This is a genomic window from Prevotella sp. S7 MS 2, assembly GCF_000762865.1.
Classification (GTDB): Bacteria; Bacteroidota; Bacteroidia; order Bacteroidales; family Bacteroidaceae; genus Prevotella.
The window spans coordinates 1-53,953 of the sequence record NZ_JRPT01000036.1 but is presented as its reverse complement, the minus strand read 5'-3'; the positions used below and the strand labels follow the sequence as shown (position 1 = coordinate 53,953).

The following is a 53,953-nucleotide window of genomic DNA, read 5'->3' as shown; positions in this document are numbered from 1 at the left end:
ATGGGGAGGGTTGGGAGGGGCTTCCAATATACATTCCTTTTATGATAACATACAATACAGACGGCGTAAAGATGCCGAAAATCAAGAAGCGTGAGACCACAACTTGGATTAAAGCGGTGGCAGCAACATATGATAGGAAGATAGGAGAGATAGGATATATGTTTGTTGACGACGAGAAAATACTCGAAGTAAACAACGAATATCTAGGCCATGATTATTACACCGACATCATCACTTTTGATTATGATGAGGGCGATGTGCTCAATGGCGATCTTGTGATAAGCCTCGATACAGTGCGGAGTAATGCCGAAATGCTAGGAAAATCGTATGAAGAAGAACTTCATCGCGTCATTATTCACGGCATATTGCATCTCTGTGGCATCAACGATAAGGGGCCGGGAGAGCGAGAAATCATGGAAGCTGCGGAGAATGCGGCGCTGAAGTTGTTGGGAAAAAAGAGTAGGTAAACAGAGAATATAGCCATGGTAATCGGGAACTGTCAACTATTGGCCTGACTCCATAATTCCCCAACTCCTGATTACTTGCTCTTTTTAGAGTCGTGCGAGGAATCTGTTGATAGTGCCATTGTCAATAGTCCGAAGGACTACCCTTTTAATAGCCGTGGACCTTTAGGTCTATGGTATTGTGTGAAAGAAAATACCCAGTCTGATAAGACTGCCCATCCTATAATTATCAATGGGGAGTCTTGTCAGACTCGTTTGTTGTTTTGCTTTTTTATTGTCCGGAGGTTTACGCTTTGCTTCAACCACCGGCTATTGATAGGGCTGTCCTTCGGACAGTCATAGCTTCATCATACAATTTATCGAATGAATCTTTTTTTATCTTAATGGAGTAAATGATACACCCCTCCGGGGAGCATCTTAACCACTCCTTTCATTTCCATTGAAAAGAGGAGAGAGGTGATTTGCGCAATAGGGATATTGACTTGAACGGATAATATGTTGATTTGCAGGTCGTTGTGGTGCTGCAATACGTCGGCTATCTGTTGTTCTTCTGCCGACAACAGTGGGAAGAGCTGCCGTTCAATGCCTTGCTGTTGCGCCTTTTTTAGTTTAATATCTTCTTCCCATCCCATCGCTTTTACAAAGTCGAAAGCCGACATGATGAGCCCGGCCTCGTTGTCACGAATGAGCATATTGCATCCTTCGCTGTAGGGAGCACCCACAGAACCGGGGAAAGCAAAGACGTCGCGGTTGTAGCTGCGAGCTATTCCTGTGGTGATAAGTCCGCCTCCATGCGATGCACTCTCGACCAAAATACATGCATCACTCATCCCAGCCACGATGCGGTTACGCCTTACAAAGTTCACTTTGTCAGCATTCGTACCCGTGAAAAACTCTGTCAACAGGCCGCCATGTTCTATCATTTCGTTGGCTGTTTGTCGGTGGACTTGGGGGTAAAGGTAATCCTGTCCGTGTGCCAACACGCCCACGGTATCGTATCCATTGGCCAATGCTTGACGATGGGCGTGGATGTCTACGCCATAGGCCAAGCCACTTACGATGAGTACATCGGGGCATAACGTCTTCAAATCGGCCATAAATCGACGTATCAAGTCTTGTCCATAGGCGGTGCATCGACGTGTCCCGACCATGCAAACCACCTTCGAACAATTGAGCGAAGCATTGCCCCGATAGAATAAGACCAACGGTGCGTCGTCACATTCTCGCAGTCGTTGCGGGTAGCGAGCGTCGTTCATACAAAGCGGTTCCACTCCATGTTGCTCGTCCCAAAGCAATTCTGCCTCTGCACGAGCCATGGGTTCGCTGAGGTCGCTCAATGCTTCACGCAACTTAGGTGAGGCATCGGGCAGCACGTCTAAGATATCATGACGATGCTCAATGACCGCCGTGGCCGAGCCTAACCGCCGATACAACTCCAACAGACCACTGAGGCTGAAGTAGTTGATACGACTGAGTGCGAGCGTATAGAGTGTTTCTTGGGTCATAAGAATTTCTCGAAAGCTTGGCCATACTCTTCGCTATAGCCTAGCCTTCCGTTGATAAGTGTCACGAGATCGGCGTCGGCATGGAAGCAAAGTTTCTCATCGCTGGCGCGGAAAAGGTCGTGAGTGAAAACCCAGCGGAGTCCCTCTTTGCGCAATCCCATGCGCGAAATAAACTCGTCGTCGCATGTTAATGGCGTCTTATATTGCAGCGACATGCGAGCCACAACGGCATCTACACCTTTCTCATGCAGCTCTGCGAAGCTCAGTCCGGTCGCTTTGAGGAAGCGATGACGCGTGTGTTCGGTGTAATGTAGGTAGTTGGCGTTGTTTACAATGCCTTGTATGTCGCACTCGTAGTCGCGTACTTCCATTCTCGTTTCAAAGATATACTTCATCTGTTTTGTCTTTAATATGATATAATAGTGAATATTTAATGGTTGCCATACTTCAGATATTCATATCCGATACGGCAGCGTAAGCAGTCTTTATGGTCACAATATTCGTTCTTGAGTTGGATAAGTGCCTGCGTATCGCCGGCATTTTCCACCTTCATTCCGCATTCTTGCCACATACGGATGATATGGTTGTCTTCGGCTTTGAGTTGTTCTAAGAACTCGAAAGCGCGGTCGCAAAGCCCTTCGTTGCATATATGTCGACCGTAGGCGAAGAGCATTGGGATGACAGTGTTGAGTATCATGAGATTCAATGAAGCCGCTGACAGATGCTTCTCGTTGGGTGTATGCTCTGTCCCAAAGGCAAAGTGAGTCTGCCAGTAGGGTGTAGCTTGCGTCTTCAAATGTTCTCTTAACTCGCGCAGAGAGCCACATTCGATGATTTCGCTCAATCCTGCTGTGCGGTTATAGTAGAGTTGTGCCAATTGCGACAGGCGTATATGTGGGAAGTTTTGCGGCCGCAATCGCAGGAATTTCCATTGATGGAAATCCATCGCTTGCATGGAAAACTTATACGCCAGATAGCAATATTCGCTCGCCATACGTTGATAATACGTATCTCTCAAGGCCTTGTCGCGATATGTTTTAGGCAAGGCTTCCGGCTCCAAGAGGCCTGCCTGTCCCATAAAGATGGCTTCTATCTGGAACAAATCGTCTCTATGATGAGCTACACTGCCCAATGGTATGTTGCAAGCCCATTGCTCGAAGGCCTCTCCATTGATGCCAAAGCCGTAATTGCGAGCCATGGTGACGAAGTAAGCTGCCTGCCAATCGCCTCCACATCGGACAACTCGCTCGTTGATAGCCACTGTCTTTTGCTCTAAACGCTCGGTCTCCAAGCTGCTCATCCATGAATGAATCATGAGCGACGGCAGCTCCGGAATGATGCGATAGCAAGGCGGATAGTGGTCGGAATGAATCAGTTCGTCGTAATGTTCCGCTATATCGTCCGGCACATCCAGCTGCAATTGCCTGATAGGTCGGCCTTGGCTGTCTACGGCTTCGGTATCTATAGTCCCACATACATGCAAGATGACATTGTCATAGCGTACATCTTGTTCATGATGATGGACGAACCAGTCGCTTGCTCGGTCGTGTATCTCCACATTTCCTACCCATAGTGTCCCATCAATCTTCACTTTTGCATTGAAGAAATCAGGTCCCGCGTCGTGGTTATGCAGTCCCGTATCTATCACTTCTATACCGAGTCCATCGGCCGTAACAAGTGATTTCAGCGGAAATAGCTTGTGTTTCCATACGTAATGTAGGAGCTGTTCCATGATATAGATATTGTTCTTTCAATGGCAAAAATACAAAAAAAAATCTTAACTGAAAAGGTCTTGTAGTTCTAATTAATTCTATGTGTCTAATTAAATCTACCTAATAAAATAACAAGAGCGTGCATTGGCACGCTCTTGTTTGTGTATATGATGGATAGATATTATTTCCCTATATAACCATAGTATTCACTATCGGTAGCACAATCCCACCAAACCGGACACGACCAGATAGGATCTGTCAGGGCCAACTTGTTGGAAGCTTTCACCTGAGTGAGGTTATAATCTCTCTCAAGGCTGCTCTGTGTCCAGCGACGCAACCAATAAGTAGGGTCTGAAGGTGACTTTCCGATAATCTTACTGCTGGCAGTAAATTCTGATGGACGGGCGAAGTCGGGATATATATTACCAAAGTTCTCGATGTTACCGGCACTGTAATTGAAGCGACGCATGTCATTCCAAACCTCTAAATTCAATCCTCCCATAGCGATAATCTTTTGTCTCATGATGTCGGCCATGGTTAGTTGAGCAGCATTTTGAGCCACAGCGGCACTGCTCATATAAGCAGTTATATCGGCATCTTTCATAGGTAACATGTCCGGATTCTCCCCTATTTTCTTGTCACTTGTGGTTCCATCACTTTGCCATTGCTTCAATCCGGCTTGTAAACGGTCGAAGTTGGCCTGTATACCTTTTCTGTATGCGTCCAAAGCACCACCTTTATCGCCCTTGCGGAAGAGCACTTCGGCTTTGATAAAGCACATCTCCGAATAGGTCATAATGTCGAAATCGGAGTTCGGACGAGTGTAGAATGTTCCCGTACCTGCTACATAACTCTTACCGGCAATGGGATAATAATACATATCGGTAGCCGAACGACCGCTTGTAGACATACTGTTTGACCGCATGTTGACGTAGCAAGTATCACCCGCATGCAGGTAGTTGGTGGTGTTACAGTAGATTTGTCCCGGTGCATAAGTTACTACTACGTCGTTTCCATTTGTCTCTACGGCATGGCTGGTAGTCTTCATGTCGGCCACAAACTTGTTGCGTGCGGTGGCATCAGCGACGGTATAGGTCAGCTTTACGGCGTTAGAAGCGTAGGTGGCATTGATGATATTGCCGTTGAGACGTGGGTTGTTGGGAGTCAACATGTCAATACCTTTGTCGCGAGTCCATTGGAACGAGGCGAGATTACCGTCAGCATCGAGCTTTACATGGGTCATGGCTGCAGGCACCAGCTTTGTTAATCGTGGGTCGATAACGCCCGAACCGCCAGTGAAACTGTTGTTGAGCAGGCTGATATACCATTTGGTGAGTCGCTGAGAAGTACCGTAAGCGGCGCAGTTCCAAATAGGATTGGTCTGATAAGGGTCACCGATTGTCACGTTGGTTTGGTCGCCTTCCACATTATAACATTTCACACTTGTGTTGTCGGCATTCGACTGTGGACCGTTGGCAACGGCGGCCAAGATTTCATCAGGTTTGTATAAATCGCTCTTCTTAGACAGTTTTAGCAAGTAGCGAGCTTTCAAACCATAGGCCAACTTCAACCATTTATTGGCATCACCGTTATTCCATATATCGCCTTCAGAGAGCGCAATGTTCTCGTTTTTCATCTTGAGATAGGCGATACCTTTATCCAAATACTCCATACACTGGTTGAAAAGAGCCTTTCCATCATCATAGGCCGGGTTGTATTTACCGGTGAAGGCTTCGCTCATAGGGATTTCTCCATGGAGGTCGAGCAACGTCATAAAGCCCAGCGCGTAGCTGATACAGGCTGCACCGGCATAGTGATAAGCCTTTTGAGCCTCTGCCGCTGCAATCAAAGGAGCCACGTTGACGCCCGCTCCCAGGTAGAAATTCTGATATACGGTGGTCGCTGTTCCCTGCAGAGGATCCCACTTTGCCAACATACCATTGCTACTAGTGGTAGACGTTTGGGTGAAGGTTCCGGCGGCAGTACCCGCTCTCATGTAGGCCGTACCGAGTGCATAGTCTAGATAGTTTTGTATCCAAGGCAAGCGAAGTTGGGGAGATGCCGTCTCCGATGTAGGGCTATCGGGGTCTGTATTCACGTCCAAATAGTCGTTACATGACGACAGTCCGCATACCAGTGCACCGGTTAATATGATGGTTTGTAATTTTTTCATATTCTTACTTGTTTAGATTGGTTAGAATGTAAGGTTGATACCGAGCGATACACTTGTCGAAGATGGTACGCTACAGTAGTCGAGTCCCACTGAGCCTGAACCTCCCGTACCTGCTCCTGAGGCCACTTCCGGATCCATACCCTTGTAATTGGTGATGGTGAAGAGGTTGGTTCCGGTGAGATTAGCCACCAATCCTTTGATGACACGGTGGTTCTTGATGAGACTGGTGAAGTCGTAGCTGACAGACAGTGAGCGCAATTTCAGCCAATTCACCGACTGGATGAAGTTGTAAGAGTTGGCGCAATAACTACTCCAGTATTGCTGGATGAGATAGCGACCTGACCGCTCTTTGCCGTTAATTGTGTAGGTCTTGTCTGCTTCATAAGTGATGGTGTTGTTCTCTGGAGCTGTACCATCGCTGTAAACCACGTTAGTCAATGTCACAGATTGGCGATTCTCGGTCTGCTTGCTTAATCCCATAGAGGTGAGATAATAGTTTGTACCGTTATAAATATCGCCACCGAAGCGGAAATCGAGAAGGCATGCTACCGACAGATTCTTGTATGTAAAGGTGTTGTTGAAGCCTCCGATGAGTTTCGGTTCACGGTTTCCAATGATGTCGGTAGTCTTGTTTGCGTTCTTATAAACGCCTGTTGCCACGTCTACAACGTAGTGTCCGTTGTCGTCGGTCACCCAGTGATTACCTGTCAAACCGAGGAAATCGCCACCGTTAGGGATAGCTCCTGCCTTGACAGTACCTATCTGTGCGTCGGTGGGATAGAAGATACCTACACCGTCAATGAAGTTACCCAAAGTACCATTATTAAATGAGAAGTTAAGCATCGATTCCCATTTGAAGTCCTTGGTCTTGATGGGTGTGCCGGTGATAGCTATTTCCATACCGTCATTGATGACCGACCCACCGTTCAGCGTGAGGAAGATATAGCCGGTAGACTGGGCCAGACGGGGAGAACACAACTGGTTCTTGGTTTGTGTATGATAATAGGTATAGTCTATACCTAAGCGTCCGTCGAAGAAGCGAAGTTCCGCTCCCAGTTCATAAGAGGTCTGTATTTCCGGTTTCAAATCGGGCGCACCACCAGTCCAACTGTTACCCGAACCGAGCTTGCCATTATTCAAAGTGCCCACAGCCCATAGGTAATTGTTTGTCACATAGGGGTCAGCGTCTTTACCAACACGTGCCCATGAGGCTCTCACCTTACCGAAAGAGAGGATATTACTCTTCGGTAACAGTTCCGTAAATACAAAACTTCCGCTCACAGATGGATAGAAATAAGAACGGTTTTCTTTTGGAAGTGTAGACGACCAGTCGTTACGTCCGGTTACGGTAAGGTAGGCCATGCTCTTATAAGAGGCTCTGAACTCACCGTATACACCCACCATGCGCTTGCGAGTGGTACCATCTTTAAAGAACTGGTTGGCTGTTGCGATGTTATTAAAGCTGATGGTGCCGGGCATTACAAACTTATATCCCCAGTGAGATTGCGACCATCTCTTGGTAGCTTCGGTCGTTGTACCGAGCAAGAAGTTCAAGTCGAAGTCCTTTAATGTCTTATGCATGTTGCTCATCACGTTGGTTGTGATGTATTGGTAGTTCGAGTAGTTCTTCGACAAGAAGCCGTTTTGATACTTTTCTACCACAGCTCCGTTAGGCGCGGTGTAGGTATAAGAGTCTGTCTTATACATATCCAGACCGGCACGGGCGCTGATGTCCCACCAATCCGTGAGTTTAAAGCTGGCATTGATAGACCCTGTCAAGCGGTCGTTGTCGTCGGTCATCTTATTGCGATTGATTATCCAATATGGATTTTCCACGTCGTCTGCAATCTCTTGTAGGCCGTCGAACATGCGATACTTGGTACCGTCGTCGTTCAACCAGTGCGTAAGATTGTCGGTAAGCGGCCAACCATAGAGCGCTGTCATTGTACCGTTGCCGCCGTGTTCCCATAATCCGCCCGATGTAAGCGTCTTCTTGGTGTGTGCTTTGGTATAAGCCACGTTGGCTCCGACGGTCAGTCTGCCATACTTCTGTTCACCGTTGAGGCGGAAAGTTGTCTTGTTATAACCTGTTTGCGGTACTATACCCGATTGGTCGAAGTTTGATGCACTGAGGAAGAATGACCCGTTTTTTGAACCTCCCGATACGCTTACGCTGTTGTCGTAAACCACTCCGTTTTGGAAGAAGTTGCCTACATTGTCGTATATTTGGTTCAGAGTCTTGCTCTCTCCAATCTTTTCACCCCACGATTGGGTGGAGTAATCGCTGAAGATACCTTTCTCGTTGTAGTATCCGCGACCGTAAGTCTTCTGGTATTCAGGCGTCTTGGTAGCCCACGACGTGCTTACCTTACTGCTTACGTTCACCCGTACCGTGCCCTCGCTACCTTTCTTTGTGGTGATGATGACCACACCATCGGCAGCACGAGAACCGTACAAAGCAGCGGCCGCGGCACCTTTCAGCACCGAGAGCGACTCAATGTCTTCGGGGTTAATGTCCATGGCGCGGTTAGAGAAGCTGGTATTGTTCTTCGTCACACCGTCGGTAGCTGAGTTTCCACTGTTAGGTGTGGAGTTGTCGTAGATGATGCCGTCAACCACGAACAACGGTTGGTTGTCGCGCGATTCGCTCGCCGAGTTACCGCCACGGATAATGATGGTGGCCCCAGCTCCGGCTGCACCGCTCGATTGGGTGATGTTAACACCCGGCACTTTACCGGCCAATGAGTTAACGATGTTGGTCTGTTTGTTTTTCAAAATTTCATTAGAGTTGAGCTCAGACACCGAATATCCTAGTGCTTTGCGCTCTTTTCGGATGCCCATGGCTGTCACGACCACTTCGTTCAAGTTCTGACTATTCTCAGTCATTGAGATGGAATAAGCCTTTGCCGAAGTAACCTTTACCTCCTTGACGTCGTAACCTACGTAGGTGATTTGTAGGATACTGCCCACAGGAGCTTCGATACTGAAGTGACCTTCAATATCGGTAACGGTAGCCACACGAGTTCCCTTGAGTGTGATACTGGCGCCAATGATGGGCTCACCCTTTTCGTCGGCCACTGTACCGGTAACGATGTTCGACTTCTGACTGATTCGTAAGTCAGGTGAAGATTCCAAAGCTGAGGCTGAATAGGGGACTGCCATACTCAGCGCAAGCAGGAATGCTGGTAACAGATAATGTTTTTTTCTCATATGCATCGATATTAGATGGCGGTGAATTTAGTTGAAAATTTTGAAACAATCTTGAATTGATTATTAATTAATCTAAAAATAGCTCTAAAACATACAAACCTATATAAAAGCTGCATGAATATACTTTAAATCGCTATAGTCATGGTATTTAGTGACTTGACTACGTTTTTATTCACTCTTAACTCATCACTCTCAAATTTCTGCAAAGCCCTAGCAGTCTTGTTGTTCGGGCTCTGCAGCAATCCTGAAAAGGCTTGGCAGCAATGTTGCGGCGTCCTTGCAGTGAGTTAAGAGTGAGGAGTTAGGAGTGAGAAGTGGATGGTTTGAGGATGAAAGAGATACTGATTCAAATTACAAATGGAATGAGATGAGATGAAAAATGTGACAAAAGCGAGAAAATAGAAAGGATTCTTTTGCTTTTCATCTGATTTACAGTACCTTTGCAGATATACGAGTATGAACGAAAATGAGAATAAAATAAAGCATCAAAAATGAGAATAGCATTAATCGGTTATGGCAAGATGGGCAAGATGATAGAACAGATTGCCAAAGCTCGCGGCCATGAAATCGTGAGTATTATAGATATTGACAACATGCAGGACTTTGACAGTCCGGCTTTCGCTTCGGCTGATGTTGCTATCGAGTTTACCAATCCCACAGCGGCTTACGACAACTATCTGCGTGCGTTTAAGCATCATGTGAAGGTGGTTTCGGGCAGCACAGGATGGATGAGCGAACATAAGACCGATGTAGAACGGTTGTGTAATGACGAGGGACAGACTTTGTTTTGGGCTTCCAATTTCTCGGTTGGTGTGGCCATTTTCTCTGCCGTGAATCGCTATTTGGCCAAGATTATGAACGGCTTCCCACAGTATCAGGTAGAGATGGAGGAGACCCATCATATCCATAAACTTGATGCGCCGTCGGGAACAGCTATCACTTTGGCTGATGAAATCATCGACCGACTCGACAGGAAAGACACGTGGGTGAAGGGAGAACAGCATAATGCCGATGGCACTGTGACCGGAACGAACCATGTGGCAGCTAATGAGTTGGCTATAGCGAGCGTTCGTCGCGACGAAGTTCCGGGTATTCACACCATCACTTACGATAGTGAGGCCGACAAGATTGTGATTTCTCACGATGCACATAGCCGTAAAGGATTTGCGTTGGGGGCTGTACTGGCTGCCGAGTATACCAAAGACCATACGGGATTGCTTACTACCAGTGATTTGTTTAAAGAAGTATTGGGCTGAGAAAATATAAATCTGGCTTTCGCAAGTTGAAGGATATTGAGGAGATAACGAAAGGTAATGGGGGCTAAGGGAAGGTAACGGGAGGTAACAGGAGATAACGGACATTTGTCCGATAACTCCCTTTGAACTCCTTTCTAACTCCTTCTTAATTCCCAAAATTAGACCGATTAAAAGATTATGATAGACAAAGAAAAAGCTAAACTGAATATGAAAGTACAATGGACTAAGTTTGTCGTTGTACTGGTATTGTATCTTATATTCCTCTTTTGGTTAAAGAGTTGGTTGGGATTGATAGTTATTCCCTTTATATACGACGTGTATATATCAAAGAAGATACGCTGGCAATGGTGGAAAGATGCCGAAGGTCCGGTGCGATTTATCATGAGTTGGGTAGATGCTTTGGTGTTCGCGCTGGTGGCAGTGTACTTCATCAATCTCTTCTTCTTTCAGAATTTCGTTATTCCTTCTTCCTCTTTGGAGAAGTCGTTGCTTACGGGAGATTATCTGTTTGTGAGCAAAGTGAGCTACGGTCCGCGCATTCCGCAGACTCCACTCACTATGCCTTTGACGCAACACACGTTGCCCGGTATCAATGTGAAGAGCTATTTGGACTGGCCACATTGGGAATATCGTCGTGTGAAGGGTCTAGGTAATGTGAAGCTCAATGATATTGTAGTGTTCAATTATCCTGCCGGTGACACGCTTGTCAACGAAGAACAATGGCAGCAGAGCGACTTCTATCAGATGGCATATTCATTTGGTCAGCAGCTCGTGGAACAACAACAAGGTCTGTTACCCAACTTGGCTGAGCTTACTCGGGAGCAGCAATACGAATATTTTGGGCAGATATATGCCGTTGGTCGCAACTATATAGCGAATAATCCGAAAGACTATGGAGACATTATCACACGTCCCACAGACCGTCGTGAGAACTATGTGAAGCGTTGTGTGGGCTTACCCGGCCAAACGTTGCAGATTAAAAACCGCATCGTCTACCTTGATGGCAAGGCCAATAAGGAACCGGATAATGTGCAATATACTTACTATGTGAAGTTGAAGAAGCCCATGCCCGAAGAGGTGATGGCCGAATTGGGTATTTCAATGGAAGATATGATGAGCTTGAATCAGGCTGGTTTCTTGCCTCTGACCAAGAAGGCTTACGAGGCATTGAAGGCTCGTAAAGACCTCGTGGCAAGCATCCGACTGAATACTGATGCTACTACGGGCGACCTTTATCCGCTCAATGGCTATACGGGATGGACTCGTGACAACTACGGTCCCATCTGGATTCCGAAGAAAGGAGCTACTGTGAAGCTTACGATGGATAATATAGCAGTCTACGAACGTCCCATCCGTACCTACGAAGGTAACGACTTAAAGGTGACCAATGGGCAGATATACATCAACGGAAAACTTGCCAACAGCTATACATTCAAGATGGATTACTACTGGATGATGGGCGACAACCGTCACAACTCGGCCGACTCGCGCTATTGGGGATTCGTTCCCGAAGACCACATCGTGGGTAAACCTATCTTCATTTGGTGGTCGCACGACCCCGATCACAAGGGCTTTAGCGGTATCAGATGGAGCAGATTGTTCAGTTTGGTAGATAATATTAAGTAAGTGATAATGGGAAATTGAAAATGGATAATGATGATATGATGAGCAGCATTGTGATTCACTGAATATTAGTCCTGCTTTCCCTTATCCGCATTTCATAATTATCCATTCTCAATGATGAATTATTAATAAAGAAAAGTGCGCTTCCCTTTCAAGTTCATATTGGGGCTTGTGGCGGCTGTTTTGCTGATGTTGGCCGTCAGGGCATACGCTTTCACCGTTTATACAGTGACAGATTCGGCTCTCAGGCCGATGCTTAAGACAGGCGATAGGGTGATGGTGGATAGATTTATACACCGAAAATTGAAGCCGGGGGCGATGGTGGTGTTCCATCAACAAGGTACTATCATTGGTCGGGTAGAGGCTCTTCCCGGTGATACCATCACTCTACGAGGCACGCACTATCTTGTTCCGACGCGCTGTTGTCAGCGTTGTCAGAGCGCAGACTGTAAACTCTATTTGGTCAATACGGGCAAAGACCGACGGCTGGTGTACCAACACCAAATGGTTGGACAGGCTTTCCGATTATTCTATCTACCATGGTAAAGAACGCAATACTCACTTCCTCATACTTCGGACCGGTGCAGTGGTATCAGAAACTGAACCGTTATGGCGTGTGTTTCATCGAACAACACGACAATTTTGTGAAGCAAACGTACCGTAATCGGTGCACGATAGCGACGGCCAATGGCTTGCAATCGCTCACCGTACCGGTGGAACGAACCGATAATTTGAAGTGTCCGATGCGCGATGTACAGATAAGTGACCATGGCAACTGGCGTCATATCCACTGGAATGCATTATTGAGTGCTTATGGAGAAAGCCCTTTCTTCGAGTTCTATTCCGATGATTTGCGCCCTTTCTTTGAACGAAAATGGAAGTATCTCTTTGATTTCAACATGGAAATCATGGAGAAAATGTGCAGTTTATTAGACATAGAACCGACGGTAAAACTTACCTCTTCGTACATGGATGAGGTCGAAGGGTATGCCGATTTTCGTGAGGTGATTCGGCCGAAGCATCCCGGTGAGGATGCCGAATTTGTTGCTAAACCGTATTATCAAGTCTATTTGCAGCGACATGGATTCCAACCTAACCTTAGTATCTTAGACCTCTTGTTCAATGAAGGTAACGAGAGTGTACTCTACTTGTAATAACTAAACTAAATCAAATGAAAAGAATTATTGTATCAATGCTGGCGTTTTGCTTGGTAATAGGCGCAAGTGCGCAAGACCAACCACGCGTAAAAGTGGCACAAGGTGTGCTGCAAGGTACTGAAATTTCGGGTATTAAAGTTTTCAAGGGTGTACCTTACGCAGCACCACCTGTAGGTGATTTGCGTTGGAAAGCGCCACAACCGTTGGCTGCTTGGGACGGTGTGAGGATGGCAGATGACTTCGGTCCCGACCCCATGCAGGAACCGATATTTGGTGATATGAACTTCGGTGCGAAGACAAAAAGCGAAGATTGTCTTTATCTTAACGTCTGGACGCCCGCTAAAACCATGCAGGAGAAGTTGCCGGTGTTGGTATATTTCAATGGTGGCGGACTGATGGCAGGAAGCGGAAGTGAGCCTCGTTACGCCGGACTGAACATGGCTCGACGTGGTATAGTGGGCATCACGGTAAACTATCGCGAGGGTATTTTCGGTTTCTTCTCGCATCCCGAACTCTCTAAGGAGGCCTCGTATAAAGGGTCGGGTAACTACGGTTACATGGATCAGGCAGCTGCTTTACAATGGTTGCAACAGAATGTGGCAGCTTTTGGAGGCGATCCTAAACGCATTACTATCGTGGGCGAATCGGCTGGTTCGGTGTCGGTGAGCGCTTTGATGGCATCACCTATGGGCAAAGGAACATTCTCTCAAGTCATTGGTTCGAGTGGTGCTATTGTGGGATTGTTGCATAATGAGGTCGACAAGAAAGGTAATCTATACATCGCTTATGGTCAGTTACCATCGCTCAAAGAGGCTGAAAGCGAGGGTGTCAAGACTATGAAAAAGATTGGTTGTAAGAGTTTGAAGGAGCTAAGAGCCATGCCTGCCGAGGAATTGATGACCCAAGCAGGTGTCAGAAGCATGTCGCGCGGAACAGTAGACGGCCTTTTCTTCACCGAGCAACCGGAGGAAGTGTTCAAGAAAGGTGAGCAAGCCCAGGTGCCACTGCTTATCGGTGGTACCTCGAAAGAGGCTGCTGCGTGGTCTGTTTTGCTTGGCGGTGCTCCCACATTGGAGACGGTCAAGGCTCGTATCACGCCACTTTTCGGCGATGCAACCGACGAGATGTTGCAGTTATATGGCTTTCATAACGATGCCGACTTGTTCAAAGAGCCGGGCACACTGATTGGTTCCGATATGTTTATTGCTACCAGTACGTGGCGTTTGAGCGAACTTCACCGTACCACAAGTAATTGTCCGGTGTATCGTTATCAGTATTGTCATCCTCGTCCGGCGATGAAACAGAAAGGTTTAGTGGCCAAACTGGCCGGTGGAACATCCAAGGCTACCGATACCAAACCTACTGAACCGGTGGATGAATACATCGGAGCGAGCCACTCATCGGATATAGAATACGCCATGGGCAACCTCTCTACGAATGAAGTTTTCGACTGGAATGCCGATGATTATGCTGTTTCCGGCATCTTCATGAACTTCTATGTGAACTTCATTAAGACCGGAAATCCCAATGGACTGGGCCTCCCCGACTGGCCCGCCATCAACGGAAAGAATCCTGTTCCAGTGATGAAAATAGATGTAAATACGCGTGTTGAGACCAATCCTACGATGGATCGACGTTATCAACTATTCGATAAACTCGTGTTCCAAAAGTGATAATACGAGTAGAAACAATAAGGCCTGTGATACAATTGAGTGTCACAGGCCTTATTCATTGCTTTATTTTCGTTCCGCTATATCGCTCCACTTCGGAGTTATCGGGAGTTAAACGCCTTTTGGGCGTAGAAATTACGAATGAGAGTTAACGGACAAATGTCTATTGACTTTAAGGCTCTTGGAGGCTTTATCTCTCGTTTTCTCCCGATAACTTCTTATCTTTCTAAACTTGAACCGTTTATTTTTTACCGAACAACTCGTCGAGTATAGTGTAGAATACAGGGTCTTCACCCACGATGGTCTTTACGATTTTGCCGTCGGGACCTACGATAATTTTGGTTGGGAAGCCCTGAATGGCATAGTCGGATAGTACCTTACTGTTTTCCGGATTGTACACATGGAGCCATGGAAGGTCGTGTTTCTTCACGGCAGCACGCCACTTCTCATCGCTATCGCGACAGTCGATGCCAAGAATTTCAAATTGTCCTCTGTACTTGTTATAATACTCTTTCATTTTTGGAATGCCTCGGATGCACCATATACACCATGAACCCCAGAAATCGAGAACCACGTATTTGCCGCGCAGGCTGCTCAGGGCGAGTGGCTTTCCAGCCAAGTCATTAAGTGTAAAGTCGGGAGCTTGTACACCCGCAGCCTGTGTCTTGCTGGCTTTCTCTTCTGCTTCGGCACGCTGTTTAGCCCTGTCTATGAAGAATGAATAGTACGATTTCATGCGCCCGTTTTGCACTTCGGGGGTGAGAAGAGTGGCTGCTTGTTCCATCTTCTTTACGTCTTCGAGGAAGCTGATAACGACGGCACTGGCCTCATAGTCGGGATGTTGCTTGACGAAGTCGAGCATACGTTGCTGTGCCTTTTCCTCTATTTCAGCAGCTTTTTCGCGATATTCCTTCATCACCTGTTCACGATTCTCACCTGCATCCAGTCTCTTCTGAATGCCCATGCTGTATTCTTGCATCTCTTTAGATGAGTTCTCCAACATTAGGTTCACTTCATGGTACTGTTGATAGAATTTAGAGCCACCGGTATCATAGCGTGTTTTCATGTCACCGGTCAACTCCAACGTCTCGCCGGGAACACCCACTACGAGCACTCTAGTTCTGTCTTGGTCGCGCATGGTAGCCGGTGTGGCCATCTGAACGTAAGAGACTTCCTTCATCGGGAGCGTGAAATCGAAGGTTCCATCCTTCAATACGACATTGGTTTGTTTAGTTTCCCCGCCGAACGTTCCATAGGCAACGACGGCCGAATCGCCGAAGTTGGCCAGTTTACCTTTGACATGTAGCAAGTCGTCAGCGGCTTGTGCCGATACTGCACTGGCCATCATGAGGCTGGTCAGTAAGGTAGTATACAATTTTTTCTTCATTATTTCTCCTTTTATAATTGGTTATTTTGCAAATATATATCGTTCTCGCTAAATACCGAAAGCATTCAAAATCTTTTCAATGTATTTAACTAAAAGCAGTTGTTTGGGGAGGTCTCGCACATGAAAGGAGGCCGTGTGCAGTAGTGTTTTTTGCCCTCGTCGTAGCCAAAACAATTCACTTCCCACTCTTAATTCGCCTACTTGTTAACTTGTTTAGATGTCCATTAGTTTACTGCAAGGGCGAGGCAGCGATACTGCAAAGCCTATTCGGCGATGCTGCAGAGCCGAGACAGCAAGGTTGCGAAGCCTTTGCAGCGAGTTGAGATTGAGAAGTTAGGAGTGGGAAGTGATGGCTTTAATGAGGTAGGATTGGCTGATTGGCGGTTTATAAGGATAGATATGGTCATTGTATAGCGTGTTGATAGCATAACAAAAAGGAGGTAAGCTCGTGCCTACCTCCTTGATATTTCATGAGAGCCAAACGCTCCCTATTTTCTTATCTCAATACTTTGATTCCTTATTTTTCACTTTTTACTCTTTCTTCTTGCCCATCCCTCTTCGGTGAAATCGGGGATTTCGCCTTTCAAGGTCTTATTTCCGGCATTCATCAAAGAGCGCCAATCGGTTGCGTTGGTATCGTCATTACGACGACGGGGAGCACTCTTGCGAGGTGCATCGCTACGTCTTCCACGCGCCTCACTGCGTCCGCGACGCTCGCTATAGTCGCTTCTTTCGCGACGACCACCGCCACGTTGTGGCTCATCGGCATCGTTACAACGCACTTCTCTGCCCTTGTAACGCAAGCCACTGAGGGCACGCATCACCTTTTGGGCGTCGCTTTCGGGTACTTCAAAGTACGAGAACTTACTCAATAAGTCGATATGTCCCACCTCTTGACGGCCACGTACATTCTTGTTTAAGAACTGCATCATCTCGCCGGGATAGAATCCATCGTCTTTACCAAGGTTGATAAAGAGACGTTTATAACCGCCTTCGGCCTTGCGACGACCACCCTCTGAGCGGCGTCCACGGCTGTTGCCGGCTTCCGAACGCTCTTTTCTGCCACCGGTCACAGGTTTCTCTAACTGCGGTGCATTGCGGTAGTAGTCGAGGAAACGACCGAAAGTGATGGTCACCATCTTCTTGATGATGTCTTCTTTATCAATATATTCGAATCGTCGATTGATTTCTTCCATGTACTGAGCTATCTGCTCTTCGTCCACATCGGTCTTCATAATGTCGTCCATAACCTTGTAGAGTTGCTTCTTGCATATCTCTTCGGGCGAAGGCAGTGTGCCGTCTACAAACTCTTTGCTGATGATTTTCTCAATCTGACGAATCTTAAATTTCTCGCGTGAGTGGATGATACAAATACTTGTACCCTTCTTTCCGGCGCGACCGGTACGGCCACTTCGGTGAGTATAACTCTCTACATCGTCGGGTATTCCGTAGTTGATGACGTGCGTTAAGTCGTCGACATCGAGTCCACGTGCAGCCACATCGGTAGCAATAAGCAACTGTGTGAGGTGGTTACGGAACTTCTGCATGGTTAAATCGCGCTGTTGTTGGCTCAAGTCTCCATGCAATGCTTCAGCGTTATATCCGTCTTTGATGAGTTTGTCGGCAACCTCTTGAGTCTCCAATTTGGTACGACAGAAGACGATACCGAATATACGTGGGTAATAGTCTACGATGCGTTTGAGTGCCAAATACTTGTCTTTGGCATGCACCATATAATAGATATGGTTTACATTCTCGGCTCCTTCGTTGCGGCTGCCCACTACTATCTCCTTGTGATCGTGCAGATAATTCTTTGCAATACGCTCCACCTCACGGCTCATTGTAGCTGAGAAGAGCAATGTATTGCGGTCGCTTGGCACGCCTTCAAAGATTTCGTTGATGCTGTCGGAGAAGCCCATGTTGAGCATTTCGTCCGCTTCGTCGAGCACAACGTTGTTCACATGCTCCAGCTTAGCGACTCCCCGGTGCATCAAGTCAATCAATCTACCGGGTGTAGCCACAATGATTTGCACGCCATGACGGAGTGAACGAATCTGGGTTTCGATAGATGCTCCGCCGTAAACGGGTACTACATGTAAGCCCGGAATGTACTTACCAAAGTCGTTGAGGTCGTCGGAAATCTGCAAACAAAGCTCGCGTGTAGGACTCAAAATGAGTGCCTGAGTGACTTTCTGTGATGGATCTACCTTTTGTAACAATGGGATTCCATAGGCGGCAGTCTTACCTGTACCGGTCTGCGCGAGCGCTATGACATCATTTCCATTACCTAATAAATACGGGATTACCTCTTCTTGAACAGGCATCGGATGCTCAAACCCAATCTCCTGAATGGCTTTACGAATCTCTTCGTTAACGCCTAACTCTTCAAATGTCTTCAAAATAAAATGTATATAAATTCCTGTTCAAGCTCTTGGACCTCCCTACTTATCCTAATAAAAATGGTCTTCTCGGTTTGAACGGGTGCAAAGGTATGAAATAATAATGACATTACGAAATAAAAAGAGAGAAAAGACTGCTGCCTCTTCTCTCTTTTTATAATTTATAGGATAGCTTGAGTAGGTTTAGGAGTTTTCGGGAACTATCAAGAGTAAGTGTCTTTTTGAGACTTGTAGTTAGCAGACAAATGTCCATTAACTACCGATAACTCCAATGCCCGATGGGGGCATTTAACTCCTTCTTCCTCCTTATTTAACTAATTAGCTTGCAAGAATCTGTCGGCATCGATGGCTGCCATAGCACCTGAACCGGCTGCTACCACGCCCTGACGATAGTTGGGATCGGCTACGTCGCCGGCTGCAAAGACGCCTTCTACGTTTGTCTTTGATGTTCCGGGAACGGTCTTGATGAAGCCCTGAGCGTCTAAATCCAAATAGTCTTTGAATAGTTCGGTATTCGGTTTGTGGCCGATAGCCAAGAAGAAACCGTCGATAGCGATGTCGTATCTCTCTTCATCAGGTTCGCCTAAACGCTTCACCACGTGAGCGCCCTCGACACCATTCTCTCCGAAGAGTCCCACGGTGTTGTGCTCGAACAGTATCTCGATATTCTCTTTATCAATGACACGCTGCTTCATAATCTCCGTTGCACGCAAGAAAGGTTTACGAACAATGAGGTAAACCTTGGCTGCCAGAGACGACAGATACATCGCTTCTTCACAGGCGGTATCGCCACCTCCAACGACAGCAACGACCTTTTTACGATAGAAGAAACCATCGCAGGTGGCGCAGGCGCTCACTCCCTGACCGCGATATTTCTCTTCGTCGGGCAGTCCTAAGTACTTTGCTGTGGCACCGGTAGCAATGATGACCGAGCGAGCTTCAATCTCGTTGCCTCTGTCGTCGACGCAATGGAAGGGTCGGCTGCTCAAGTCGGCTTTTACAATCTCACCATCTCTAATCTCGGTACCGAATCTTCCGGCCTGTTCACGCAAGTCCATCATGAGCTGATTGCCGTCTACTCCCTGCGGATAACCGGGGAAATTCTCCACTTCGGAAGTTGTGGTGAGCTGTCCACCCGGCTGTAATCCTGAGTAGAGGATGGTCTTCAAGTTAGCGCGACCGGCATAGATGGCTGCCGTATATCCGGCAGGTCCGCTACCGATAATCAGTGTATCAATCTTTTCCATGTCTATTATCCTTTTGTTATAGTTGTTATATCAATATGTTATATTCTAACGCCCGCGACACAAAGGTAACTCTTTTGCTTGATATTATGGATTGAATGAAGATATATTTAACCTTTTTTGGAGAAACTGCAGAGGCATTGCAGTTTTTCTGCTGTACCTTTGCAAAATAGCTGAAAAGGCCTTTCAGCATTGCTGCCGATGCTTTGCAGCAATCTCATAACAATCTGGAATGATGAAAAGAACGATATTATTGGCAGGATTATTGGTCTCTGCTACACTGGCAAATGCCGGTAACCACACGTTGAAATGGGCCAAAGCCATCAACGAGGTGTTTGGCGACGGACTAAAATTGACGGCAGTTGCGCTGGAATATGATGCCCCGATAGACTCTACAAGTTTAACGTTGAAAACATATACTGTGCGTGGGGGCGAGGTGGCAAGGGTCTATACCAACGACCGAGCAGAGAAGTCGGCAGTCTCGAAGCGTGGCCGGTATGTGCTTATCGCGCTGAAGTCGCCTATAGCTTTGCCCTCTAAACGTGCCTCGGCAGCTAAATTGATCGGTGCGGCCGCAGTCGTACAGAAGACAAAAATCAAGGTTCTTGGAGGCGGAAAGGTGAAGGCATTGAGAGATACCATCTACACCTTGTCGACACAAAACATTGCGGTAGACGACTTCAAGCAGCAGACTTATAAAGACCGGTCGACCGGTTTAGGATTGCGTTACAATATCTTTATACCCCGAAAGTTTGAACCCGGCGTGAAATATCCATTGGTGCTGTTCCTGCACGATGCCTCCGGGGTGGGCAAGGAACTGAAGAATCCACTCGTACAAGGCAATGGCGCCACGGTGTGGGCGTCGCCCGAATGGCAGGAAAAACATCCTTGTGTAGTGGTGGCACCGCAGTTCGACCGCCTGACGGCAGACGATACGTATCATTATGGCGACGAAATACGCGCTTGTCAGTCGCTGGTCGATTTCCTTAAAAAGCAGTATCCGCTCGATGTCGACCGCTTGTATGTCACAGGACAAGGCATGGGAGCCATGTCGGCTTATGTGATGTTGCTACGCCGCCCCGACCTTTTTGCCTCGGCATTGCTGGTTTCCGGGCATTGGGATGCAAGAAAATTGGGACCTTTGGCCAAGAAAAATCTGTGGCTGGTATCGGGTAAAAAGGATACGAAAACGATAGCCGGTGTTGATAAGATGCTCGATGAATGGGACGAACACGACGCCATGGTGAGCGAGAAAGACTGGCCTTTGGAGGCTACAGCTGCCGAACGAGCTGCCGAAGTACACGAGCTGATGCTCACAGGAAGTAATATCAAACACACACGATTGGTGGGTGGAGACGGTAAGGATGCTTGGCGTGTGGCCTATAGCATACCGGGTATGGGTGAATGGTTGTTCGATCAACGACTTTCTAAGAATATAGACGAATTGCGTGCCCACCTACTTAACGTCACAGGAAAAGAAGTGTTGCTCGATGCGCATCGTGGTGATTGGCACGGAACATCGGAAAATTCGCTGAATGCTGTGTTTAAATCGGTGGAGCGAGGACGCCAAATGGTGTCGGTAGATGTGCGTAAGACCAAGGACGGACAGCTCGTTTGCTTCTCTGATAGGACTTTAGAACGACTGACCAATGGTAAGGGACTTGTTGGCAACAAGACTCTGGCGGAATTAAAAGCACTGAAGATGAAAGACGACCGTGGGCAGGTGACTAAATGGGTAATGCCTATGTTGAAAGAGGTCTTGAACTATGCCAAGGGGCGTATCTTGGTAGATATTGATGCTCCCGATGCCCTCTTGTCGGATATTCGCGATGTGGTAGCAGAAGCAGGAGCGCAAAGTGTGGCCATACTACCGGGTGCGGTGAAAGACGAAGGCAACTGGATGCATAAGGCAGTGGTAGACCTTGACGCTCCACGTGCAATCCTTCGTGTACGCAAGGCGTTGAAGTCGTGGCCGGTGATGGTGGAATTACGATTTTCCAAAAATAATAATTCGCTGCTCAAACATGCCATCTCGCTGGTGCGCGGACATGCTCGTGTATGCTTCAATACAACCGAGAAAGGACTTGCCGGTAACCATGTAGATGTGGAAAAGGATGGAGATGCCGAGCTCGTGTGGGGCGACTTGATACGACAAGGAGGTACAATCATCAAGACCAATCGACCTGAACGATTGGTGGAATATCTGAGTAAATAAGGAGTTTGCAACCGAGTTGCATGTTTTTATTTTTACTTTTGTCGATGAATCAAAATTTATAAAGATGGAAGAGGAAGAAATAATGCAACCTTGGAAACTAGTAGTCTCGGCAGTGATGCTTGTTGTCGGGATGGTGATGACATGGCTTGATGTGGCTTGGTTCGGGCATTGGTGGGTGCTTTTGGCATGGTATATCATTGCATTCCTGCCTGTAGGATGGGGAGTGATGCAAGAGGCTTGGGAGCATATCAGCGAGAAGCACGATGTGTTTACGGAGTTTACACTGATGTCGTTGGCCTCTATTGGTGCGTTTTTCATAGGCGAATATCCGGAAGCTGTGGCTGTGATGCTTCTCTATTGTATTGGCGAACTGCTGCAAGATAAAGCGGTAGACTGTGCCAAAGACCATATCAAAGACTTGGTGGCCTATCGTCCTGACCGTGCAATGGTGATTGTTAACGGTGGGGTTGAGGCTCGCGAAGCGGCAGAAGTAGGTGTGGGCAGTGTGATAGAAGTGAAACCCGGCGAACGCGTTCCGTTGGACGGTGTGCTGCAAGATGGCGCTGCTACTTTCAACACAGCGGCTCTGACGGGTGAGAGTCTGCCTAGGCTGATAGATGGCGGAAGTGAGGTGCTGGCCGGAATGATAGTCGTGGACAGCCCAGTTAGGATTCGTACGACGCGTAAGGTTGGCGATTCTGCTATCTCGCGTATTTTAGAGATGGTCGAGAAAGCAGGTGAACGCAAGGCTCCGACCGAACTCTTTATTCGTAGATTTGCACGTGTTTATACGCCCATTGTTGTGCTATTGGCCGTGCTGACGGTGATTTTGCCGTGGCTATATAGTTTGATTACGGCCGATTTTTCCTTTGTTTTTAGTACTTGGTTGCACCGTGCTTTGGTGTTCTTGGTTATTTCTTGTCCTTGTGCATTGGTCATTAGCGTGCCTTTAACCTATTTTGGGGGTATCGGAGCGGCATCGCGTCGCGGTATCCTCTTTAAGGGTGGAAATTTTTTAGATGCCATTCGTGAGGTAGATACCGTTGTGTTTGACAAGACCGGAACACTGACTACGGGGCAGTTTACCGTTACTTCGGTGGAAGGCCTGACGCCTGAAATGCAGGATGTAGTGTCGGCAATGGAAAGTAGTAACAATCATCCGTTGGCGCAGGCCATAGCAGAATATCATCCCACGGATAAGCGATTGGATGCCAAAGATATTCCCGGTTATGGGTTGGAAGCACACAATGGTAAGGACAGATGGCTCGTGGGAACACTCAGATTACTGGATCAAGAAAGGGTGGTCTATCCGGTTGAGCTGCAAGAAGTGAGCGAGACATTGGTGGCTTGTGCTTGTAATGGGCGATATGTGGGTTGCTTGAAATTGGCAGATACGCCGAAAGAGGATGCTCGGCATGTTGTGGAAAGCTTGGCTTCTCAAGGTGTCAATCATGTAGAAATATTATCGGGCGACAAGCAGGAACTCGTACACAGGGTGGCCAATGAACTGCATATACAGCATGGATATGGTGACTTGTTGCCTCTAGATAAGGTGGCACATATCCAAGAGTTGCAGCGACAAGGTCGGAAGGTGGCTTTCGTGGGCGACGGTATCAACGATGCGCCGGTATTGGCCATGAGTGATGTGAGCATAGCGATGGGAGCCATGGGCTCGGATTTGGCTGTTGAGACGGCTGATATTATCTTGCAGACCGACCAACCGACGAAAGTTGCCGAGGCTGTGGAGATGGGGCGACGTACGTATGTGATTGCTCGGCAGAATATATTCTTGGCTCTTAGCGTAAAAGCACTGGTGATGTTGCTAGGCGTGCTAGGCTTGACCAATCTGTGGGGAGCTGTGTTTGCCGATAGCGGCGTGGCGTTGTTGGCCGTGATGAATGCCACAAGGATATTGTTGGAAAGGAAGAGATAGAAAGGGTAGGATGGGGCTGTATGCCCCTACTTACTCTAACTTGCCGACTATAGATGGGTTGTTCTTTGGACACGGGGGCTTTCAGTTGGATTTACACCATATTATATATAAAGCTTCTTTGTTCCCTGAAGAAGGGTAAGAAAAGGAGAATAAACTAGAAAATTAGAACCATCTAGCTTTCATTTCTTTCTTTTTAAAGCTAAGTTTTCTTTCTGTTTGCTATTTTAAGTATTAAATAATATGCTTTTATGATTTAAAAAATGTGGAATGGTTTTAGTTTTGTAACTTCTGTATAGTTCTAAAAATATTTTAATAGCAAAACTGTTTCAAATGAGTATATAGGAATGCCATGACGGTCTATAAACGCTTAAAAACGGTGTAATATATTCGTATTGAGCGGTTTATATGAATTTTTAAAGTTGTAATTTTGTTTGATTTATTTGAAATAAAGTATTAAAAAATTTGCATTTATCAAATCATTTGCTAATTTTGCCTTGTGTAAAACCAGATATATAACTTTAACAATCCCTGTTTAGGGTAACTGTAACTAAACTTAATTCAAAATGTGTAAAGGAATGAAGTTCTTTTGGATCTCAATGAGAACCAAACTAACTGTTCTGATGTTATGCTTCGCTTTTGGAGCATTCGCACAGAACTCAACAGTCAAAGGTAATGTCCTTGATGAGACCGGTCAGCCGGTTATTGGTGCAACTGTCAAGGTACAGGGTACTAACATCAATGCAATTACCGACATCGATGGTAATTATTCGATTAACTGTCCGGCTAACGGAACACTCGAATTGTCTTATGTAGGCTACAAGACAGCTTATGTAAAAGTAGGTAACCGCTCTAAGGTAGACGTGAAAATGACTCCTGAAGCTACCGCTATCGATGAAGTTGTGGTAACAGCCTTGGGTATCAAGCGCCAGTCTCGTTCGTTGGGATATTCTACAACGAAGGTAGGTGGTGAGGATTTCCAGCTGGCACGTGATCCCAATATTGGTAATGCTCTCTCTGGTAAGATTGCCGGTGTGAACGTAGCGGGTAATGGTACAGGTTCTACAGGTACTTCTCGTGTAGTCATTCGTGGTAATGCTTCACTTACAGGTAACAACATGCCTCTCTATGTAGTGGACGGTGTGCCATTTGATAATACCAACCAAGGCTCTGCAGGTATGTGGGGTGGCTCGGATATGGGTGACGGTTTGAGCAACATCAACGCTGATGATATCGAAAGTATTCAGGTGTTGAAGGGGGCTGCCGCTTCTGCCCTTTACGGTTATCGTGGTGGTAACGGTGCTATCTTGATTACTACTAAGAGTGGTAAGAAGAATCAGCCGGTATCTATTGAAGTAAATGAGAACTTGACTTTCAACTCTATTTATGACTATCGCGATTGGCAAAAGACTTTCGGTTTGGGTAAATATGGTGTGAAGCCTACTAACGTAAAGGCTGCTCAAGAAGGCGAAAGCAATAGCTGGGGTGCCGCTTTAGATGGCTCTGAAGCTACCAACTTCCTTGGTAATACTTATGCTTATAAGGATGTAGACAACTGGTCTAAATTCTATCGTACCGGTATTACAACTAATACTTCGGCTTCAGTTTCTGGTTCTGCACAAAATATTACTTATCGTTTCGGTGCTTCTTATAATAAGGAGAAGAGTATTCTGCCTAACGCAGGTAATCGCCAGGTAGGTTTGAATATGAATACTACCTATGACATCTTTAAGAATCTGCACTTGACAGTGACCGCTAACTATACTACGGATAAGTCGAATGGTCGTGCAAACCTTTCCGATGGTAACGGTAATACCAATGCTTCTCTGCTTTATCGTGGTAACTCTTTCGACATAGAGTGGATGAAGGGAACCGAAAAAGGTTGGGGTACTAACCTTGACGGAAGCGAAATGATTGGTGGTACCAATGTTTATTTCAACAACCCTTATTGGTTGCAATATCGTAAGACCAACGATATGAACCGCACACGTTTGGTTGGTGCTGTCAATTTACGTTGGGATATTACAGACTGGTTGTATATCCAAGGTGCCGTTCAACACGATGGTTATAACTTCGAATACAAGCAGGTACAGCCTGTTGGTGCAGCTGCTGACCCTGCAGGTTGGATGACTCAGTACTCTAAGAACTTCCATGAGAACAACTACAACTTCCTTTTGGGCTTCAATAAAACATTCGGTGATTGGACTGTTGGTGCTACCTTCGGTGGTAACAAGCAGTTTGATATCAGCAAGATATTCTTGGTTTCAGATGGTGGTCGCCCATTCGTAGTAGACGGTTTGTGGTCTGTGAACAACTTGAGTGACAAGCGTCCGGCTATAAAGACAGAGCGTTATCAGGTTAATTCTCTCTATGGTACAGCTGATTTAGGATGGAAGAACCAAGTGTTCTTGAACCTTACAGCTCGTAACGACTGGTTCTCTACATTGGCAGACAATAGCAATAGCTATTTCTACCCATCTGCAACACTTTCTTGGGTGTTCACCGATACATTCCGTAACCAGCTTCCTGCTTGGTTCGACTTCGGTAAGTTGCGTGCCGGTTTGGCTTCTGCATCTAACGGAACTTCTCCTTATCAGAACCTCCTTCTTTACCAATTGCGTAACTATAAGGTTAATGGACAGATTGCAGCAACACAGAACAATGGTGACAAGTATCCTAGCAATACATTGAAGCCGGTTCATATTTCTGAGTTTGAAGTAGGTTTGAACTTGTCATTCTTCGAGAGTCGTTTGAACTTTGATATGGCTTACTATGTAAAGAAGACCACCGATGACATCGCTGTAGTATCTACATCTTCTGCATCAGGTTATGGTTCTAAGGTTGCCAATGTTGGTAAATTGAAGAACAACGGTTTTGAGTTTATGGTTGATGCATATCCTATCAGAAACAAAAATTTCCAGTGGAATACTACTTTGAACTTTGCTTATAACAACTCAAATGTAGAGTTTTTGGGTGATGGTGTAGACCGTTTGTCTATCGATGGAGCTCAGAGCCGTAACGGTAATGTTTATATCTACAATGTTGTAGGACAGCCTTATGGTCAGATTATCGGTAACAAGTATAAGAGAGATGCTAATGGTAATCTTCTGTTGAGTAAGGGGCTTCCACAAGCAGGTGAGCAGACTATACTCGGTAATGGGGTTTATAAGTGGACCGGTGGTTTCCGTAACTCTTTCAGCTATAAGAACTTTACATTGGCATTCTTGATTGATGCAAAGTTCGGTGCTAAGATTTTCTCTGGTACAAACTACCAGCTTTACTCCTATGGTATGCACAAGAACACATTGAACGGTCGTACAGCCGACAATGCAAAGGGTGCTATCGTGGCATCGGGTATTGATGAAGCTACCGGCAAGGCCAACACTGTTTCTGTATCAGCTCAAGACTATTATCAGGCAATTTGCAAGGCAAACATTGGCGAAGAGTTCGTTTACAGTGCTGACTTCATCAAGTTGCGTGAGTTGTCGTTAGGCTATACATTCCCGAAATCAATGTTTACTCACATGAACTTTGTTAAGGGATTGAGCCTATCTCTTGTTGCTCGTAACCTATGGACAATCATGAAGCATACTCCGAACATTGATCCTGAGTCTGCAGTCAATGCTGGTAACGGTCAAGGACTTGAGTTGAACGGTTATCCTACAACTAGAAACATTGGTTTCAATGTGAATATTAAGTTCTAATTATCATTAATGAGAAAATAAAATGAAAAAGTTTAAATATATAGCATTAGCTTCGGTAGTTGCACTCGGAGTCTCTAGTTGTGGAGATTTTGGTGACCTCAATATTGATCCGGAGCACTTGAATGAGGCCAATGTGCCTACGGCTATGCTGTTCACAAATGCGGAACATCAGGCATTGGGCTCCGACTGGGATATGTGGCGTACCGGATGTATCTACTCAGCTCAGTTTACTCAGCAACTTACATCTATCGACTGGTGGGATAGTTATGGCCGCTATAACTACAGCGATGGTTACTCTGCTTCGTTCTGGGATACTTTCAATGGTGACCGTGGAGCTTTGCGTGACGTCACTACCTGCGTTGATAAGTGGAAAGGAAACGACAAATTGAAGATAGATTGGAACATCGCTCGTGTGATGCGTGTTTATGCTTTCGGCAAGATGACAGACCTTTACGGAGATATTCCTTACTCTCAAGCTGGTCGTCCTGATCAATTCTCTTATCCGGTTTACGATAGCCAGAAGGATATTTACACTGATATGCTGAAGGAATTGGATGAAGCTCAGGCTAATTTGGCATCTGGAACTGCTGACATGGGAGCCCATGATGTCTATTTTGCAGGTAATGCCGCTAAGTGGAAGAAGTTTGCTAACTCTCTCATGCTTCGTTTGGCTATGCGCCTAGTAAAGGTAGATGAGGCTACAGCAAAGAAGTATGCTGCTAAGGCTTTTGCCAATGGTGTTATCACAGATTACGCAGATAATGTGAAATTGGACCATCCCGGAGCATCTCCTTCGGATGATTCTGCTGAGCCATTTGCTAAAATCAATGCCAAAGAAGACCGTGAGTTCTTCCTCAGCAAGACTTTCGTTGATATGTTGAAGGATTCTCAAGACCCACGTATCTCTTTGATTGCGACTGTTGCAGCAACCAATGGTATCAAGTCGGTTGAGAAAGATTTGTCTGCCGAAGACTATGGTGATATGACTCCAGAGAAGCAAGAAGGTCTTCTTTCTGGTGGTTATAGCTTGAACCCTACCAGTCCTTACGCTATGGCTAAAGTTGATCCTCGATTCAAAAAAGACGATGCTCACATCATTGACCATGTCGTAAAAGACGGTAAGAGTACACCTGTTTACTGGTATGATCGTTACACCAACTACTTCTCAATCCCTAACCGTTACACTTATAATGACCCCACAGCTCCTACATTTGTTGTAACAGCTGCGCAGACAAACTTCTTGTTGGCAGAAGCTGTAGTTCGTGGATACATCAGCGGTGACGCTAAGAAGTTCTATGAAGACGGTGTAAAGGCTGCATTCTTGCAGTTCAAGCAATTCCCCAATGCCGGTAAGATTTATCAGCAGTACTTAGATGGTAAGGTAGATGCTTATCTCGCTGCTAATCCTTACAACGCAGCTAAGGCTTTGGAACAGATTAATACACAGTATTACATCACTACTTTCGGTGATCCTCATGAGGTGTTTACAAACTGGCGTCGCTCTGGTTTCCCTGTATTGACACCTAATGCAATGGCTAAGGAAGATGGTCAGTGTGCTACAAAGGATGGTTCTATCCCACGTCGCTTCATCTATCCTAGCAAGGAATCACAGGTAAATAAGGCCAACTACGACGCAGCTATTGCTCGTCAAGGTAAGGATAGATTTGATACACGAGTATGGTGGGATAAATAATACGATTTAATTCCCTATTCAAAAATAGCGAGTGCATTCTCAAGAGTGCACTCGTTTTTTGTTGTATAGGGCTGAGACGTTTTTCTTTCTTATGTGGTTGGTTATTTGGAAATTTCTTTGTAAGTTTGCAGCATATAGTATAAAAGATTAAAAAAGCAATACTCCATGAGACAATTTCTATTGACCGTAGCCCTTTCGGCCGTAGCTCTCTGCTCGCAGGCAGGGCATTTCCATCAGATTCTTTTCCGTACATTGCCCGACAGTGTGCCTTATCGCATCCCGGCCATTGCCCAAGCTCAGAATGGGAATATCATTGCTGTGGCCGACTATCGTTATTGTGGTAGCGACATAGGTTATGGTGCTATCGACCTCCACTTCCGCGAAAGCAGCGATCAAGGCAAGACTTGGAGCGCCGAACGTAAGTTGGCCGACGGTACAGGCGACGAATCTTCTGCTGGTTGGAATTACGCTTTTGGCGACTGTGCACTTGTGGCCGACCGCACCAGCCCACGTGTTTTAGCTATCGGTGTGTGTGGAAAGACCCCTTATACCAAGGCTCGTCGCAACAATCCTAATCGTGTAGCTCGCTTCTATAGCGATGATAATGGCCACACATGGAATCAAGGTGAGGAGATTACTGAGAAAATATACCGCCTCTTCGATAAGCATAAGGACGGCCCAGTACAAAGCCTTTTCTTCGGTTCGGGTAAGATACACCAGAGCCGTTATGTTAAGGTGGGGCGCTACTATCGTCTCTATGCAGCCCTTTGTACGCTACAAGGCAACTTCGTTGTTTACAGCGATGATTTCGGAAAGTCGTGGAAAGCTTTAGGCAACACCACTCAATCGCCTTGTCCAAAAGGCGATGAGCCTAAGTGTGATGAACTCCCCGATGGCAGTGTTATCCTTAGTTCTCGTGCCAACGGCCGCTTGTTCAACGTCTATACCTTCACTAATGTCAAGAAAGGTCGCGGCTCTTGGGATGTACCTATGAAGAGTCAGTCTTTCGATGGCATTCAGAATGCTTGCAACGGAGAAATTTTAGTGGTTAAGGCACGTCGTGCTTCCGACGAAACCGATGTGTGGTTGGCTTTGCAGAGTGTACCTTTCGGCCCGCAACGTCGCCACGTAGGCTTCTTCTATCGCGAACTTCCCACTACTCATATTGGCACAGCCGGTCTTGTCACAGGATGGACACGTGGCTTACAAGTAAGCCAACAGTTGTCTGCTTATTCCACGATGACCCAGCTTATCGGTGGTAATATCGGCTTTTTATGGGAAGAAGGACCTACCACTTATAATATAGCTTATGAGGTGTTGTCTATCAGCGAGATTACCAATGGGCGCTACTTTACGCCCACTTTAACGCGTAACACCTACTAGAATCGCCATCCTGTACCCAACATCAAATGGTTTGGGTACTTGAAATCACGCAGACTATAGCCGATATGTAGGAATAGATGGTGCGTACAATGCACTTTCAGGGCGAGTATCTGATACCACTCATTCAGGTCGCCCTGTGCTCCTAGCAGGTAATGGCCTACTCCTACGTTGATAGAAAAGTATGGCATGATAAACTCGGCACGTGCCGATAAGCCGATAGCCATTTGTTCCAAGGTCTTAGGTTTATTCGATACAAGCGTCACAACCGATTTGTCTTTTTTGTCGAGAGGTTTGTAGATGTTGGCTCCTCTGTCATAGACACCATCGACTGAGAGCCCGGTACTGAACCAATGGTTGATGCCATACATCGGATTAAAGTTGAATCCGAAGACACCATATTTACCCGGTATAATCACCGGACCGTCGTCTGTGTTATATCCCAATTGGTACCATGCTCCATAAGCCACTAAGTCATAGTATAGATGACGGTGAAAATGGGGGATGGTATCTTGTTTTTGAGTCCTTTGTCTGGGCCGGTTTAGATAGTACGCCAAGCTCATCCGTCCGCCCAATACGTTCAATCCGGCATTCGGTACTGTGGTATTTCCGTTGGAGAAATGAATGGCCGAAATACCGGCATTCAGGTCGAAATGGCGTGAGAGGCGGAAGTTTAAGTATAAATCGGCATCTATATAAGCCGTCACGCGCGAACCGATGACCTTGTTATCCGGATTCTTTTCTATGTCGTAAGGGTGCCATCCTGCGGTCAATCCCAGATTCCATTCGTAGTTCAGGTTGATATATGGCGAGATGGTCTTGATACGTGCGCCTTGGAAAATGAATGCCGACCAAGGATGACCTAGTTGCCAATTGAAATCGTGTATGGCCATACCGATACCTTGATATGCACCTCTGTAGATGCGTTCTTGCATGCTTCCTTCGGGCGAAGCGAACGCACACTTCAGTCGAGCGGTGAAAGCGTAGTTCATCGTACGCCTTTCTGCGTTGCCTCCTTGGAGGTAACGGTTGGTATGAAGGATGGTCGATGGAATTACATCTGCTTCAATATGGTGTATGGTTGTTGTGGTATCAGGCTCTTGTGCGTGTATCTCTGTAGGATATATACAACATAGTGAGAGCCAAAGCGCCGTCACTCTTTTCATGGTTATCATTTTCCCAACAAATTTAGGATTTATTCTATAAACTTGCAAATATATACCTTTTATTTTTGCCGACCCAAGGTATTTGTCGTAACTTTGTGCAAGTTTTTTTTCAATGGTTAGAAAATAACACATTTTTATGGAATGGCTTGAGGGCTTATTCAGTATGCATTCGGCGATACAGGCTATCGTCGTATTGTCGCTTATCTGCTCGCTCGGATTAGCATTAGGCAAACTTCATTACAAGGGAATTTCTCTTGGAATCGCTTTTGTCTTCTTTGTTGGTATTGTGGTAGGCAATTGTGGCCTAACGGTAGATTCGCAAATGATTTCTTATGCCGAAAGTTTCGGACTCACATTGTTTGTTTATACCCTTGGACTCTACGTGGGACCAAACTTCTTCGGAGCCTTGCGCCACGAGGGAGTGGCTTTTAATCTATGGGGATTGGCGCTGGCATTGGTTGCCACGGTTATGACTATTTTATTGTCAATCTTCACGCCCGTGTCGCTTCCCGATATGGTTGGAATCCTTTGTGGAGCCACCACGAATACGCCTGCGTTGGGTGCTGCTCAGCAAACGCTGGCTCAAATGGGCTTGCCTAGTCAAGGGGCAGCCTTGGCATGTGCCGTCACTTACCCTTTGGGTGTGGTAGGTGTTATCCTCGGCATGATTGTGTTGCGCAAGTTGTTTGTCAAGCCCGACGACCTCAAAGCACGTATTAAAGACGATGCCGACCACACTTCTGTGGGACAATTTGTTGTCGTCAATCCGGCATTGAAGGGCAAAACCATCGTCGAGATTTCCAATATGACTCATCGTAAGTTCATCATTTCGCGTATTTGGCGTAATAGTCAGGTCATCGTTCCGCTTGCGACTACGCGCTTGGAACTTAAAGATAGCCTGCTTGTGGTGTCGAATAAGGAGGAGGTTGAGGCCATGACGTTGCTCTTCGGACAGAAGGTTGAGACCGATTGGAATCGAGATCAGATAGATTGGAATGCGCTCGATACCAAGGTAGAAAGCCGCGTTATCGTGGTCACACGCACTACGCTCAATGGTAAACTACTTGGCAATTTGCAGCTACGCAATACGTATGGCGTGAATGTCAGTCGTGTTATTCGTGGCGATATTAAACTTTTGGCCACCGACGACCTACGCCTTCAGTATGGCGACCGTGTTACAGTGGTGGGTGCTCCCGAAGATGTAGACCATGTGGAGAGCTTTATGGGGAATGCCGTGAAGACGCTTAGCGAACCTAATTTGGGTGCCATCTTCCTCGGAATGATTCTTGGATTGGCCGTTGGTACGATTCCTCTCGTCATTCCCGGCATGAGTGTTCCTATCCAGCTAGGTATTGCCGGTGGTCCCATCATAGTGGGAATCCTCATTGGTTCACTCGGTCCACGCGTTCATTTTATTTCTTATATGACGCGTAGTGCAGGTCTGATGCTTCGCCAACTCGGTTTGGCAATCTTCTTAGCCGGACTTGGGCTTGAAGCCGGTAAGCATTTTATGGATACCGTGTTGCGCCCAGAAGGTGCGTTATGGGTAGGATTAGGCTTCCTTGTCACGGTGCTACCTGTCATTATTGTCGGTTTCATCGCGCTGAAGACGAAGAAATTTGATTTCGGAACCATCTGTGGAATACTTTGTGGAAGCATGGCCAATCCGATGGCATTGACCTATGCTAATGACACACTTGAGGGCGAGACGGCCAATGTAAGTTATGCTACGGTTTATCCGTTGAGCATGTTTGTGCGAGTGATTATCGCCCAAGTCATCGTTATGTTCTTTGTTTGAACAAGGCCGAACGTTAGAAATCGGCTTTACATATCCATTTCATTGCGCCCCACGGACTGACTTCGTCGGGCGCAATTTCTATTTCTTCGGCATGCAGATACATCCTGTCGGCCTTCTTACCGTATAGTTCGTCTCCCAAGATAGGGCAATTGAGTCCTTCGGGATGGGCACAGTGTACGCGCAATTGGTGGGTACGCCCTGTCTCAGGAAAGAGTGCTATGCGTGTTTTTCCGTTCTTTCTTTCTATGATGTGGTATCGCGTTATGGCTCGCTTACCGTGTTCGTGGTCTGCCTTTTGGCGTGGACGATCCATGATGTCGGGAGCCAATGGTAGGGCAATGGTACCCTCTGTAGGAACTTCTATTTCGCCGTTAAGGATGGCTACGTAGCGTTTTCGTATGCGGTGGGTAGCGAAAAGACGTTGCAAATAGATATAGGTGGGCATGTCAAGGGTGGCGATGAGCAATCCCGATGTAGCCATGTCGAGCCGGTGAACCATCATCGGACCGTCGGCCTTTGGGTATCGTTCGCGCAAGATAGAGGCTACCGACTCGCGTTTACTCTTTCCCGGAACGCTCAACATGCCGGCCGGTTTATTCACTACTACATAGTGTTCGCCGACGTCTATCGTGCGCAATTCGTTATGATTGTCGGCATCTAGTGGGTTAGGTTCTACGTCCAGTCCTTGCAACATCCAATTTAAAATGGGTTTGCATTTCCCGTTACAGGCTGGATAGAATTGTCCGTGGCGCCGCAATTCTTGCTTGGGCGATGCGCCCCACCAAAACATGGCCATCTGTAGTGGGTGCATGTGGTGTTCGTAGGCATATTGTAACAGCCGAGGCTCACAGCATTCCCCACTGCCCGATGGGGGAATCTTGCTTATTGTTGGAGCGAAGATATCAAGCAGATTACGCGTCTCTCCACGCGCGTTAAGCAAGGAGAAATGCTCGAATAACCATCTCTGTAGCGCGTCCGAACGTTGATGTCGCTTAGTCTTTAACTTTTGTATATTTGATTCAAAACGACCGATTCCATCGATAATGTGCTGCTCTTTGTCAGCATATTGTAGTTTGATACGTCGCAATTCGGCTTTTTGGAACTGGCTCTCTCTGATAAGTGCGGTTTCATCGAAGCCTTTGCCCGATTGTCGGAGTTGGTCGCGCTGCTTCTTGCTCTGTTCCATCAAGCTGCGTTGAGCCGATATCCTGTCTTGTGCCTCTGCTTGTGTGGTTGCCAAGTCTTGCTGTAGTTGGCGATATTCTTGGCTACTCTCTATGCGTTTGATTTCGTCGTTGATGGCGCTGATTTGTTGCTCGTGGGTCTTAAAATAGCCATTGGGTTGCAGGTAGTCGAATATGGCCGGCACATAATCTGGCCAATCGCTGCGCCCACATATTTGTCCGCTGTAGGCCTGTAAATACCCCATTTCACCGTTGTCTCGTTCTACGATGAGCACACCGAACATCTTTCCGGCAGCGATTTCACGACCGAAAGGTGTGGAAGTTGCTGCTGATAACTCTGCCTTTAGCTGTTCGACGGCTGTCAAACAGAGTGAATGAGGCTCATAATAGAAGGGATTGTTGAAGCGTGGTGGGCACTCGTTATTGCCTGTAAGCGGATGAAAAACCATGCTGTTACAGTTTGCTGCGGTCTAGAATGGTGATGGTTTTGCCGTTGATGCTGATGGTTCTATTGGCCGACATCTCCGACAATACGCGTAAGAGCGAATATTTCTGAATGCCGAAAGAGTCGGCTATCTCTTGTCGTGATTGGTCTATCTTGATGGTGAGTGAACCTTGTTTGCCAGCAGCCTCGCGTAAAAAGTAGGCCACTTTCTCACGCACGGTGAGCAACGACAACACTTTCATCTTATTGGTGAGGAATACGTCGATGTTTGAAAGCACGCGTATGAAATTCAGATTCAGCTTCGGGTCGTTGTTCATCAGTTCCATGAGCATCTCCGGTTTCATGCGAAGAACGCTCACTTTGGTATCGGTCTCTACGCTTACCGGCATCTTGTTGTTCTTGGCGAAGATGAAAGCGGGTGCCACGATGTCGCCTTCGGTGAGCCGACTCACCTCTACCTGCTTGCCACTGAGACCCACCATGCGGCATATCAGTACACCGCTGATGACGATATCAGCGTACTGACAAGGCATTCCCGTGAGCGAAAATACGTCCTTTTTATCGTATTCTACGATGCGGTAGTGCGCTGCCGAGAGTGTCATCTCTATCTCTATGTCGCTCATTCCGGCGAATAGCGGGCATAGCTTGAGTGCTTTCAATATCTTATTGTCCATGTTGGCAAATATACTAAAAATCGGTTGAGCAGCCAAATCTCCTCCATTTGTTAACTCATTCTTGTCCCTTTTGCTAACCCATCTTGTTTACTTGTCAACTCGTTTATTCGTCTATTGTCATCCTGCAAGGCCGTGGCAGCAATGCTGCGTGCCCTCTTCAGCATTCCTGCCTCGCCTTTGCAGTGATGTTGCAAGGGCTTTGCAGCAGAGTGTATGTGATTTTTTCGTATATTTGTATCGACCATTCGAGTAATCGATTAGTCGAATAATCGGTCAAGAATAAAATTCTATTAGCTTATGTCTATTACCATTAAATCTATCAAAGGTTATTATTTTTTGGATGTATGGATTATGGCCAACATCGTACAACAAGCCACATTGGCTTTCTGTAAAGGGTATTTGAATCAGCATAACGACCCGTGTGGACGTTTATACGACCAAATGACGATGGCTGCCCGGTCGGTTACGGCCAATATAGCAGAGGGATGTTCTAGGCATCAGACATCACGTGAAACAGAAATGAAGCTCAATGATGTAGCTCGCGCCAGCCTTTCAGAATTGCTTGGCGACTTTTTTAGTTTGTCGTTGCAGATAGGATGTGAGCCATGGTCGAAGCAATCAGCAAATTATCAAAAGTTTAATGCCATCCAATTATCTCGTCCTCAATACAGCGATGATATAGAACATGATGCTTGGGTACATATCCAAAACGAGCGTAAGAAGTTTGCACTGTGGACAGAATGTGCTGATTTGTCAACTCGACTCAATGCAATGATGCTGTTGATAAATCGTAATATCTCTATGTTGCAAAAGATGATAAGCAGTCAGTTAGACCGCTTTAAACAAGAAGGTGGATTTACTGAGAATCTCACCCGAGAACGAGTGAGTACACAGAGGGAACAAGCTGTGGCACAAGGTTTACCATCTTGCCCTGTATGTGGCAAACCAATGATACGGCGTACAGCTAAGCGAGGAACGAATGCAGGACGAGATTTTTGGAGTTGTAGCGATTATCCGAATTGTCAGGGAACACGGAATATATAACCGTCTCCACCCCCTTCTCCCTCAATAATTCTTTAAAAATCCGGTTGGCATTGTCACGATATATGAATATTTAGATTATCTTTGCATACTGAAGAAAAGCCGTGGCTGTATTCCGGAATCTTGGAATGCAGATAGGGGCATATCATTATTAATATATCTATGCGCAAGGTAATAGGAATCGGGGAAACAGTACTCGATATTATATTTAAGAACGGACAACCCATTTCGGCGGTTCCCGGTGGCTCTTCGTTTAATGCCACGATCTCGTTGGGACGCTCCGGTGTGAATACCACTTTTATAGGAGAGGCTGGAAACGACCGGATAGGGGAGTATGTGGTAAGTTTTCTGCGCGACAACGGTGTGAATGCCGATAGTGTGAATGTATTTGCTGAGAGTAAGTCACCCATCTCTTTGGCCTTCTTGGACGAGAAAAATAATGCCGATTATATCTTCTATAAAGATCATCCGCATGATCAATTAGACTTCATCTATCCCGATGTACAGCGCGATGACATCGTGCTTTTCGGCTCATTCTTTGCAGTGAATCCGGTGATTCGACCACAGGTGGCGGCGTTCTTGGAGTATGCACATAGTCGCGGAGCAATTCTTTACTACGATGTGAATTATCGTTCGTCGCACCGTCATGAGATTATGAAGATAACGCCGAACCTCATTGAAAATTTGGAATATGCCGACATTGTGCGTGGGAGCATTGAGGATTTTGAGATACTCTATCGCTTGAAAGAGGCCGAAAGAGTATATAATGCGGAAATTTCTTTCTACTGTAAGAAGTTCATTTGCACTTGCGGAGATGCTCCTACCGAACTGAGAGCGGAGAATAAGCTGGCTAAACAGTATCCTGTAATGGATACAGAGGTGGTGAGTACCATCGGAGCCGGTGACAATTTCAATGCCGGATTCATCTATGGATTGCTGAAAGGTGGGGTGACTCGCGACGATATTGACCGTGGATTGAGCGAAGAACAATGGGATAAAGCCATTGAATATGGACAGATGTTCTCTGCCGAGAGTTGCAAAGATATATTTAACTACGTATCGACGGAGTTCGGAAATAAAATGAAATCTTTAAACGTTTAGACGAAATCATGATAGAATTAAAAAACAAAATCTACTATGTAGGTGTCAACGACCGTAATAAGAGTCTGTTTGAAGGGCTGTGGCCTCTACCTTCGGGAGTAACATACAACTCCTATCTGATTGATGATGACAAGGTCTGTTTGATAGATTCAGTAGAAGTAGATTTCTTTTCACAGTTTATAGAAAGTCTCCATGAGGTGTTGGGTGACCGTAAAATAGACTATTTGGTGGTAAATCATATGGAGCCGGATCATAGCGGTTCCATCAAATTGTTGCGTAAATATTATCCTGAAATTCAGGTGATTGGTAACAAGAAATCGTTTGATTTGCTGAGCGGTTTCTATGGTATGGATGACAATCATTTGGAAGTGAAGCATGGTGATACGCTCGATTTGGGACACCATACATTGAAGTTCTTCATGACACCGATGGTACATTGGCCTGAAACCATGATGACTCTCGATGTTGAAGACCACGTGCTCTTCTCCGGCGATGCTTTTGGTTGTTTCGGAGCATTGAATGGTGGACTGCTTGATAGCGATATTAATACCGACTGGGCGTGGCTGGAAATGACCCGCTATTACAGCAATATCGTGGGCAAATATGGTACACCTGTACAGAATGCATTGAAGAAATTGGCTGCAGAACAGATTGATTATATATGCCCGACACACGGACCTGTATGGCATGAACAAGCCAATCAGGTGGTCTCTATGTATGATCGTATGTCGAAATATGAAACAGAGCCGGGTTTGGTAATATGCTATGGTACGATGTATGGCAACACGGAACGTATGGCAGAAACCATTGCTCGTGCTGCTTCGCAGGCTGGTGTGAAGAATATTATGGTGTATAATGTGTCGAAGACTCACCACTCTTATATTCTACGTGACATCTTCCGCTATCGCGGTTTGATAGTTGGTGCACCGACTTATAACAATGGTCTCTATCATGAGATGGACGTATTGTTGCAAGAGATTGCCAATCGCGACATCAAGAATCATTATATCGGTTGGTTCGGAAGTTATGGATGGGCTAGCAAGGCCGTTCAAAAGATAGGCGAATGGAACGAGCAACACATCCATTTTGACGTAGTGGGTGAGCCGGTAGAGATGAAACAAGCACTCACGGAAGAAACCAAAGAGAAGTGTAGGGCACTTGGTCAGGCAATGGCCGAGAAACTGAGAGGATAAAATCTATAAACACGAAAGTGCTGGCAGAGACTCCATGCGATGATATGGAATGTCTGTCAGCACTTCTTGTATTCGATAATTGGGGAATAGGAAGATTACTCTTCGGATAGAATGGCTTTTAATTCCTCCAACGAATTCACCGGTGTAATCAGGCGATGATAGTCACCACGGATGAATCCTCGGTGTTGCATATCATTTAAGAGTTCGATGGTTTTGTCCCAAAAGCCTTTCATATTGTAGAGTATCACGCGTTTGTCGTGATAACCTATAGACTTGGAGGCAGCCATAGAGAAGATCTCGTCGAGTGTACCCACGCCTCCCGGCAAGGCAATGGCGATGTCGGTATGTAGCAGCATAAGCTGTTTGCGGTCGTTTAGATTGTCGCATGGAATTTCCACATCGTTGTATTTGGAGGTGTGTCCGTGCTCTTCTACCTTCGTCGGTACGACTCCAATGGTCTGCCCACCGTGCTCATGAACGGCCTTGGCAATACATTCCATCAGCCCTTGGTCGGTTCCCCCATATACCAAAGTATGCCCATTTGCAGCCATCCATGCCCCTAGTTCCTCCGTTGCTTTGAAGAAATCTGGGTCGATATTGTTGTTTGCTGAACAAAATACTGTAATCCTCATATTATTAATCTTTTGAAACGAATTCTGCAAATATAATAATTTCGTGGGAAATAACCAATGACAATTCGTGTCAATAACTTCTTGCCTTGTTTATGTTCTAGATTATGATGCCCCTCACGAACCTCTATTTGTTCTTTTAAAAGAAAATATTTGGTTGTTTCCAAGAAACACTGTATCTTTGCATCCGCAAACTTATTCCGCAGTAGAATAAGCCGGACTTGTAGCTCAGTTGGTTAGAGCAACAGACTCATAATCTGGAGGTCCCTGGTTCAAGCCCAGGCTGGTCCACAAAGAAAATCAAGGAGTTACAGCAATGTAACTCCTTTTTTGGTGCCCATGGGTGACCTTTTGGAAAAAAACTTTTCACTTGTAACAATTCTCGATTTCATAAAATTACATGGAACTACAAAATCTTAATACGATGAATTCTTTCCAGTAAGCAAGCCAAACTATACGAAGAAAACATATACAAAGAATATCTTTTTGAAAAATGCGCCCGATGTATTTCATATTTTTTATAAATTTGCGAGGAACTTTCGTTTAATATATGTCCGAGATTATAGATATACACGAAAATAAATTACTGCAAGATGAACCGGGACTGCTTGAAGTACTCCTCATCGACCATACCACCCGAAAGAATATTTTTTGGGCAACGGACTGCTATGCCGACTACGGCCAAGGCTATGAATGGCATGACAGCATAACCGTGGAGGCCATAACGGGAAAGCATGGCCATGTCATCATGCCACGTGCCCTAAAGAGCCGCGACGAACAGCTGCGCCGCTCACGCCAAATGGCAGAGGTGTTTACACCGGCGTGGGTGGTGAGAAAGATGACCGATGTAATGGACAAGGAATGGACAGCCTTTTATGAGGAAAAGAAGAAAGATGCATGGCAGGGATATGTGCTTGCCACCGTATTGGAGATAACCTGTGGAGAAGCTCCGTTCCTCTCATCTCGTTATGATACTGTCTCGGGCGAACCTATCCCTATGGCAGAACGGTTTGGCGCGCTGGACAGGAAGCTGCGCAAGGTGAACGACAACTGCCCAGACGGCGAGTGGACGCATTGGGCTCTTTTTGCGCTGGGTAGCGTGTATGGCTATGAGTGGCAGGGCGACAACCTGCTGCTGGCGCGCGAAGCCTTGCTTACCACTTTCAATGAGTATCACGAGCAGCGATTTGGCACAAGGGCGGATAGCTCAACGCTGCTCAAGGCGGCAGAGATAGTGTCGTGGAATGTTTGGCAAATGGATGGGCTGAAAGCTGTTATCCCCTGTTCATGCCATGACGACCGCCATACAGAGAGCAACCTCTTCGGAGAGCAGACCACAACCGTAACCCCCTGTCTTGGTTGCGACAAGAACGACATTTTACTTCATAATGGTTTGCGTTGCCTGCTGCGACGCTGGCTGCCATCCAACTGCGATATGCCCGACCACTTCGACTGCCTTTACCTTGACTTTATTGCCAAAAACTATAAAACTCATCATAAAACAAAATGGCCTATGAAATTCGATTTCGTTATTGGGAATCCACCGTATCAAGAAGAAAAAGAAGATAATGGACGGCAACCACCAATCTATGACAAGTTTATGGATGGCACTTATCAAGTCTCTGATAAAGTACTACTCATTTCGCCTGCGCGTTTCCTTTTCAATGCAGGACAAACACCGAAAGAATGGAATAAGAAGATGCTTAGCGACCCTCATCTAAAAGTATCGATGTATGAGCAGAATAGCAGCAAAGTGTTTCCGAATACAGACATAAAAGGCGGTGTTGCAGTTACCTATCGAAACCAGAAAGAGAATTGTGGCGCCATAGGTGTATTTACACCGATACCTGAGCTTAATAGCATCTTTCACAAAGTAAAAGAGAAGTTAGATAAGTCTTTATCTGAAATCATTTACGCACCTACCAAATTTGACTTAGACCATCTTTACGAAAGGTATCCGGAATTTAAACCTTTAATCAAGGCAGGTGGAAAGGATAAATTACTTCGCACAAACATCTTTGAAAAATTATCTGTTTTCCACGAGAACAAGAAAAATGAGGATGATATTGCCATTCTCGGTCTAATTGGAGGTAAAAGGAACTGGAGGTACATAGATAAATACTTCATAGATGACAGCAATGGGCAGATAAATACGTGGAAAGTATTTGTACCAGAGTCAAATGGCTCTGGAGCATTGGGCGAAGTATTATCTACGCCGTTAATCGGCAAGCCGTTAATCGGTTGCACACAAACTTTTCTTGGAATTGGCGCATTTAAAAAAGAAGCCGAAGCCAGAGCTGTATATAAGTATGTTACAAGCAAGTTTGCTCGTACAATGCTCGGAGTATTAAAAGTAACACAGCATAATCCTATATCAACTTGGAAGTACGTCCCTCTGCAAGATTTCACCTCTTCTTCCGACATAGATTGGTCAAAGAGTGTTCACGAGATAGACCTTCAGCTTTACAAGAAATATGGGCTGAACGAGGAGGAACGCAACTTTATAGAAACTCACGTAAAGGAGATGGACTGATGAAAACACCGAATATACAAACCACTCGCGTGGCTCTGCCACAGATTTATGCCTACACCACGCCAGAAATAGCTCGCCATAATGGCTGGGTAAAAATAGGCTATACGGAACTAAAAGATGTGGAAGTCCGTATTAAGCAGCAATGCCACACGGCGAATATTGCTTGGGTATTAGAATGGTATGGCAATGCGGTGTATGAAGGCTCTAACCAGAGTTTTCTGGACAAGGCCTTCCATTCCTATCTGAACAAGCTGGGATATGAACAGGAGCCCAAGACGGAATGGTTCAAGATAGGCACTGATGAGTCGCGCAATCACTTTTATGACTTCCGCGCCAACCATGGCGTGGTAAAAGGCAAGGCTACTCAGCGGTATCAGTTACGAGACGACAGTCAAGGGGAAGCGGTGCGTAAGACGGTGGACAGCTTTACCAACCGCCCTAAGACCGAATACCTTTGGAATGCTAAGCCTCGGTTTGGTAAGACACTGGCAGTCTATGATCTGTGCCTGCGCATGGAGTTTAAGAATGTGCTTGTTGTTACTAACCGTCCTGCCATTGCCGATTCGTGGTATTCTGACTACTTGAAGTTCGTGGGGCACGAACGCTATCTTTTCGTCAGCCGTGTGTCTGCCCTCCTTGAACGTAAGGATGCACCTTGTCTCACGCGCCAGCAATATTTGGAATATATCAAGCAGCCAGACAGGGTGAGGAACTGTATAGAGTTCGTAAGTCTGCAAGACCTGAAAGGCTCTATCTATTTCGGTGGAAACCACGATAAGCTGGGAGAAGTAGCCCAACTCAACTGGGACTTGCTGGTCATCGATGAAGCCCATGAAGGGGTAGATACCTATAAAACAGATGTTGCTTTCGACCAAATCAGGCGCAAGCATACCCTTCACCTCAGCGGTACACCATTCAAGGCATTGGCCAACGAGAAGTTTCCACAGGATGCCATTTTCAACTGGACATACGCTGACGAGTGCAAGGCAAAGGCATCTTGGGACGAAAGCTGGGGCACCAACCCCTATGCTGAGATGCCGCAGCTCAATATGTACACCTATCGCATGAGCGATATTGTGACGGAAAAGGTACGTGAGGGTGTGGAAATAGACGGAGACACCGAGGCATACGCTTTTGACCTGAACGAGTTTTTCAGAGTTGAACGTGGGCGCTTTGTTCACGAAGAAGCAGTAGACAAGTGGATTGACGCATTGAGCCGTCAACAGCGTTATCCTTTCTCCACACCAGAATTGCGACAAGAACTGCGCCATACTTTCTGGTTGCTCAACCGAGTGGACTCTGCTAAGAAGTTAGCGGAGAAACTGAGAGACACCCAGCGTCACCCGGAATTTGCCGATATCGAGATTGTCGTCGCAGCTGGAGACGGAAAGACCGACAACGACGAAGTGATAGAGGACGAGAATTCGCTCAACCGTGTGCGCAAAGCCATCGCTGAGCATCCACAGGGAACTATTACCCTTTCGGTGGGGCAGCTCACAACGGGCGTAACCATCCCTGAATGGACAGCGGTATTGATATTGAGCAATATGAAAAGTCCTGCGCAATACATGCAGGCTGCTTTCCGGGCGCAGACTCCTTATTTGTATGTAGATGCCAATGGGGTGTATCATCGTAAAGAGAACGCTTATGTCTTCGATTTCGACCCGGCAAGAACCCTGACCAATTATGAGGAAATGGCGAATGGACTTTCAGCAGATACGGCTTCGGGAGGTGGCGACAGCGACACTCGCAAGCAACATATACGGGAGCTTCTTAATTTCTTTCCTGTTATTGGCGAAGACGAAGACGGCGAAATGATACCGCTCGATGCCGAACAAGTGATGCTTATTCCGAGGAAGATACGCTCCAAGGAAGTGGTACGTAGTGGTTTTATGAGCAATTTCCTCTTTGCCAATATCTCCAGCATTTACAATTGTTCTTCGGGCATCATCAACATCATCAATCAATTCACCCCCGTAAAGACACCTAAGAATAGCGAGGTAGATGCCAACGAGGTGGAGGAGCTCTCGCACGATATGGACGAGGAGGGCAATGTGCAACCCAATCCTGCAAAAGTTGCGGCAGTGAAAGAGAATCTGTTTGGTGATAAAATCTATGAAGAGTCTAAAGAGGATCTGGATGGCTTCATAGCAGAGAGCATACAAAAATACAGTCAGGTCAAAGAGCGCTTAGGCAAGAGTGTCGAGGAACAAATGATCGACAACGTGAGCAGTCACCTTACATCCGTTTTGCTCTCTGCTGCCGATAAGGGAGCGGAAGAAGCACAGGAGGACAAACTGACGAAACGCAATCAAGGTATGGCATCTGTCCGCATCAAGAAAGCTGTCAATGAGCAAATTGGCACCCATTGCCATCAGGCATCCATCGACAAGAAAAAGATAGATCGCCAGTGTGAATTGGATTGCCAAGGCAAGACGACCCAACAACAAAAAGACATCAAAAATAAGGCAGAGGCTGATAAAAAAGCCATTGATGATAATTTGGCCAAGACCATCCAAGACAAGGCGAAAAACTTGTTGGATAAAGGTTCTGAAATTATTGCCGACACTTATGAACAACAGCGTATTGACAAAAAGAAAGGTAATACGGACGAGCTGATTCGCGATCATCTGCGCGGCTTCTCACGCACCATTCCCTCGTTCCTGATGGGCTATGGCAACGAGGAAACGACCTTGCAGAACTTCGACAGCCATGTGCCCGACGAGGTGTTCATGGAAGTGACCAGTATCACCAAGGAGCAGTTCCATTTGTTGCGTGATGGTGGAGACTATACCAACGAAGAGACAGGCAAAACAGAACACAGTCCAGGCCATTTCTTCGACGAGGTGGTGTTCAATGATTCTGTGCGTGAGTTCATGACATTGCGTAAGCGGATGGCCAACTATTTTGACCCGGAGGTAGAGGAAGACATCTTCAATTACATTCCCCCGCAGAAAACCAATCAGATATTTACGCCAAAATGGGTGGTGAAACAAATGGTGGATCTGCTGGAACAGGAAAATCCAGGGTGCTTTGACGATCCCAGCAAGACTTTTGCCGACCTCTATATGAAGTCGGGACAGTACATCACGGAGATAGTGAAACGTCTTTATAATAGCGAAGGACTACGCAAAGCCTTTCCTGATTCAGAGACACGTCTGCGCCATATCTTCAACCATCAGGTGTATGGGCTGGCACCCACGGAGTGTATCTATCGTATTGCCCTGCGCTACATCCTCGGCTTTGACGATACCATCCACATTGCCGCAGAGGAACATCATCTGCGTATGGCGGATTCCTTGCCTGCCGCGAAAAACGGAACAATGGAGGAGTTCTTGGATAACATCTTTAAGGGCTGAAACATAGAAAGGCAGAAATTCTTTATGATAAGCTATAAAATGTTAGAGCGTAAATAGAAAAGTGATGGGACTATCTTAAGAAAAAGGTCATCCCGGAAGATGACCTTAAACAGGGATTCCAATGATTGATAAAATTGTCCCGAACCGTACCCGGTTCTTCCGTTTCCATTTGTCGCAGTACTTCTGCTATCGGTACACTCTTAACTTATAGCTTGGAGTTTGCGTTTTTCAACCTCCACATTGGCATGTATAACTTACTGCCCCTTACAGCAGTGCAAATATAACAATTAATGATGATAATAAAGAGGAAAAGTCAAGAAAATTAGATTTGTCAAGTAAGAACCTTAATTGGTTCCCATCTTCAATATTCAATGACAAGAATATCGTCCGTTTAGACTTGTCTAATAATAATATTCAAGACATACCAGCATATATTGGAATGTTGAAGAAGTTAAGGTATCTGAATCTTGAGAATAATAATATACAGGAGTTGCATAGTGGTGTTACGAAACTACAGTCAATAAAGACTATTAATTTGAAAGGTAATCCAATAAAGCGACTTCCTGACTTCATAAAAAAATTACATGCAAACATTCTGACAGATGATAACAACAGTCTATCAAGTATAGACGCTGAAAATGAAAAACTTCTAAAAGAGATCCAGGAAGAAATTCATGACATAAACAGCCATAAAACAACATTTGAGCCAATAAAGGTTGTCCCAAGTCTTAATGATTTAACATTTATAAGGAGCAAAGATCGCAAAGCTAAGGAACTTAAATCATGTACCTTGTTTATTGATATCAGAGATTCCGTAAAAAAGAATCATAAACTTTGCACTCAAGCCTTAGCAAATATTTATTCTTCTTTTATTTATGGCGTATTAAAGTGTGCTATGAGTTGTTATGGGCATGTAAGAAATATCATTGGAGATAGAGTTATGATTGTTTTTGATGAGGAAGACTGCTGTAATCATGCTCTGAACTGTGCTAATTTAATAATGAATTACATGCTATCATTATGGCTCTTTAGTTAGTTGGCATTTGTGGCCAGATTGTTATTTCAGAGTCCTAGCTGCATTCAGCACAGCAAGCACCGTTACACCAACATCAGCGAATACTGCCATCCACATGGTAGCCACTCCGAAGAAAGCGAGGATGAGCACTGCTATTTTGATACCAACGGCAAACCAAGTGTTCTCCCTTGCGATGCGCAGTGTGCGTCGAGCCTGACGGATAGCTACGGCTATCTTCGACGGCTTGTCGTCCATCAACACCACGTCGGCTGCTTCCGTTAGCACGTCGTAGCCCGCAACCAAGTAAGGCACAAGATAGACAAGCAATAGTTGCCATATCAGCAGGTTCATTGTCCGTTCTACCAATACCGATCCTACTAAGAGTACACTAGCAGAGATTATCCTTATAAGTTTTTTCTATTTTCCTTTTCCATAATTTCACAACTTTTACTTTTTTACAAAGATAGGATATATCTTTGCAACTCAGTTGCAAAGATTCCCTACATCTGATTTAAAAGATAATTTGCGCAGTCGCACCAATGTTCTTCCCATCGTATAAAGGAGCTACGAATACACCTTTGCGATTGCGTTTCTCTGTAAAAAACTTAGGATAGAGCCAATACGACAGTTTTACACTGAAGATACCGATGCCTGCCCCTGTTATCACATCAGTGAGCCAATGCCGATTGTTGTAAATGCGCAGAAAGCCTGTACCTGTAGCCATTGTATAACCTGCAATCCAAATCCATGGCGATGTGTCCTTATATTCCTGATAGAGCATCTCCGCTCCCATGAAGGCCATGGCCGTATGGCCTGAGGGGAATGAGTTTCGGGCAGAACCGTCGGGACGCATCTTCTTGATGCCATACTTCATGGAATTGACCAGAATGCCCATTGTGAGTGCAGACATACCACCCAAGACTGCTTGTTGCCCCAAGGTGTGTGTGCTCTTAAAGCCAAGGGCATTTAATCCATACACGGAGGCCATGGGCACATATTGGCTCACATCGTCATAAATGGTCCCGATGCGTGAATTCTTCAGAATCTCATTTCGCAAATCTGAATCCTGAGTCTGCAACCAGTGGTTATGAAGCCCCACGATTCCTGTTCCTATCAATATCGTTGGAGCTATGAGCGACGTCAGCTTGGGGGTATGATTCTGCTTGACTTCTGACAAAGAATCTATGCTTATGGTCTGCGCCTCTACTGACAAGAGAGCACTGACCATGAGAAGAAACATCATAATAACCTGTTTCATTCTATCACACCATTGATAAACATATCGGGCAACAGCTTGGTAGCGGGGTGGTCAATGATACGGGCATGCACCGTGACCGACTTGGAATCGTTGTCGAAGACGGAGTTTATGTCGTAGACCTTGGCGCGGAAGGTCACCTCGGGGGCATTGGTGAGCGTCAGCTTCACCATCTGACCGATGCGCACCTTGGGCAAATCTTTCTCAAACACTTTCAGGTCGCAATGCAGGTTTACGTTGTTGACCACCGTCATGAGCGAAGTGGAGATGTCCACGAAGCTGCCCATACTGATTTTTACCTTCCCAACAATACCACTGATGGGCGATGTGACAGGAATGAGAGTGGTGAGCTTGCCTGCTGATATTGACGACGGATTCACGCCGAGCTGACTCAACTGACGTCCAATACCTACCACTTGCGCATTAGCAATAGCATAGGTCGACTCAGCCTGTTGCAAAGTTTTCAGCACACCTGCATCTTGTTTCATCAGCGTGTGCTGTCGGGCAAGTTCTGTTTTGGCTGCAGAAAGCTCATTTACAGCCGTGAGATACTGGCGTTGCAGTTCGACTATCTGTGTGTTTTCTATATAAGCCACCACTTGACCGCGGCGCACTCTAATACCTTCTCTAGTTGTGATGCGCCGCACCACCCCACTTGCAATGGGAGAAACCTCTGCTTTGTTTTGTGGATCGAGTGCCAATGTTCCTGTCACACGCACAACATTAACAGTTTTACTCAAGTCGGGTGCTGGATCAGCATCAGCCTCCTCTTCACCTTCTTCTGTTTCCACTTTCTCGGAAGCAGCATTCTCTTCCTTGTCACTTTTCTTATCGTTACCACAGCTGATCACCATAACCATGGCAAGCAGTATCAGTAGATAAAATCCTATTTTTCTCATTTTCCTTGAAGATAATTCAGTTCAACAATAGCTTTATTATATTGGCGAGTAGCATCAGCAAAGTCTTTCCAAACCTCCAATGCACTCTGTAGGTTTTGCATTAACTCCACATAACCGATTTGTCCATATTCATAACTCGCCTTAGAGATTTGTTCTATCTTGCGAGCTTGGGGCACTCCTATTTTTTGATAATAGTTGTAGGCTTTGTGTGCCGACACATAGTTGTTATAGGCTGCATCGTAGGTTTTGCGGAGCACGTACTCCTGATTGCGCACGTTGAGTTGTGCCATCTCCACTTCCTTGCGAGCCGCCTTCACCCGCGCCTTTTGTGCACCGAATGCTAAGGGGATGTTCACTCCCACGGAGAAGCCCATGAAGTTGCCACCGCCATACGCGCTGCGGTCAATGTTGTAGGGATTGAATCCCTTGATGACGGTCTGCACGCTGGCTCCCACAGAGAAGGTGGGCAGTCCGTTGCGTTTCTCCAATTTCAGTTGTCGGTTGGCAACTTCTTCTTGACTCTTCGCTAAGGCGAGGAGGGGAACGTCTGCAATGGAATGGTCGGCAAATATGAGTTCGTTAGTCGCTGTGGCAAGAGGTATCACCAGCGTATCGGTGTTGAGCCACTTCATCAACTGTAATTGGGCAGTGAGAAAGTCGCGCTGCGCAATGTCACTTTTGATGTCGTTCTCCTGTTTCAGTCGGATTGCATTCATCTGCTCTAATCGTCCAGTCTCTCCAGTTCCGAGTTTAGCCTCTGCCACACGGTTGAAATTTTTATAGATACTGTCTTGACGGGCATAAATGTGTAACATGTCCTGTGCGTAGAGCAAGTCGTAGAAAGCCAAGCTCACCTCTCGTCGCAGCTCATTCTCGCTCACCGCCAATCGACTTTGGACAGCGCTAGTTTCGGACTTGAGCAATGAGCGTCTGGCAGAATAAACACTGGGTAGAGCAAACGACTGACTCACCGTGATGGCATTGTCGGGACTTCCGCCACTGGTGGGGTCCTGAGAGAGCGACACGGATGTGGCATCCAGATGAAAAGCAGTACCTTGAAGGATACGGGTCTTATCCACCTCCATACGTGAGCGCTGCAATGTTAGGCTACGCTCGGCAGCCATTGCCAACACCTCTTGCAACGTCATCTGTCGGCTTTGGGCCGATACTAAGATGGGAAGAAAGAGGAATAGGCTGAAAATGATATATTGTTTCTTCATGTCTATTTTGTCTTTGTTGTCTTTGAAAAGATTTTGTACATAGAGGGCAACACCATAAGCGTGAGAATGGTGGCAATGAGCAGACCACCGATGACCACCGTGGCAAGAGGTCGCTGCACCTCAGCACCGTCGCCTGTCGAGATGGCCATGGGCAGGAAGCCGAGCGAAGCCACGAGTGCTGTCATCAGCACGGGGCGCAGGCGTTCCATACAGCCGTTGATGATACAGCGGTTGATGTCGGTGATACCCTTACGCTTGAACTCGTCGAACTGGTTGATGAGCACAATACCGTTAAGCACCACAACGCCGAACAGGGCAATAAAGCCAACACCGGCAGAGATGCTGAAAGGTATGCCGCGCAACCATAGGGCGAGGATACCACCGATGGCTGCAAGCGGAATTTCGGTGAACACAATCAATATCTCACGCATGCTGCGCAGTGTGAAGAATAGGAGGAAGAGAATGATGATTAATGCAGCTGGCACAGCAACCAAAAGACGTGCCTTTGCCTCCTTGAGATTCTTAAACTGTCCGCCGTAGGTGTAATGATAGCCTGTTGGCAACTGCAATTCAGTGTCCAACTTTTTCTCTATATCGGCAATGGTTGTCTCCACATCCCTGCCTCGCACGTTGAAGCCCACGTAGATGCGTCGCTGCCCCTCGTCGTGGGTAATCTGCGATGGTGTACTTACATATTTTATCTCTGCCACTTGCGACAAAGGTACGGTTCCCCCGCTTGGCACGGTGAGCAGTAGGTTCTGTAAGGTTTCAATCTTATTGCGCATCTTCTCGTCCAAGCGCAACACGATGTCGAACTTCTTGTCTTCCTCGAAAATACTGCCTGCCGTTGTTCCAGCGAAAGCTGATTCCAGCGTGCTATTCGCTTCCTTGATGGATATTCCGTAAGCCGATAGGCGACTACGATCGTAGATGACTTGCAACTGTGGCAGTCCCGACACACGCTCCACGATAGGCGTCCCGACACCCTCCACATTTTCTATTTTCTCTGCCACACGCTTGGCAATGTTTGCCAGCGAGTCGATGTTGTTGCCATAGATGTTGATGGCAACATCTTGCTTTACACCCGTAATGAGTTCGTTGGTACGCATCTGTATGGGTTGCGACATTTCCACACGCAATCCCTCTACCTCACTCATTGCCTCTTCCATCTTTTCAGAAAGTTCTGCCTGCGTTTTAGCACTCGTCCATTCACTCTTGGGCTTGAGTTGTATCATCATGTCGCCACGTTCCATAGGCATGGGGTCGGTGGGAATTTCCGAACTACCGATGCGCGTCACCACCTGTTTCACCTCGGGGAAACGCTTCTTCAGTATTTTCTCTGCCTCTGTGGTTTTGGCTATCATCCTCGACAGACTCGTGCCCTGCTTCATGCTTACTTCGGCGCAGAGGTCGCCTTCTTCTAAATTGGGAATAAACTCGCCGCCCATGCGCGAGAAGATAAATAAGGCTACGGCGAGTAGGGCAATACCTGTTGCCACGATGACTTTGCTGCGCTTAAGACTGACGCGTAGTAATGGCAAATAAACCTCACTGATACGATGCATCATACGGTCAGAGAAATTCTTTCCATGCTCCGTTTTTCGTGATAGAAACAATGCACTGGCAGCAGGAACATACGTGAGCGAGAGAATAAACGCTCCGAGAACGGCAAAGAACACTGTCATTGCCATCGGTCTGAACATTTTTCCTTCGATGCCTACCAATGTGAAGAGGGGCACGTAGACTGTCATGATGATAATTTCGCCAAATGCAGCACTCTTACGTATCTTGTTGGCACCCATACTTACCACATGATCCATATCGTCCTGCGAAAGTACACTTTTATTGAACCTCTTGCCATGAGAGACTATATAGGTGGTGATACACTCCACGATGATGACTGCACCATCGACAATAATTCCAAAGTCGAGCGCACCAAGACTCATCAAGTTACCTCCCACACCGAAAGCCTTCATCATACCGAAAGCAAAGAGCATGGCAAGCGGAATGACCGATGCTACCACTAATCCTGCTCGGATATTGCCCAAAAATAGCATGAGTACAAACATCACGATGAGTAAACCCAGTACCAAGTTCTCGGTGATAGTGAACGTCACGCGGTCTACCAACTGCGTGCGGTCTATGAACGGTTCAATGACCAAGCCTTTGGGCAAGCTCTTCTGCACTTGGTTCATGCGTTCCTTTACGTTTTTGATGACTTGTTGGAAGTTCTCTCCCTTGAGCATCAGTGTGATACCACTCACCACTTCGCCTTCACCATTGCGTGTTACAGCTCCATAACGCATGGCCGAACCATATCGCACTTCTGCTACATCACTCACAAGCACAGGAACACCATTGACAGTCTTTACGGGAATTTGCCGAATATCATCCAACGTGCGCGCCAGTCCGATACCACGGATAAAATACTGATTGTCGCCTTGTTCTATATAACTGCCACCCGTATTCTCATTATTACCTTCTATGGCTTTATAAAGATCGACCACCGTGAGACCGAATGATGCAAGACGGTCGGGATTAATGGCTAGTTCGTATTGCTTTACATAGCCGCCCCATCCGTTCACCTCGGCCACACCTTCGGTACCTGCAAACTGCTTTCGTACAATCCAGTCTTGTATGGTGCGGATGTCTGATAGAGAGAATTTGTTCTCATATCCTTTCTCTGGATGAATGGTGTATTGGTAAATCTCGCCGAGTCCAGTGGAGATAGGAGCCAAGCTCACCTTGCCTGCTCCGCGTGGAATCTCCTCCTCTGCCTCCTTCAGCTGTTGGCTCACCTGCTGACGCGCCCAGTAAATGTCCACATTGTCGCGAAATACGAGCGTCACAACGCTCAATCCGCTGCGACTGATACTTCTACGCTCCACAATGTCGGGAATGTTGGCAAAAGCCATTTCAAGTGGCGTGGTTACGTACTGCTCAACCTCCTCTGCGCCAAGCGTGGGAGCTTGAGTGATGACTTGTACCTGATTGTTGGTAATATCAGGTGTGGAATCAAATGGCAATTGGCTCAGTGACACGGCTCCCCATACTATAAGAAGCAATGTCATGATACCAATCACCAATTTGTTCCGTATGGAAAAATTGATGATTTTTTCAAACATGATGGATTAACTATTAATGTTTTATCAAAAAAGAACAAGGATAAAACATCAAAGCTATAGGTGGACGCCATACGCCCGCAGTATACGCCTGCAGAAGAACAGCCTCATAATGAACTATTTGCGGATTTGTTACAATAGCCGCAAATTTGGATAGTTGGAAAGAATCGTTAGTTACGTATAAGCTGAAAGCATGCACTATGGCATCTGTACAGAAAGGTGAGCACATACCAGCATTAAACTTCTGCATGCCACCCTCGTAATTGTTGACAGAATGGAATTCTGCCACAGATTCTGTATGTTGAATTTGTGCATACACAACTTCCTTGCATTGGCAAGGAATCACTACCAACAAAAAGACGTAAATGCTCAGGATGTATGCTATCAATTTCATATTCGGCTGCAAAGATACGAAATGACTTTTGCAACTCGGTTGCAAAGATACATTATGAATGGAAAAGCCACACTAATTTGCCCCACGCTGGCAAGTATTTTAGACCCAGTAAGGTTAAAATAATGAGACCCACCTTGCCAAAATAAGAATGATCCTTTGAAACGCTAGTTTTTTAGGGTCATTTTGTAGTTTTGTGTTACTGC

The 53,953-nt window shown here is 46.2% G+C and carries 36 protein-coding genes, 1 tRNA gene and 1 pseudogene; 20 read left to right on the top strand and 18 right to left on the bottom strand.

From position 1 onward, the window contains the following. The first annotated feature begins 41 nt into the window (after window positions 1-41). Window positions 42-467, top strand: a complete 426-nt coding sequence (gene ybeY, locus HMPREF0671_RS07385; RefSeq protein WP_036898858.1) for an rRNA maturation RNase YbeY — start codon at window positions 42-44, stop codon at window positions 465-467. A gap of 377 nt (window positions 468-844) precedes the next feature. Here the strand turns inward: ybeY and dprA are convergent, their stop codons facing one another. The 5 genes from dprA to HMPREF0671_RS07360 all read right to left on the bottom strand — a co-directional run bounded on the left by dprA (window position 845) and on the right by HMPREF0671_RS07360 (window position 9,064). Then, complete coding sequence (dprA, locus tag HMPREF0671_RS07380; protein WP_036898855.1) at window positions 845-1,969, bottom strand: DNA-processing protein DprA; 1,125 nt, start codon at window positions 1,967-1,969, stop codon at window positions 845-847. Then, window positions 1,966-2,364: a thioesterase family protein gene (locus HMPREF0671_RS07375; protein WP_036898852.1), complete on the bottom strand. Its 399-nt coding sequence runs from the start codon at window positions 2,362-2,364 to the stop codon at window positions 1,966-1,968. Before HMPREF0671_RS07375 ends, dprA begins: the two co-directional genes overlap by 4 nt. A 35-nt stretch (window positions 2,365-2,399) precedes the next feature. Continuing rightward, window positions 2,400-3,701 carry a DUF2851 family protein gene (locus tag HMPREF0671_RS07370; protein WP_036898849.1) on the bottom strand — a complete coding sequence of 434 codons (1,302 nt, stop codon included), beginning with the start codon at window positions 3,699-3,701 and terminating at the stop codon, window positions 2,400-2,402. A gap of 161 nt (window positions 3,702-3,862) precedes the next feature. Continuing rightward, a complete protein-coding gene (locus HMPREF0671_RS07365) occupies window positions 3,863-5,854 on the bottom strand; it encodes a SusD/RagB family nutrient-binding outer membrane lipoprotein (RefSeq protein WP_036898846.1) in 1,992 nt (663 codons plus the stop codon). A gap of 21 nt (window positions 5,855-5,875) precedes the next feature. Further along, entirely contained in the window at window positions 5,876-9,064 is a 3,189-nt protein-coding gene (locus HMPREF0671_RS07360) for a SusC/RagA family TonB-linked outer membrane protein (RefSeq protein ID WP_232223179.1), read from the bottom strand. A 491-nt stretch (window positions 9,065-9,555) separates the two neighbouring features. On the opposite strand from HMPREF0671_RS07360, the gene dapB reads away from it, so the two are divergent. The 5 genes from dapB (at window position 9,556) to HMPREF0671_RS07335 (ending at window position 14,773) form a co-directional block, all read left to right on the top strand. Continuing rightward, on the top strand, window positions 9,556-10,320 hold the full coding sequence (gene dapB / locus HMPREF0671_RS07355) for a 4-hydroxy-tetrahydrodipicolinate reductase (protein WP_036898843.1): 765 nt from the start codon (window positions 9,556-9,558) through the stop codon (window positions 10,318-10,320). A 177-nt stretch (window positions 10,321-10,497) separates the two neighbouring features. Beyond that, window positions 10,498-11,946 carry a signal peptidase I gene (gene lepB / locus HMPREF0671_RS07350; protein ID WP_036898840.1) on the top strand — a complete coding sequence of 483 codons (1,449 nt, stop codon included), beginning with the start codon at window positions 10,498-10,500 and terminating at the stop codon, window positions 11,944-11,946. Between the two features lie 135 nt (window positions 11,947-12,081). After that, window positions 12,082-12,489 carry a signal peptidase I gene (lepB, locus tag HMPREF0671_RS07345; RefSeq protein ID WP_036898837.1) on the top strand — a complete coding sequence of 136 codons (408 nt, stop codon included), beginning with the start codon at window positions 12,082-12,084 and terminating at the stop codon, window positions 12,487-12,489. After that, a complete protein-coding gene (locus tag HMPREF0671_RS07340) occupies window positions 12,483-13,097 on the top strand; it encodes a WbqC family protein (protein ID WP_036898834.1) in 615 nt (204 codons plus the stop codon). The genes lepB (HMPREF0671_RS07345) and HMPREF0671_RS07340 overlap by 7 nt, the downstream gene beginning before the upstream one ends. Before the next feature lie 17 nt (window positions 13,098-13,114). Then, complete coding sequence (locus tag HMPREF0671_RS07335; protein WP_036898831.1) at window positions 13,115-14,773, top strand: carboxylesterase/lipase family protein; 1,659 nt, start codon at window positions 13,115-13,117, stop codon at window positions 14,771-14,773. A 238-nt stretch (window positions 14,774-15,011) separates the two neighbouring features. On the opposite strand, the gene HMPREF0671_RS07330 is transcribed toward HMPREF0671_RS07335, so the two are convergent. Beyond that, window positions 15,012-16,157 (bottom strand): TlpA disulfide reductase family protein, encoded by a 1,146-nt coding sequence (locus HMPREF0671_RS07330; protein ID WP_036898829.1) that lies wholly within the window; start codon window positions 16,155-16,157, stop codon window positions 15,012-15,014. Window positions 16,158-16,430: 273 nt separating this feature from the next. Between HMPREF0671_RS07330 and HMPREF0671_RS12275 the strand changes: the two genes are divergently transcribed. After that, the gene (locus tag HMPREF0671_RS12275) at window positions 16,431-16,571 is read left to right on the top strand and encodes a hypothetical protein (protein WP_156431006.1); all 141 of its coding nucleotides are present in this window, start codon (window positions 16,431-16,433) and stop codon (window positions 16,569-16,571) included. Window positions 16,572-16,681: 110 nt separating this feature from the next. Here HMPREF0671_RS12275 and HMPREF0671_RS07325 read toward each other — a convergent pair whose 3' ends face one another. Both HMPREF0671_RS07325 and trxB read right to left on the bottom strand, forming a co-directional pair. Then, entirely contained in the window at window positions 16,682-18,556 is a 1,875-nt protein-coding gene (locus HMPREF0671_RS07325; RefSeq protein WP_036898825.1) for a DEAD/DEAH box helicase, read from the bottom strand. A 314-nt stretch (window positions 18,557-18,870) separates the two neighbouring features. Further along, window positions 18,871-19,803: a thioredoxin-disulfide reductase gene (gene trxB / locus HMPREF0671_RS07320; protein WP_036898822.1), complete on the bottom strand. Its 933-nt coding sequence runs from the start codon at window positions 19,801-19,803 to the stop codon at window positions 18,871-18,873. Between the two features lie 229 nt (window positions 19,804-20,032). Between trxB and HMPREF0671_RS07315 the strand changes: the two genes are divergently transcribed. The 5 genes from HMPREF0671_RS07315 to HMPREF0671_RS07295 all read left to right on the top strand — a co-directional run bounded on the left by HMPREF0671_RS07315 (window position 20,033) and on the right by HMPREF0671_RS07295 (window position 30,725). Beyond that, on the top strand, window positions 20,033-22,015 hold the full coding sequence (locus HMPREF0671_RS07315; protein WP_036898819.1) for a glycerophosphodiester phosphodiesterase family protein: 1,983 nt from the start codon (window positions 20,033-20,035) through the stop codon (window positions 22,013-22,015). 64 nt (window positions 22,016-22,079) lie between these two features. Next, window positions 22,080-23,948, top strand: coding sequence for a heavy metal translocating P-type ATPase (locus tag HMPREF0671_RS07310; RefSeq protein ID WP_036898816.1), 1,869 nt, complete (start codon window positions 22,080-22,082; stop codon window positions 23,946-23,948). Between the two features lie 596 nt (window positions 23,949-24,544). Continuing rightward, complete coding sequence (locus tag HMPREF0671_RS07305; protein WP_231725571.1) at window positions 24,545-27,649, top strand: SusC/RagA family TonB-linked outer membrane protein; 3,105 nt, start codon at window positions 24,545-24,547, stop codon at window positions 27,647-27,649. 22 nt (window positions 27,650-27,671) lie between these two features. After that, the gene (locus HMPREF0671_RS07300; protein WP_036898811.1) at window positions 27,672-29,342 is read left to right on the top strand and encodes a SusD/RagB family nutrient-binding outer membrane lipoprotein; all 1,671 of its coding nucleotides are present in this window, start codon (window positions 27,672-27,674) and stop codon (window positions 29,340-29,342) included. Window positions 29,343-29,507: 165 nt separating this feature from the next. Further along, on the top strand, window positions 29,508-30,725 hold the full coding sequence (locus HMPREF0671_RS07295; RefSeq protein WP_036898808.1) for a sialidase family protein: 1,218 nt from the start codon (window positions 29,508-29,510) through the stop codon (window positions 30,723-30,725). On the opposite strand, the gene HMPREF0671_RS07290 is transcribed toward HMPREF0671_RS07295, so the two are convergent. Next, window positions 30,722-31,888, bottom strand: coding sequence for an acyloxyacyl hydrolase (locus HMPREF0671_RS07290; protein ID WP_036898862.1), 1,167 nt, complete (start codon window positions 31,886-31,888; stop codon window positions 30,722-30,724). The two genes, HMPREF0671_RS07295 and HMPREF0671_RS07290, sit on opposite strands and share 4 nt — an antisense overlap. 136 nt (window positions 31,889-32,024) lie before the next feature. Here HMPREF0671_RS07290 and HMPREF0671_RS07285 point away from each other — a divergent pair, with 136 nt between their 5' ends. Then, window positions 32,025-33,686: a putative transporter gene (locus HMPREF0671_RS07285; protein ID WP_036898805.1), complete on the top strand. Its 1,662-nt coding sequence runs from the start codon at window positions 32,025-32,027 to the stop codon at window positions 33,684-33,686. A gap of 13 nt (window positions 33,687-33,699) precedes the next feature. On the opposite strand, the gene HMPREF0671_RS07280 is transcribed toward HMPREF0671_RS07285, so the two are convergent. Beyond that, window positions 33,700-35,319: an RluA family pseudouridine synthase gene (locus tag HMPREF0671_RS07280; protein WP_052052918.1), complete on the bottom strand. Its 1,620-nt coding sequence runs from the start codon at window positions 35,317-35,319 to the stop codon at window positions 33,700-33,702. Between the two features lie 4 nt (window positions 35,320-35,323). Then, a complete protein-coding gene (locus HMPREF0671_RS07275; RefSeq protein WP_036898803.1) occupies window positions 35,324-35,989 on the bottom strand; it encodes a Crp/Fnr family transcriptional regulator in 666 nt (221 codons plus the stop codon). Window positions 35,990-36,286: 297 nt separating this feature from the next. Here HMPREF0671_RS07275 and HMPREF0671_RS07265 point away from each other — a divergent pair, with 297 nt between their 5' ends. The 3 genes from HMPREF0671_RS07265 to HMPREF0671_RS07255 all read left to right on the top strand — a co-directional run bounded on the left by HMPREF0671_RS07265 (window position 36,287) and on the right by HMPREF0671_RS07255 (window position 39,324). Next, a complete protein-coding gene (locus HMPREF0671_RS07265) occupies window positions 36,287-37,033 on the top strand; it encodes a four helix bundle protein (RefSeq protein ID WP_036898798.1) in 747 nt (248 codons plus the stop codon). A 159-nt stretch (window positions 37,034-37,192) separates the two neighbouring features. Next, window positions 37,193-38,131: a carbohydrate kinase gene (locus tag HMPREF0671_RS07260; RefSeq protein WP_036898795.1), complete on the top strand. Its 939-nt coding sequence runs from the start codon at window positions 37,193-37,195 to the stop codon at window positions 38,129-38,131. Window positions 38,132-38,139: 8 nt separating this feature from the next. Then, window positions 38,140-39,324 carry an FprA family A-type flavoprotein gene (locus HMPREF0671_RS07255; protein ID WP_036898792.1) on the top strand — a complete coding sequence of 395 codons (1,185 nt, stop codon included), beginning with the start codon at window positions 38,140-38,142 and terminating at the stop codon, window positions 39,322-39,324. 95 nt (window positions 39,325-39,419) lie between these two features. Here the strand turns inward: HMPREF0671_RS07255 and HMPREF0671_RS07250 are convergent, their stop codons facing one another. Beyond that, entirely contained in the window at window positions 39,420-39,956 is a 537-nt protein-coding gene (locus tag HMPREF0671_RS07250; protein ID WP_036898789.1) for a TIGR00730 family Rossman fold protein, read from the bottom strand. Window positions 39,957-40,170: 214 nt separating this feature from the next. Here HMPREF0671_RS07250 and HMPREF0671_RS07245 point away from each other — a divergent pair. The 4 genes from HMPREF0671_RS07245 (at window position 40,171) to HMPREF0671_RS07230 (ending at window position 46,881) form a co-directional block, all read left to right on the top strand. Beyond that, window positions 40,171-40,244: transfer RNA gene (locus HMPREF0671_RS07245), tRNA-Ile, on the top strand. A 259-nt stretch (window positions 40,245-40,503) separates the two neighbouring features. Next, a complete protein-coding gene (locus tag HMPREF0671_RS07240) occupies window positions 40,504-42,486 on the top strand; it encodes an Eco57I restriction-modification methylase domain-containing protein (RefSeq protein ID WP_036898786.1) in 1,983 nt (660 codons plus the stop codon). Then, a complete protein-coding gene (locus HMPREF0671_RS07235) occupies window positions 42,486-45,845 on the top strand; it encodes a DEAD/DEAH box helicase family protein (RefSeq protein ID WP_036898783.1) in 3,360 nt (1,119 codons plus the stop codon). The genes HMPREF0671_RS07240 and HMPREF0671_RS07235 overlap by 1 nt, the downstream gene beginning before the upstream one ends. Before the next feature lie 328 nt (window positions 45,846-46,173). Further along, window positions 46,174-46,881 (top strand): leucine-rich repeat domain-containing protein, encoded by a 708-nt coding sequence (locus tag HMPREF0671_RS07230; RefSeq protein ID WP_198025892.1) that lies wholly within the window; start codon window positions 46,174-46,176, stop codon window positions 46,879-46,881. Window positions 46,882-46,902: 21 nt separating this feature from the next. Here the strand turns inward: HMPREF0671_RS07230 and HMPREF0671_RS07225 are convergent. From HMPREF0671_RS07225 to HMPREF0671_RS07200, 6 genes and pseudogenes are all read right to left on the bottom strand, one after another. Continuing rightward, window positions 46,903-47,154, bottom strand: a pseudogene (locus tag HMPREF0671_RS07225) (heavy metal translocating P-type ATPase); the annotation flags it as partial. A 217-nt stretch (window positions 47,155-47,371) separates the two neighbouring features. Continuing rightward, complete coding sequence (locus tag HMPREF0671_RS07220; RefSeq protein WP_036898774.1) at window positions 47,372-48,118, bottom strand: phosphatase PAP2 family protein; 747 nt, start codon at window positions 48,116-48,118, stop codon at window positions 47,372-47,374. Further along, window positions 48,115-49,014, bottom strand: coding sequence for an efflux RND transporter periplasmic adaptor subunit (locus tag HMPREF0671_RS07215; protein ID WP_036898771.1), 900 nt, complete (start codon window positions 49,012-49,014; stop codon window positions 48,115-48,117). The genes HMPREF0671_RS07220 and HMPREF0671_RS07215 overlap by 4 nt, the downstream gene beginning before the upstream one ends. Next, window positions 49,011-50,234 carry a TolC family protein gene (locus HMPREF0671_RS07210; RefSeq protein WP_036898768.1) on the bottom strand — a complete coding sequence of 408 codons (1,224 nt, stop codon included), beginning with the start codon at window positions 50,232-50,234 and terminating at the stop codon, window positions 49,011-49,013. The genes HMPREF0671_RS07215 and HMPREF0671_RS07210 overlap by 4 nt, the downstream gene beginning before the upstream one ends. A 2-nt stretch (window positions 50,235-50,236) precedes the next feature. Further along, window positions 50,237-53,359, bottom strand: a complete 3,123-nt coding sequence (locus HMPREF0671_RS07205; RefSeq protein WP_036898765.1) for an efflux RND transporter permease subunit — start codon at window positions 53,357-53,359, stop codon at window positions 50,237-50,239. A gap of 13 nt (window positions 53,360-53,372) precedes the next feature. Continuing rightward, complete coding sequence (locus tag HMPREF0671_RS07200; protein ID WP_036898762.1) at window positions 53,373-53,750, bottom strand: hypothetical protein; 378 nt, start codon at window positions 53,748-53,750, stop codon at window positions 53,373-53,375. Between the last annotated feature and the right edge of the window lie 203 nt (window positions 53,751-53,953).

Coding starts and splice junctions, on each gene's coding strand:
- HMPREF0671_RS07365 (WP_036898846.1), bottom strand. CDS start 5,854: ATGAAAAAATTACAAACCATCATATTAACCGGTGCACTGGTATGCGGA.
- HMPREF0671_RS07205 (WP_036898765.1), bottom strand. CDS start 53,359: ATGTTTGAAAAAATCATCAATTTTTCCATACGGAACAAATTGGTGATT.
- HMPREF0671_RS07260 (WP_036898795.1), top strand. CDS start 37,193: ATGCGCAAGGTAATAGGAATCGGGGAAACAGTACTCGATATTATATTT.
- HMPREF0671_RS07240 (WP_036898786.1), top strand. CDS start 40,504: ATGTCCGAGATTATAGATATACACGAAAATAAATTACTGCAAGATGAA.
- lepB (WP_036898840.1), top strand. CDS start 10,498: ATGATAGACAAAGAAAAAGCTAAACTGAATATGAAAGTACAATGGACT.
- HMPREF0671_RS07275 (WP_036898803.1), bottom strand. CDS start 35,989: ATGGACAATAAGATATTGAAAGCACTCAAGCTATGCCCGCTATTCGCC.
- HMPREF0671_RS07375 (WP_036898852.1), bottom strand. CDS start 2,364: ATGAAGTATATCTTTGAAACGAGAATGGAAGTACGCGACTACGAGTGC.
- trxB (WP_036898822.1), bottom strand. CDS start 19,803: ATGGAAAAGATTGATACACTGATTATCGGTAGCGGACCTGCCGGATAT.
- HMPREF0671_RS07285 (WP_036898805.1), top strand. CDS start 32,025: ATGGAATGGCTTGAGGGCTTATTCAGTATGCATTCGGCGATACAGGCT.
- HMPREF0671_RS07300 (WP_036898811.1), top strand. CDS start 27,672: ATGAAAAAGTTTAAATATATAGCATTAGCTTCGGTAGTTGCACTCGGA.
- HMPREF0671_RS07235 (WP_036898783.1), top strand. CDS start 42,486: ATGAAAACACCGAATATACAAACCACTCGCGTGGCTCTGCCACAGATT.
- HMPREF0671_RS07340 (WP_036898834.1), top strand. CDS start 12,483: ATGGTAAAGAACGCAATACTCACTTCCTCATACTTCGGACCGGTGCAG.
- ybeY (WP_036898858.1), top strand. CDS start 42: ATGATAACATACAATACAGACGGCGTAAAGATGCCGAAAATCAAGAAG.
- HMPREF0671_RS07335 (WP_036898831.1), top strand. CDS start 13,115: ATGAAAAGAATTATTGTATCAATGCTGGCGTTTTGCTTGGTAATAGGC.
- HMPREF0671_RS07290 (WP_036898862.1), bottom strand. CDS start 31,888: ATGAAAAGAGTGACGGCGCTTTGGCTCTCACTATGTTGTATATATCCT.
- HMPREF0671_RS07220 (WP_036898774.1), bottom strand. CDS start 48,118: ATGAAACAGGTTATTATGATGTTTCTTCTCATGGTCAGTGCTCTCTTG.
- HMPREF0671_RS12275 (WP_156431006.1), top strand. CDS start 16,431: ATGCTGCAGAGCCGAGACAGCAAGGTTGCGAAGCCTTTGCAGCGAGTT.
- HMPREF0671_RS07310 (WP_036898816.1), top strand. CDS start 22,080: ATGGAAGAGGAAGAAATAATGCAACCTTGGAAACTAGTAGTCTCGGCA.
- dapB (WP_036898843.1), top strand. CDS start 9,556: ATGAGAATAGCATTAATCGGTTATGGCAAGATGGGCAAGATGATAGAA.
- HMPREF0671_RS07360 (WP_232223179.1), bottom strand. CDS start 9,064: ATGAGAAAAAAACATTATCTGTTACCAGCATTCCTGCTTGCGCTGAGT.
- HMPREF0671_RS07315 (WP_036898819.1), top strand. CDS start 20,033: ATGATGAAAAGAACGATATTATTGGCAGGATTATTGGTCTCTGCTACA.
- HMPREF0671_RS07295 (WP_036898808.1), top strand. CDS start 29,508: ATGAGACAATTTCTATTGACCGTAGCCCTTTCGGCCGTAGCTCTCTGC.
- HMPREF0671_RS07215 (WP_036898771.1), bottom strand. CDS start 49,014: ATGAGAAAAATAGGATTTTATCTACTGATACTGCTTGCCATGGTTATG.
- HMPREF0671_RS07305 (WP_231725571.1), top strand. CDS start 24,545: ATGAGAACCAAACTAACTGTTCTGATGTTATGCTTCGCTTTTGGAGCA.
- HMPREF0671_RS07210 (WP_036898768.1), bottom strand. CDS start 50,234: ATGAAGAAACAATATATCATTTTCAGCCTATTCCTCTTTCTTCCCATC.
- HMPREF0671_RS07255 (WP_036898792.1), top strand. CDS start 38,140: ATGATAGAATTAAAAAACAAAATCTACTATGTAGGTGTCAACGACCGT.
- HMPREF0671_RS07200 (WP_036898762.1), bottom strand. CDS start 53,750: ATGAAATTGATAGCATACATCCTGAGCATTTACGTCTTTTTGTTGGTA.
- HMPREF0671_RS07250 (WP_036898789.1), bottom strand. CDS start 39,956: ATGAGGATTACAGTATTTTGTTCAGCAAACAACAATATCGACCCAGAT.
- HMPREF0671_RS07280 (WP_052052918.1), bottom strand. CDS start 35,319: ATGGTTTTTCATCCGCTTACAGGCAATAACGAGTGCCCACCACGCTTC.
- HMPREF0671_RS07370 (WP_036898849.1), bottom strand. CDS start 3,701: ATGGAACAGCTCCTACATTACGTATGGAAACACAAGCTATTTCCGCTG.
- HMPREF0671_RS07330 (WP_036898829.1), bottom strand. CDS start 16,157: ATGAAGAAAAAATTGTATACTACCTTACTGACCAGCCTCATGATGGCC.
- dprA (WP_036898855.1), bottom strand. CDS start 1,969: ATGACCCAAGAAACACTCTATACGCTCGCACTCAGTCGTATCAACTAC.
- HMPREF0671_RS07265 (WP_036898798.1), top strand. CDS start 36,287: ATGTCTATTACCATTAAATCTATCAAAGGTTATTATTTTTTGGATGTA.